Consider the following 57,671-nt stretch of genomic DNA (forward strand, 5'->3'; position numbering starts at 1 on the left):
CACCCACACAACTGAGATTCCGAGCAGCTTCCGCCACTACTGCCTTTGCTCCCATATATGGGTCTAGATAAACTAAACGAGAATTGCAGTCTACCGTCGCAGCAACACCAGAATTTGATGGTGGGAGAAAATCAGGAGGTAGCAATCAATGCCTACCAAAAAGCCTTGCAAGTTTTCACTCGTGAAGTAAATCCTGTCAGTTGGGCAGGTATTCAAAACAATTTGGGTCTTGCCTATAGGGATAGAATATCTGGCAACAAGGTAGAAAATCAGAAGACAGCGATCGCTTTCTTTCAAGAGGCACTACAAGTGTACACTCCGGAAGCAGATCCGATTAACTGTTTAAATACTTCTCGGAATCTAGGCAATCTCCACTTCAGCAAAGGCAATTGGCAAGAAACCATTGATGTCTACGAACAAGCCATAACCGCAGTAGAACTTAGTTGTAGTTGGGCAAGTGATGAAAATCGCCGCCAAGAGATTATGGCAAAAGCAATAGCAGTTTATCAAAGACAAGTACAAGCTTATATTAATACCGAACAATGGGATGAAGCTATCGAAACAGTCGAACGCAGCAAAGCCCGCAATTTAGTCGAACTCCTTGCCAACCGTGACCTTATCCCTAAAGGCAACGTTCCTCAAGAGATAATCACTAATTTAAGGCAACTACGAGGGAAAATTCTCTCACTGGAAAGAGAGTTACAAGTAGTTATAGACAAACTGTCTGGAAATATGGGCGCTCGATTACAACAGCAGCGACTACCATTAGAGGAGTCACGGAAGCAACTACAGCAAGGTATAGAGCTGTCACGCCAGCAGCTAGATGAGCTACTCAAGCAAATCAATGATCGCTACGACTCCAGTTTCAGTCTAACTCAGAAAGTAAAAACTATTCCTTTCAGAGATATTCAGAGCCTCATTGATGAACGCACTACCATTATTGAGTGGTATCTGACAGAAGATGAAATTATTACCTTTATTGTCACCAGTCACGATCAGTATCCCATAGTTATGCCATCCTCTCGCAAAAACCTAGAAATTTTAGCAAATTGGCATCAAGAATACCTTAATGCTTACAACGAACAAAAAAGCCAATGGATAAACAATCTATTCACTCGTCTCACCGACCTCGCTCAAATACTCAATCTTGATAGTATCCTTGCTGAAATAGATGCTATATTTGATAAACAAGGAGTTAAATGCGATCGCCTAATTCTAATTCCCCACCGTTTCCTCCATTTATTTCCACTCCACGCCCTACCCCTATCAAACTCTAATGAAGAGCTACTTCTAGACCATTTTGCAAGAGGAGTAAGTTATGCTCCAAGCAGCCAGTTGTTGAAACTAACAAAACAACAACACCGCCCCGAATTCAATAACTTATTTGCCATCCAAAACCCTACTCGACTTGATGGAAAACCTTTGCTTGGCTCCAAACTAGAGGTTAATAAAATTCGACAATATTTTGACCCTAACGATAGCATCGTTCTAGCAGAAGCAGAAGCAACAGAAGCAAATTTGAATCAAAACAAAGAGCAACTCCGCTCTGCTCACTGTCTCCACTTTTCCTGTCATGGCGAGTTCAAATTTGAATCCCCCCTAGAATCTGCTCTACTTCTCAGCGACCCTGAAGGAAAGTTGAAAGCAGATGCAGACCTAACCTTGTACAAAATCTTTAAACTCGACCTGAGTCAATGTCGTATAGTCAGCTTTTCTGCTTGTGAAAGTGGGATGACTCTTTCGGGAAACAAAGAAGATGCTGACTTACCCAGCGGCTTAGATGAATATATAGGTTTACCAAGTGGCTTCCTATATGCAGGTAGTCCGAGCGTTGTTAGCACCCTCTGGACAGTAGACCCCATTGCTACAGCTTTGTTAGTTATCAAATTCTATAAAAACCTGAAACAACTACCAACATTAGGAGATGGGGATGTTTCAACAGCTTTGATTAAAGCTCAATACTGGTTGCGAACACTCAACAGTCAAAAATTAGCAAGAATTCAAAAAAACAAAAGATTTAAGCTTTTGATAGCCCAAATCTTTGAAAACAATAAGAGCGATCGTCGCAAATTCAATGATTCACTATATGCTGCCATTAACCTACCAGACCGCCAACCCTATCCTTTTGCTAACCCCTATTATTGGGCAGCTTCTGTAGCTACAGGAACTTAGGTATTAGACTCGTAAGATTTGCAGAATTTTTCGATCCCTTCTTCCTGGATATAAACCGCCAATGGAGTAGCAATTAGTCCCGCTACTATAGGTGGACATCCCAGTAATCCAGCCAAGAAATCAGCTATTATTGGTATAAATCTAGGGAAATATTTTTCTCTCAACGTTTGATAGTTTTCCTGACAGATGTAATCACGACATTGCTGAAGTATGCTAGTAAACCAACGCAGGTCTTTATTATCTTGTACTCCTTGAATGCCATTGCGGGTGGCTATTGATTCAGCAGCATCAGCTAAATCACCATCGCACTCTTCGATTACTTCAAGAGCTTCTAGAGCTTCTGCATTATCTGCTAGCTCGGAACGTAAGTTTTCAATCTGTTCTAGTGTAAGTTTCATCATAGAGTTCTTCTAATTTACTTACTTAATTTTACTACACCTTTATGATATGATAAGTTAATAACTAGAGGAATTACTCATGCAGCAAATACTCCCCTTTTAACCACCAATAATTTATAGGAAAATAACTGATGACAACTCAAGAATTAATTGATTTAAGGACTTGCATTATGGAAGGCAGAAATCACGATGCTTTAGCAATTATTGATGAACTGGATGCCATGAGTAAAAAAGACACGCTTTTCAAAATAGATTCTTATTTAACTGTGGTCTTAATTCACTTAATAAAAAATCAGATTGAAGGGCGATTAACTAATTCCTGGGCAGCATCAATTCGGGCTTCGATTAGAAAAATCAAAGACTTGAATTTGAAGGAAAATAAAACCTCTTATTACATTAAAGAAGATGAATGGGATGAGATGTTAGAAAATGCTACAGAATTTGCTATTGGTGATGCCAGCGTGGAGGTTGAAAATGGTGCTTACAGTCCGTTTCAACTGGAGGAAATGGTAGATAAAAATTCTGTAGTCGCAACTGCTAAGAGTTTTTTGGCCTTAACTTACGCTTATTCTACTAAAGATTTGTTGGCAGTTATTGACGATAATTTGACTTTATTACCTGGTGGGGAAGATTGGAAATTTGGCAGGAGAAATAAACAGCATTTTTAATTGTTAATTTCAGGAGGGAAAAAACTGATGACAACTCAAGAATTAATCGATTTAAGGACTTGCATTATGGAAGGCAGAAATCACGATGCTTTAGCAATTATTGACGAACTGGATGCCATGAGTAAAAAAGACATCATCAGAAAAATCAAATCCTATTTAATTGTGATGTTAATTCACTTAATTAAAAATCAGGTGGAAGGACGTTTAACTAATTCCTGGGCAGCATCCATCCGCAATGCAATTATTGAAATTCAAGACTTGAATTTGAGGCCAAATAAAACCTCTTATTTTATCAAAGAAGATGAATGGGAGGAAATATTAGAAAATGCTATAGAATCTGCTATTGATAATGCCAGTGCGGAGGTTGAAAATGGTGTTTACAGTCCGTTTCAACTGGAAGAAATGGTGGATAAAAATTCTGCGATCGCAACTACCAAGAGTTTTTTGGCCTTAACTTACAGTTCTTCTGCTAATAATTTGTCAGCTATTATTAAGGATAATTTGACTTTATTGCCCGGTGGAGAAGATTGGAAATTTGGTAAGAGGAATAAATAAGGGTTTTATAAAAAAAAGCGATCGCTTCCATTATAATAAGTAAGCATGACCTAGGAATAGCTGACTGCTAATAGCTGTTTGCGCAGCAGTCCGCAGGAAATGCTTAATAATTAGAGGAGTGAAAAATATCAAAGTGCTAAAAAAACTAAAATCATACCATAGCCTTTTTATCTACAGTATTTTAATCTTAATATCTGCCTGTAGCAACACATCAAATATTTCCGACAACCCTACACCCACTAACAATAAAAGTTCTAAATTAGAGACATTAAAATTTGAAAAAAAGCCCATTAACGACAAAGGTGGATACTTCTATACTAACGGCGAATACGCTCTTGGACCATTCACTAAAACAATGATTAAAAAATGTCAAGAATGGGGAGGTGGAGGCAGTTGCAATAGTAACCAATGGTCAGAAAAATTATTTCTCCAAGCATACGGAAACAGAAGATGTCCGGAGGGAGCTACCCTCAACAAAATTATCGGTTATTGCGTCGAAAATAACCAAGTCATGGGTCCTTTTCCTCAAGAATTAATATCTGCTTGTGTCAAAGCTAACGGTGGAAATAGCTGTCAGTTGAACCTTTGGAATGCACGTTTCCTCTACAAACTGATGCAAGATGAAGGTATAGTGAGCAAAATAGATAAACCGCCCCAGTTTGTGATGTTAGCATTTGATGGTTCCAGTTCCCTAGACGCTTGGAAAAGATCGCGCAATTTTGCCCAAGAAATGGAGAAAAAAGGCATTAACCTGCGGTTCACTTATTTTGTCAGTGCAGTATATTTTGTCAGCAAAGACAAACGAAAACTTTACGATGCTCCCGGTGGGAAAGGAAAAGGTCGGTCGGATATTGGTTGGGGTGATACAGCGGAAGATATTGCTCTGAGACTCGAACAGGTTAACCTCGCTTATCAAGAAGGTCACGAGATCGGGTCTCATGCAGTGGGTCATTTTGATGGTAGCAAATGGAGCGAGCAAGACTGGACGGAAGAGTTTAAATATTTCGAGCAATTTTTCTTTGGAGCGCATAAAATTAATAATTTGTCAGGTTCCCTAGTATTCGATCACACTGCCATCGAAGGTTTTCGCGCACCACTATTAGCTCGAAGTCCTGGTTTGTATAAAGTGTTAGCCAAAAATGGTTTCCGCTATGACACTAGCAAAGTAGCATTATCTAACTATTGGCCGCGAAAGGAAAATGGTATTTGGAATTTTCCCCTAGCTAGTCTGACTAACTCTCGTGGAAAAAATGTTCTATCAATGGATTACAATTTTTATTATTTGCATTCCAAGGCAAAACCAAACCCTCGTAATGCTAAACGTTATGAGGAGGATACTCTGAAAACTTACATGAAGTATTTCCAGAAGAACTACAATGGCAACCGCGCTCCTATAGATATTGGGCATCATTTTTCAGCTTGGAATAACGGTGCTTACTGGAACGCAATGTTTCGGTTTGCTGAGTCTGTCTGTGGTTTACCAGAAGTTCGATGTATTACTTATAGTGAGTTAGCAGATTTTATGGATCTGTTGAGTGACGAGCAAATTACTGCTTATCAGCAGGGAAATTTTCGGCGTTAGTGAAGTGCGTGCATGATATTAATCTTAATTATTTAGGAGTCAACCCACCCCTAACCCCTCCCAGGAGGGGGAGTCAGAACTCAGGAGTCAGGAGGAAAGAAAGAAGAAGAAAAGGGCTTGCTGAGGGGCGGAATGAATCTTTTTGGAACAGGTGAATCTCATCTTTAATACTTGATACTTCTTTTTTCTCTAAACCTAAAATTCATCCCACAAATATGTAACGCTAAAATTTTCCGAAAAGTTCAGAGGATGAGGTTGCTCAGGAATAGTTGAATAAAGAAGAAAGCAAAATTATATAGAACTTATTTGAATGAATTACGCTCAATTTAATTAATCTAATCTAATAATAAGTCTAACATTTCAAATATTTCTTGAAAATATTTCCTGTTGTTACTTAATATTTCCTGAACCCAATAATTAATCAACTGCTGAAACATCTTATCTTTTGTTGTCCAGTTAACGTTACCATCTGCTTCTTGGCTAACTTGCATAACACATTTAATATATGCTTCTTTCAAAAAATCATAACCAATATGACCATGACATAGCCATTTCACAATCTCAAAAGATGTTTGATTAATAAGTTGAATATAAATTTTATAATTTTGCTTAAGTTCTAAAATTTGGCTATCGGGTATACCACGTTTATCGGTCAAAAAAATCAACCAATCTTCTAATAAAAAAATTATTTCCCCAGAGGTTAACTCAATGAAATCTCTCCAAGGAACGCCAGATTCTATTCTTTGTAACAGGCTACTTTTAGTAGCAGCTAAACCAACAGTACAAGCTGAATATATTACCGATTTAAAAATTTGTCTAAATAAATTTGTGGCTGTTTGGGCATTAGGTATTGTTGTATTTATGTCAAAAAAATTACTAACTATATCGAGTTCAAATAAATAGTTTTCTAATGAGTGTCCTCGTGTTCTAATAATTCGTTTTTCTATATTATGTCCTGGAAAATTGTCTTGCAATATTTGAGTTTTTTCATAATCCCAATCAAACATATCGAAATCCCGGTCTACAAAACCTATAAATTTATGACAGTAAGATTTACCAACTATACTTTTAGCAATTTCCTGAATTTTTTGTTTATTGTTACCTGTTCCTGAATTAGCTTTAATTAAAGATTCTGCTGAATCTACACGAACCTGTTCTTTGAGTTCTGGTTTATCTATTTCATTTGCCAGATAAGACAACATTCTTTCTATAAAATATTTATCATTTTTGCCTTCAACTAAAATATGTTTTTCACTACTACTCATCAAGTAAATTCGATACTCTTGTGGAGTAAATTTGGGAGTATTTTTTGCCATTATTATTTTTTTTCTCTTCTTTTTTATTCCAAATTTACCGAATAATTAAGATTTAAAGCCTCTCCTTTACAGGAGAAACAATAAAAAATTTTCCTTTGAGTCAATCCTCTCCTTGAAAAGAAAAGGTCGTTATTAATTATTAATTATTAATTATTAATTGTTGAATCATCTACTATCGTTGCGGAAACTGTTTGAAGATTTTGAGTTATTTGAGGTTCAAGTATTATTATTTCATCTTCGTAGTCAGCTCCCACTACTGGAGAATGAGTACAAGCAATAATTTGTTTATTACCTAACTGTTGAGATATTTTTTCTAGTAATTTACGTTGCCAATCAACATGAAGAGAAATTTCAGGTTCATCAATTAAAACTATTTCTTGTTCGCTCATCTGAGATGCCGCATATATCATAGTTAAAATTTGACGTTCTCCTGATGATAATGCTTTACTTATTCCAGGAATAGTAGGCATATCGTTATGAAAATTTATGCCTAAAATTGGTGAATTTTTGAAGATAATTTCTATCTCTTTACTGTCTAAAAATGAGTTCACAGCAGCTAGATATTTCTCAATATTCTGAAAATAAGTTTTCTGTTCATCAGATATTTTTTGCAGTGCTTCTCTGTAGGTAATTAAAATCCTGACAGCAGCTTCTTTCGATTGTTCATCCGCTTGAAATGATTCAACAGCAGTGCGGAGGTCTTTAGGCATTTGAAATTTAAGATCGTTACTCAGTTGTTTGATTTCTTCTAGAATAGAATTTGAGTCTTCTTCTACAGGTTTTGAATTTTTGGAATTGGAAAGAGCATGAAATATTTGAGGTATAAGGTTTCCTAAATATTTTTCTTGTGCTTGGTTTAGTTGATGAAAAGCTTGAGAAATTTCTTGGTTTAATACTTGCTCTATTTCGATAATAGATGGGTAGTTAAGTAAAGGCACAAAGTCTCCAAAAATTTGACGTGCAAAATCTGTTTTTCGTCGCTGCTTTTCTTCATCAAAAATATCTTTGAGTTTTCCTCTTTCTTCCTTTGTTGATGCCCAAGCTTCTATCATGCTTCTAAAAGCTGGAAAATAAGCTGTTATTAATTTTTGTTCTTGCGAATGATTGAGAATATTGTAATTTATCGGTACTTTTGCCGCAGCAGAAAAAGCATCGGTTATTGATTGTTCTTCTGATGATTGATTTGGAATCTTATTACAAAGGTCTGCTACAGCAGAAGCAATATTAGAAAACACTGGGAAAAGCTTTGTATTAATTTCTTGAGTTCTTTTAAATGTAATTCTTGTTGCTTCTCTTCCATCTAAAAATAATATAATCTCATCATCATTTCTATTATTTTTTAACTCCACTTGACTTTCATCACTCATTCTCAGATTAATATAATCAAAATCAATAAAAACAAATCTTTCATAGTTTTCATTGAGTAAATTAGCAATAATATGTAGCAAAGTAGTCTTCCCTTTGCCATTTTTAGCAAATAAAACATTAACCCCTTGATGAAAATCTACATTTATATCAAAAATTCCATAAATTCCTTTAGCTTCAAGGTGCTTTATATATGCAGACATATTACTATTACTCCTATTGCAAATTACATTCCTTTTATTTGTTTTACCGAATATCAAAATTGGTGTTTTACTTGGATAAATGAATACGAACTTTACCCAAAGGATTAATTTGATATTCTTTACAGCAAAGCTAACTTAAATTAACTAAAAATTGGTACAGCTAAAGACTCATACATTTCACTAGAAAAAGGTTTAAAATCATCATGTTTGACTATTAAATGACAAAGCAATCTCATTTGTAACGGTGCCGGTGGCAAATTGATACGCTCTACTTTCACCTCCACTGAATTACGATGATTTTGTACTAGCGGAAAAACATCATTTAATAAATATCGAGGGCAAAAACCTAAAAGGTAAAAATCTTTCGTGCGTAGCATTAAAGCATCTTGGTCAAAACTGTTTTGCGCATCGTGCATTAAATACAAAATTTCTCCTACCTCTAATTTTTTGATTTTGTCAATAGTTTCAGATGCCATATATCGGAAACCATGAGTAAAGAAATATAGATGATAAACACCATTTTCATCTTGTTCTGGGTAAGGAAAAATTTCATAATTATCTGTTACTTTTTTACCTCCGCTACGAGACAATAAAACCATAGGATCATCTTCTGCTTCTGAGAGATTTTGCCAGCTAATAAAATCTGGATAATCCGGGCGAGACTTCCTCATAATTCTATGAGAAAATACAGGCAATAATTCCTGAGAGCGATAAACTTTATCAAATTCATTTAAAGACCAAATACCAGAAAAACCAATTTTTTTAGCTTCTTCTGCACCTCTAAGGTAAATAAATTCATACCAACCATTTTCATAAGTTAAGCGACCTACTGGAAACCAAGCACGACTAATTGGGTCTTGCCAAGCTAAAAATAATTTTTTCATCGCAGTTTTTCTCTTATTTGTAGAAGTCTATTTTGGTTAATTGTCAGAATTTTTTGTGCAAATTAAATAGAAATTTCAGAGATATAATTTTTAGGTATACGTTCAAATAAAGACAAAGTATCCTCTGCTGAGATATTGGCTAAATTTTGGAGCAAAATTAGAGCAGCTTTGGGATATTTTCGTGCTGCTTGTTCAAATAAATCTAGTGTCAACATCGGTTTTCTATCTCCTATTTTATCATAAGTTGCTGACCTTGATTTAGCTATATAATTTTTGACAGTTTTATTATTAATTTTCTCCTGTTTTTTGTAGTCTAGTAATTCTCTACCGAGACTGGATGCATGGTCGAATGTTGGTGCTAAATTTACTAAATCATTGACAATAAATCCACAATTTTCGTGATGTCTATCAGTGTTACCTATCCAAGCATCTAATAATAAGTAACCAACAAAAATTTCTATTGCTGTTTCAATACCTTCAGGAGGTTTCCAGTTTAAAGGTAAATTTATATTGATAGAATTATAGGCGATCGCTTCAACTACAATATCAAGAGTATGTTCGGAAACTTTATAATTACTCGGACTAAATTCGGGATAACTTTTATCTATTTTTACTAAAATTTGGTTACCAGGAATAAGAGTGTTATTTTCTGGTACAAAGGAAGGAGAAATTGTGCCTAAATTACCTTTCCAAATTGCTAGTTCATAATGTGCATGAGGTAGCTTTAGTAACTCACATAATTCTGATGCTATTTTTTCTGACCAAGCTTCCCCAGTATTAGGTCTAGCTTTTTTGTATAAATAGTTAAGCTCATTCTCGCAATACCAAAATTTGTCCTTAGTTCCTAGTTGTTCCGTTTCTAAGATTGAATCTTCTGGAACTTCAATAATGTTAAATAAATTGCACATTAGTAGTTATTAATTTTTAATCTAATAGGATTTACGCTGAGACCGTATAGATACCTCTCAATACTATTGTACAATAGTTTTTCAACTCTATAGATAGTACAGATAGTACCTTTGCGTAAATCCTGTCTAACTAATTTTAAATATCAATAAAAGCTTGTGTTTGTCTTTCGATTCTTTATCAATAGAAAACAAAATCATTTCTGTAGGTCATTATTGATAATAAATGTTATACTATAAACTTAAATAATAACTCAAGTGATTTTGGGCAATATTTCAATACTCAAATTAAAAAATATTGCTATAGAACATTTTTGTAAGCTGAGGTACACCCTGAAGCGAGCAAGATGCTCGCACTGGGAATATTTAATTTTTAATATCGGGCACGCGGGCAAGATGCTCGCACTTCATATACCTGGAATTTGCTGTAACAAATAACTTTTAACTAATAACATGACCACAACTTTCGATTTCCAAGACGAATACGACATCATCGTAGTAGGTGCAGGCCACTCAGGTTGCGAAGCCGCCCTTGCCTCCGCACGCCTCGGTTGCCGCACCCTCCTACTAACCCTCAACCTCGACAAAATAGCTTGGCAACCATGCAACCCTGCTGTTGGCGGCCCCGCAAAATCTCAACTTACCCACGAGGTCGATGCTTTGGGTGGAGAAATTGGCAAAATGAGCGATCGCACTTATCTCCAAAAACGCATCCTTAATTCATCTCGTGGGCCTGCCGTCTGGGCGTTACGTGCTCAAACTGACAAACGGGAATACGCCGCCGTTATGCGTAACATTGTGGAAAACCAGGAAAACCTCCGAGTCCGGGAAAGCATGGTGACAGATTTAATTCTGGGAGACAACGACGAAATTATCGGAGTGGAAACCTACTTCGGTGTCGCTTTCAAATGCAAAGCTGTCATCCTGACCACCGGAACATTCCTGGGGGGAGTTATTTGGGTAGGCAACAAGTCAATGCCAGCAGGTCGTGCGGGAGAATTTCCTGCCATCGGTCTCACCGAAACCCTCAATAAACTTGGTTTTGAAACCGGACGACTGAAAACAGGTACACCTGCCAGAGTTGACAAACGTTCTGTTGACTACACTGACCTCGAAGAGCAACCAGGGGATGAAAAAGTGCGTTGGTTTAGTTTCGACCCGGAAGTGTGGGTGGAACGGGAACAAATGTGTTGTTATCTGACGCGCACTACTGAAGAAACTCACAAACTAATTCGCGATAATTTGCACTTGTCTCCTGTTTATGGTGGGTGGGTGGATGCGAAAGGTCCCCGTTATTGTCCGAGTATTGAGGATAAAATTGTTCGCTTTGCTGATAAAAGTAGTCATCAAATATTTATTGAACCCGAAGGTCGTGATATTCCTGAACTTTATATTCAGGGGTTTTCTACTGGTTTGCCAGAGAAATTGCAATTACAAATGTTGCGGAGTTTGCCTGGTTTGGAAAATTGTGTGATGTTGCGACCTGCTTATGCTGTGGAATATGATTATTTGCCTGCAACTCAATGTTATCCGACGTTGATGACTAAGAAAATTGAAGGGTTATTTTGTGCCGGTCAAATTAATGGTACCACTGGATATGAGGAGGCGGCAGCTCAGGGTCTTGTGGCGGGAATAAATGCGGTTAAATTTGTTAAAAATCAAGAGATGATTATTTTCCCCAGGGAACAAAGTTATATTGGTACTTTGATAGACGATCTATGTACAAAAGATTTGCGAGAACCCTATCGAATGTTGACGAGTCGTTCGGAATATCGTTTGATTTTACGGTCGGATAATGCGGACCAAAGACTAACTCCTTTGGGTCGAGAAATTGGTTTAATAGATGACCGTCGGTGGGAGTTATTTGAGAGGAAGCAAACTAATATTATTGCTGAAAAGAAACGGTTAGAGTCAACTCGAATCAAAGAAAAAGATGAGGTAGGAATTACTATTGTTGCTGATATTAAGCAAAAGATTAAAGGTTCGATTACTTTGGCTGAACTTTTGCGCCGACCAGGTTTTCATTATGTGGATTTGGAAAAGTATAATCTAGGGAATTTAGATTTGAAATTGGTTGAAAAAGAGGGAGCAGAAATTGATATTAAATATTCTGGTTATTTGCAAAGGCAACAGAATCAAATTGACCAAATAAGTCGCCAGGAAAATCGGAAGTTACCTGTAGATTTAGATTATTTTGAAATTGTTACTTTGTCGATGGAGGCCAGGGAAAAATTGTCAAAAATTAAACCTTTAACTCTTGGGCAGGCGTCTCGTATTGGTGGGGTAAATCCGGCGGATATTAATGCTTTATTGGTTTATTTGGAGATAAAATATAGACAAGACCAATTAACTTCTGTGAGTATTTAATTACTGGAAGAGCTACTGGAAGAGCGATAGCCAAACTCAATAGACAACACGCTTTTTGTTTGGTCTATCCTTAATAGATAAACTTCGCTTTTTTTCTACCCAACTTATTCGCAGGTCTAGATTGATTTTGTGGGTAAGCTTAGGCAAATGAAAACCTTTCCTTTAAGCTCTCTCCTACTCCGAGAAGCAGGACAGTTTCATTTTCAAAATAAGTGTATAATTAAATTTTTAACTTATTCTGAGCTTACTCACAGCCATTGTTTCAAGAAATGTAAAAATATAGTTAAACTAACTAATTGAATATAATTTGCTAAGTTAAAATAATCAGAAGTAAAATTATTAATAATTAGCTCTAAGTCAATGAGTGATATAAAATGCCCCAATTTAGAAGAAATAAAAAATATAGGCGAATACCAAGCCTGTGTAGAGCAATTACATCATACAACATGGTATGTTGCTAGTACTATTCTGATGCAGTCAATTCTAACAGCTATTATAACAGAAGCTCTTTACAATTTATTAATTCGTTCTAGCCTACAAAGATTAATTATTAGACAATGGATGCTCGGGAGAAATATTACTCCTGTTAAAGATAAGATGACTGCTTTTCAACGTTCGGTAGGGATGGGTAATGGATCGAATATTTATTCTCTTCCCTATCAACAGCTATGTGGTCAGATTACTAATGCTTTACGGAATCAACTTGATTCCGGAGAGGGTGCTTTATTAGATATATTTGCTCGCGATGTACATCCAGAAAATTTAGAAAGATTAAAAAGTAAAAATGCTCAAGACTTATCGAATGAGGAACAAAACAATTTAGCTGTGATAGAGGAACAAGTATTTAATAGCGCAGATAGAGGTCTTGACGATCTTCAAATTACTCTAGCTAAGTGGTGGCTCAAAGTAGACTATATTTTTTCAATACTGATCAGTTTTATAATTTTAGATAGGTTATTAACAGTACCCACTACGTTTTCGGTTGCGGATAGTATAGCAGAATTCATACTGGCTTTTTCTATTTCTATGATATCAGGATTTTTAGCTCCGACAATTCGTAATTTCTTACTCAATATACTTGGTAAAAGATAGAAAGAATTTCAAGATAAGTATATATTAAATATTAACAACATCTGAAAATGCTCAAAGATAACAATCAGAAAAGTAAAGATCGAATAATAACCCTCAGACAAAATGAAAATAAATATGCAATCAGAGAAGAAGTTCATGGTAAAACTACCATAACTTCTAGTGACATAATTATTCTAACTCATGGATATAATGTTTCAGAAGAAGGGGCGGAAGAAGCATACAAAGAATTTCAAAAAAATTTTAATAAATATTCTAATCAATTATCAACATTAAACAAAGCAATCTATTGGTTGATTTGGCCCTCCAATAAACCGAATAAACGTGATAGTGAATTATCTTATTTTAAAACAGTAGGTGTTGCTAAAAATTGTGGGGAAAAACTTGCTGAATATTTGAAAAAATTAAATTTTTCGGCAAGTAATAAGCAACCTCGTATTATTTTAATAGGACATTCTTTAGGGTGTCGTTTATTACTTGAAGCTTTAAAAAAGACCATAAAAACTAACTTTAAATTGGAAGTTTTTTTAATGGCTGCTGCTGTTCCAGTGTCCATGGTACAACCAGGTCAACAATTAAATCCTAGTATTTCTTCTACAGAAAAATATCGTATCTTATACTCAAAAAAAGATTGGGTTTTAGAATATACTTTTCCCTGGGGTCAAAAATTAGCAGGAGAAGGATTCGATCAGGCTGTAGGTTTCAAAGGAAACCCCAATATGGGAGTTTGGTCTAATACTAAAGACATGGAAAACTACGGTCATAGTGATTACTGGAAAGGAGAAAAATCAGTGAAGTGGATTCTTTCACAATTAGGAATTCTCAAAACTTCTTCCAGAAACTTAAAATTAGAGCGACCAACAATAGCATCTAAATCTAGAACTTTAAAATGGCGAACCATTCCAGAAAGAGAACTGAGTTACTCTTAGCAATAAGGTCTCGAACAACCCTTCATTTCAGTTAGCCTCCTCCGGAGGAACTTCGTTAACAGTTATCAGTTATCAGTACCTCTAGCTGTTTGCGCAGCATTCTGCAAGAAAGCAAGAGGCTTGATATCAGGAATAGTCTCTTTTTTTATCCCTTTAAAAAGGGACGCGCATACCCACAATTTTTCGGTAAACAAAATAATCGAGGTTGCACATTATGGAATAATACTGCCAAAAATAGGTGTTCGACTTTGACTAAAAAAAACCTAATATTAATCGTTCTAGCAATTATCAAATCCAAAATCTCTTTCATCAAAAATCTCAAATCATTCGTCACTGTGCAACGCCAAATAATCTGTAGGGACGTTTCATGCAACTTCCTTACCTGTTACCGAATAATTAATAATTAATAATTAAATAATTCAGGTTTAAAGCCTCCCCTTTTAAGGGAAAAAAAAGTGCTAGGATATTTCCTGATATTCAATTCTCTCGGTTTTAACCAGAGGTAATTATCAATTATCAATTATCAATTATCCATTATCCATTAATGAACTATTCCCTAAGCACGAAAATTATGGCTAAATTCACCAACGCCACTTTTCAATTATTGTAAAAACCAGTTCAAATATTACAGTCTAAAACTAAAGATAATTATGAGTTTATCTACTATCATCACCATCGCAATTGCCCTCGCTTTTATTTATTTAGCTGCTAGTTTTTTCACTTATGCAATTCAAGAAAAAATTGTTTTATTCTTTAAATTAAAAGCTCATAACTTAAAAGACACTATTTATCGTTTGTTAGGAGAGGAAGCAAAACAAGAGGAATCTTATACAGAAAAATTTTATCGAAAATACTTACAGTCTTTCGGTCGATTGTTAGGAGAGGAAGCAAAACAAGAGGAAGCAAAACAAGAGGAACCTTATACAGAAAAATTTTATCGAAAATACTTACAGTCTTTCGGTCGATCTCTATCATCAAACCAAAAGAAAGCACCAAAATCTGGGGGAATAGAAAAAATATCTGCTAAACAGTTTGTTACTGATTTGATCGAGCTAGTAGCAACAGAATTAAACTATAAAAATAGAAATTTCTACAATGAGTATGGATTGGAGAAAATTGTCGAAGATATTAATAGCAGTGATTGTCATTTTTCTGACAAAATGAAACGAGACCTTTCTGCAATTGCACAAAGAGCGATCAATAAATTTCAAGACAAAGGAGAGCAGCTTCAATATTTAGAGCAAGAACTTGAGTCTTGGTTTAATAGAGCAATAGAATATGCTCAAGAAAATTACCTTAGAAAATCGAAATATATTTCCATTGTATTATCTGTAATAGTTGTTTTGATGTTCAATATTGACACAGTAAATATTATCAACAAATTATCAAAAAGCGAAATTACCTCAACCATAAGTAATAGAGTAACCGAAGCAGTAGTTTCAAACTCTCAATTAAATTCATGTTCGGAAGTCAATAATGATACTGAAGTTCAAACTTGTATTTCAAGTATTCTAGATGTTGTAGATGGAATTGATAATTTGCCTATTGGATGGAACCTTTCATAACCACTAAAAGCACAGTTCACACCCTTGAATTTTTCTAATGTTATAAAAGTAGTTACAGGATGGATTTTAAGTATTATTGCGATTTCTCAGGGAGCGCCTTTTTGGTTTGGAATTCTGAATAGTTTAATCAATGTTAAATCAAATAAATCAGCCAAAAATTAATTGTATCTGTAGGGGTTTGGAGAGCAAACCTCTTTTTGATATTTTAGCTGATCAAAGAAACATGATTTGTAAGTTTTAACTACATTTTATTGTAAGCATTCAGCCGTCAGCTATCAGCTATCAGCTATTGCTTTTAATGAGTGATAAAAGCTTGATCGACTGAGCTAGAAAAATCTTACTACAAAAGTCAGCTCTAAAGTCTATATTCATTTAAAACCCCTCCTTAAGCACAGGTTATTATTGCTGTTAACGCAGTTCCTCCGGAGGAGGCTAGCTGACTTCTAATAGCTGTTTGCGCAGCATTCCGCAGGAAATGCTTACATTTTATTTATAAGAATAGGTAATTATTAATTATTCATTATTAATTATTCATTATTGAATCTGGTAGCCAATCTTCATCCAATATATGTTCCAGAGAATAAGGATTAATTTCTGGTAATTGAAGTTCTGATTTAATTTGAGCAATCTTTCTAGCTTTGCCATAAAGATAATCAAGTCGTTCAGCTAAATAATTCTGTAAATTTGTTGTGATTTTTAATTCTAATTGATCCCGAAAAGTTAAAATTTCTCCACGCCAATGCCTAGAGTTATTAGCTCTTTCTTCTGACCAATATTGATAAAGTAGTAAATGTTGAATAATTAAAATAACGAAACTTTGAGCAGCACTTTTTTCACTTCTACCCAAGGCTTCTAATTATTCAATTAAGTTCTCATAATCTAGGTTTTCTAATTGACAATTATTTAGTAGTTTGATTGTTTCTTCTAACCACAGAAAATAATCTTCTTCATACAGTAATTTTAGATCGGTAATTTGATTAACCATGTTTTATGTCTATTTGTGAAAAAGTTAGCGATCGCGCAACAAAAATTTCGATAATTTTTCAGTATCTGTCGATAAATTTACAATTTTAACTACCAAATTCTTGTCATATCTAATATAAATCCAGGCAAAACATCTTCACCAGATAATATTTCAGGAGAGTCTAATATTTCCACATCTTTACCAACGCGATAAATTTCTACTTGCCGATTTTTAGGATTAATTAACCAACCCAACTGCATTCCATTTTCCAGATATTCTTTCATTTTTTCTCTAGTTTTAGGTAAGCTGTCGGAAAGTGACATTAATTCGATTAAAAAATCAGGGCAAAGAGGTAAAAATTTCGTTCTTTGTTCGGGAGTTAAATTATTCCATTTTTCTATAGTTATCCAGGAAGCATCGGGAGAAAAGTTAGAGCCATTTGGGAGGTTAAAACCTGCTGATGAATCAAAAGGAATACCAAGTTGATTTCTGTCTGACCAGTTAAATAATTGTTGGGTTAATCTGCCATTTCGATTTCCAGTTTCACCTCCCGTCGGCGACATAATAATTAAATCTCCTTTAGCATTTCTTTCAAATCTTAAATCCGGGTTTTTTTGACAGAGTTGAAAAAATTGTTCTTCTGTCATGTCAATTACTGAATTAAGCTCGATAGTCAAATTTGTCATTTTGGTTATTTTTTCCTCAGAGTTAACTACCAAATTATTATCATATCTAATATAAATCCTGGTAAAATATCATCTCCAGATAATGTTTTAAGAGAGTCTAATATTTCTACATCTTTACCAGGAAGTTAAGAATATTTATTATAACAAAATATAAAGTACAATGGAAACAAGACTGCTGAAATTTTTCATACCACCAGGAATATGATAAACCAACCTAACAAAGAAGCAATTATTATCCGTACTGAAAGAGGTCAGACGATTTCAGGTACTCGTATTACTGTCTATAACATTATGACAAAATAAAAGCTGAGTATCCACCCAAGTACATTCGCGATGCTTTCGACCTTACTGAGGAGGAACTCCATGGTGTTCTTTCTTATATTATAGCAGTCGAAGCAAAGGTTAGGACAGATAAAAAGCTTAAAACTCAGATAACGTAATACTTTTCCTTCTTCCTTCTTCCCTCTTCCTTCTTTCTTCTGCTATAAAAACCATCAAGTAGAAGTTGAGACAGAGTATCAGGAAGTTTTGAGGATAGCAGAAGAAATTCGAGCATATTCGGAAGAACAGAATCGCGATCGCTTGGCAAAAATTGCGACCAGTCCTCCCCGTCCAGGATATGAAGCAGTTCGAGTTAAACTGATAGAAAGGAAAACCAAGGGTCAAGTAAGGAAAAAATGATGATTTTGGTTGACTACAATTGTTGATTTTTGGTGTCTTACTCTGACATCTGTTTCCTTACGTTCTATTTCAGCTCTTTTTAGCTCTTTTTTTGTAAGATAAATCCTGAATAAAGGATAGAATTAAATATAGTTTATTTTTTAAATTGGATGATGAATATTATCTTAACTCCCGAACAAGAAAAATTTCTTCAATCCCAAATTACTAAGGGAAGATATACCAATATTCAACAGGCGATTGATGTCGCTTTAAAACTATTAGAAAAACAAGAACAAGATTATCAAGAATGGCTTGATGAAACTCGCGCTCAAGTTAAAGTAGGTTTAGAACAATTAGAAAGGGGTGAAAAAGTTGATGGAGAAATTGTTATTGCACAATTAAAGCAAAAATTTCAGCGGTTGCGAGAGGAAAATTTAGGTGAATAAATATAGTTTATCTCAAGCAGCTATTCGCGATCTAGATGAGATTTCTGATTATTTTAGTAACTTTAGTGTAGAAGTAGGTGAACGTTTTATTAAACGCTTTGATGATCAGTGTAAAAACTTAATTAACTTTCCTAAGATGGGGCGAAGTTATGCTCAAATAATACCTAATTTAAGAGGTGTGCCCTTAGATAGTTATATTATTTTTTATCAAGTAACTGAGGTAGAAATAGAAATCGTGAGAATAGTTAGTGGATATCGTAATTTAGAGTCTTTATTTGGAAGTGATATTAACAATTAAATGTTGCCAGTGCGGGCATCTTGCCCGCGTGGGTTTACCTTTTAGTTGATTAGTTGATTATATGAACCGTGAAACAATTATGTATGTAACTGATGCTCATGTTGATAAAGGAAGAGATGTTGAATAACTACTCTGGTAGCCAATCTTCATCCAATATCTGTTCTAGAGAATAAGGGTTAATTTCTGGTAATTGAAGTTCTGATTTAATTTGAGCGCTTTTTCTAGCTTTACTATAAAGATAGTCAAGTCGTTCAGCTAAATGATTTCGTAAATTTGTTGTGAGTTTGTATTCTAACTGAGTCCGAAAAGCAAAAATTTCTCCACGCCAATGCCTAGAGTTATTAGCTCTTTCTTCCTCCCAATATTGATAAAGGAGGAGATGTTGAATAATTAAAGTCACAAAACTTTCAACAGCACTTTTTTCACTTCTACCCAATGCTTCTAACTCCTCAATTAAGTTCTCATAATCTAGGTTTTCTAATTGACGATTATTTAGTAGTTTGATTGTTTCTTCTAACCACAGAAAATAATCTTCTTCATACAGTAATTTTAGATCGGTAATTTTATTAACCATGTTTTATGTCTATTTGTGAAAAAGTTATGGAAAATGCGGTGCGTTACGCTACGCTAACATATCCTACTGGAATGTTAAAGTTGCTTGTAACTCAGTGAGAATATTTTCTATAGACTGAGATTGTAACTATCCTCTATGAAAAGAGGCGATCGCTTCTTTTGCTTCTTGAGCTATTTCCTCTCGACTAGCTTCAATCATTTGATTTTTAACAATTTCTAATAACATTTCTCTTTGTTCAATGGAAAGTTGGTTAACTATTATAAGAGCCTCTTCTAGTGTTGCCATAATCTATACTATCCTAATTTAATTACTATTATTTTCCCTAAATTATAACTTAAGTTTAGTTAGAGTTTAGTAGTAGACTGTTTCATCTAAAATGATGTAATACGCTTCTTAAGTATATCTAGTTTCAGAAACCTATTTAGTTGTCCAAACAGCTCCAAAAATAGTTCCATGATTACCATTACCTGATTTATCCTTAACAAGATTACCAGACCCTTCATTAAAAGGCCAATAACTAATAAGTCCTAGTTCATTACCCCGAAGAGAGTCAAGCATTTTAGACTGTATTTCAGCATCAGTTAATGCCCGATTCCAAATACTTAATTCATCAATTTTACCTTTAAAATGTGTCTGAGATGAATTGACTTTATCCCAACCAATTAAGAGGGGTTGCTCGGAGGCAAGATTATAGTTTCCAATTCTAGAAGTTGTCAAAGATGCCACGAGTTTTCCATCTGCAAAATATGTTAGTGTATCCCCCTGTTTACGAGCAACAAAGTGATGCCATTGACCATTTAACAAGTTAGGTTGATTAGGATACTCAATCCAATTAATATTATCAAGTTGAACATAAGGTATCTTATTCTCACTTCCTCTCCAACGACCATGAAATCCAAACAGAAATCCTGCACCGTTGGTTGTGCGATTAGACATAATTTGAGGATGACGTACTTGTTCACTTTCTAGCGCAAAAACCCGTGCTAAAAATGTAAAATCTCCACTACCAATCTGATTAATTACATTAGTATTTGTAACTTCAATATAGTCATCAATTCCATCAAAATATAAGGCATAATTTATTTTTTTACGACCGAAAAATACCCACACAACTAAGATTACTACAGTAATTAAAGTAACCGCAACGATTATGGTCAGTGACCACTTAGAAAAGTTCATTTTTTTATCTCTTATTTTCTCAATATCTATCTTAGTATTTTTAAAAGATTGCTGTACCAAACTTCTAAACAGCCAAGACTGCTACAAATAAATCTGAAAATTGGCCCAAAAGTTAAATAGTTATTGACAAAAACTCAAAATAATGATATTAGATTTATGTAGTAATCTAAAACTCATTGTAGATTCTATAATTCCTCCTTGCCAGCTCCGGTATTCCCTGTTCCCCTTTCCAAAATTAAGATATATAGCTTAAATGCTGAACAACTTATAAACTATAGTTAAAATGTCTATAATTAATCTCATCTGAGACACAGTTACTAGATAATCTTGGTAAACTAAAATATCCGAATTAAAATTAAACAAACTCTTAAATCAAAAATTATTGAGGATAGGGAGTAAAAAAAGAATATGACCACGAACTACCAAAAAACTAAAGAAAGTTCAGAAAAAACAAGATTTCAAGAGCCTCTTTCGGTAGATAATCTTGCTGAAAATTTGATGGAAGATATGTTCCGCGATATTGACCGAGTATTAGATGGTGGTACTCGTTTGCCTACTCAAGTAACTAAACCAGAAGTTGTATCTTTAACACAGATTAAGGTTCCTGAAATTGTTCTGCCTCAAAAGAAGACTCAACCTCAAGAAATAGACAAAGAAGAAAAGGCAAAATTAGCCAAAGTAGAAGCTGAAAAAAAACAAAGTCAATCATTAGATAAACTACTTTTAGGAGCAGCTTTTGCCTCTATATTAGTTACCCTTTCTTTGTGGTTAGTAAATAGAGGAGGTCTCAATAAAATTTTGGGTTATTTAGGTTATGTAGAAAAGCCAAATGAATCATCAGAAACATTAAGTCCTAGAGCAGTAGCAGATCAAGAATTTGCTGAATATATAGAGCGATCGCTCCAGATGATTGAACAAAAAGAAGCAACTCGCAAACAACAACAACAAATTCCTGGTATACCACCCGCCCCACCAAGCAACAACTTACCAACAGTACCAGTACCTGCAAACCAACCTACAAACACTAGCTTACTATTACCGCTCAACCGACTGGTCGATCTCATGGAGGCACAAGTAGCAAAAGAACCTATTACTATTCCAGAAACTAAAGTAGTGGTAATTCCTCCAGTGCCAACTGTTGTACCTTCAGCAGTAGCAGCAGCACCAAAATCTGCCGAATCTTCCCCAAAGCCATCAGCAGCATCTGCATCTAATGCTTCTGCCTCCGCAGAGGCTGCTGAAAACGTTACAGAAAGGTCGGAAGCAACAAAAACTGCTAAACCAGAAACGGCAAAAGTAGAGGAGAAAGCTCAACCAGAAACGGCAAAAGCAGAAACCGCAAAAACAGAAACGGCAAAAGTAGAGGAGAAAGCTCAACCAACAGAAGAAGTAGCAACAAAACCGGAAGCAACAAGCCAACCGGAAGCATCATCCCAGTCCCAACCAGAAACTACAGCAGAAGCAGAAACTCAATCTGAAACAGAAGCAAAATCAGAAGAATCACAAGCGCCAACACAACCAGTACAATTACCTCCACCGCCAGCAGAAATACCTGCAACCAGCACAGTGACAGAAAGTCAAGTTCAGATTCCTATTAATACCTTGGTGGGTATTTTGGAGTTAGGGGAACGTTCCGCTGCTTTATTTGAAGTAGAGGGTGTAGCTCGTCGGATATATGTAGGGGAAAATATTGGTGGTAGTGGTTGGACTCTTGTTAATGTGGCAAACCAAGAAGCTGTGATTCGCCGTAATGGTGAAGTTCGTTCTGTTTTTGTAGGGCAACAGTTTTAGTTTAAGGGAACAGGCAACAGGCAACAGGCAACAGCTCATGTGTGGGAAAAATATTTCCCTGTATTACGGTTTCCGATCGCCATAAGTCCTAATCAACCCATTCTTTGCTATATAAGCTATCAAGTTAAATAGACATCTGGTGGTAATAAAAAATCAAATCAACTATCGTACAGAAATTATCAATTCTTTCCCCCTACTCTGTACGGACGTTGCATGCAACGTCCCTACTCCTCTCTTTTGGTGGAGATGTCTAATTTTCCACTGCCTAATCCTCCTAATTTTATATCATCTTGACCAAAAAATCAGGTCTCAAGCCTCTGACTTTCCTAGGTCATGCTGCGCAAATAGGCAGAGAGATGTACTGATAACTGTTAACGTTTGCGCAGCATTCCGATAGGAAAGTTCCTCCGATAGGAGGCTAACTGATAACTGATAACTGAAATAACTATGGGTTTATTTGACGATTTCAGCGAATTTCTAGAAAATAGGCTTGAAGAGTTTCTGCGGAATAATCCTCATCTAGAACTCCAAGCACTCGAAGAGCAACTACGCAAACAAGAAGAAGACACCTTGCGTCTGATAGCGCAACTCCAGCGCCAAGAAAAAAAATTAGAGCAAGATATTCTTTCAACAGCACAAGAAGTAAAGCGTTGGCATAACCGAGTAGAAAAAGCACGAACAGCTAATAGACCCGATCTAGCTCAGGCGGCTCAAGAAAGGGAAGCATTTTTTTTACGCCAAGGTAACCAACAGTGGGGACAGATGCAAGGATGTAAGCAGCGCATCCAACAAGCTAAAGAACTCTATCGTCAAATTAAACAACGTCGGGAGGAAGTACGAGCAAAAGCTGTTCAAGCTGAAGCAAACCGTTATGTTGCTAGGAATGAAAGACGCTGGGAAACCGATGGCTGGAATCAAACCAATTCCTATAATTTTGCTAATTCATTAGACCCTTTAGAAGCACAGTTTAAAAGTTTGGAAACAGATGAAGAATTAGAAAAAATGAAGCGGGATATGGGAAAGTAGTAGTTTGATACTAAGCTCAATTTACCGAAAAATTGGGGTATGGGGGTATGCGCCTCGCCCATAAGCGGGGGACTTTTAGATCGTTTTTGATTGATATAGATATGTGATAATACGGCTTTGTTGCCGAGGAGCACGCCTCCTGCGGAGGAGCTGTGAATTGCGGAAACTGTAAATTGATGCGGAGGGGAGCGTAACCCACCCCCATCCCCTCCCGGGAGGGGAGCAAGAGGGGTGGGTGCAGTACATGATATTATAAGTATTCAACTGGGACATGAGCTTAGAAGAGAACGCTATTTGTTGTCAAGCGATCGCTCATTTAGCATAAATTGGTAGTCTTGCTCGCGTAATGGTATACAGAAAAAAGGAATACCAGGTACGGGAGCAAGATGCTCCCACTCCCTTGCCTCGTAACAAAAATAATGACAATGCACAACCAATGAAAATGCACCACCACCCATAAATTTTCTCTAGAAAGAACTAAACCCGAAATGCTGAACACCAAACTTACTGGAAGTTTGACAAGAAATATCTAGGTTCTTAACAACTTTTTGATAAATTTCCTCCGCTTGTTCAGGAGAGTTACCAATACTTGTTAAACCTAATTTGCCAAATTGTGATAAACAACCCATCATGTGAAATACAGTTCCTGTCTCAGTACAACTATCAAAATGTAATTGATTAAAGGCAATAATATCCATCAAATCATTAGGTAATAAACCCCGATAAGAACTTTTTTGTAAATTATCAGTAGCTTTGTAAAATTTTGCCCGTCCCTGCTGACTATAAAATAAAGCAGTAGTACGATCGTAATGTCCATTTGTTAATAATTTTAATGTCATAAATGGATGAGTTGTACCACCACGACGCAAGTTAATTTCAATGGCAGATAAATCCCATTTTGGGGTAGCATTTTCACCTCGATATACAGCAATAAAATCCACACCAAATCTATCTAAAGCACCTTTTTCCGCTAAATTTTTTCCCACTTTCATACCTAATTCTTGTAACTGTAATCGGTAAGCTTCATCAGCAGGAAAACGACAACCAAGAAAAATTTGTCCATCAGGTCCGCCTAAAATTTGGTCATGGGTAGAAATAATTTCAACTTTTCCTTTGGGATTAATCAGACCTTGTACGCTTGGCGATCGCTTCACATCTCCTTCTATAAAAGCTTCTGCCATCACTCCTAACTCAAAAATGCGCTGACTAAAATTTTCCCAAGTTTCATCACCAGACTGAAAGCGCAGTGTGCCAAAACTCTCGCGTATTGCTGTCACTTTGTCACTGTTCACTTCTGTGTGCAATGGTTGTAAGTCCAACAACGCATTACCTTCGCCTGAAAATCCCTCATTCAACTTAATCACAATTCGTTGTAGGTGAGGTTGACGCTCCCATAACTGCGCTGTTACTAATGCCAAATCATCAACATTCCAAACTAACTCACTCCCATCAGGATGAGATATATTACATTCAGTAAATATCTGCCTGCTGCCACTTTTAGTCCCCCAACAATTCAAATCTGGGTCTGATGCTAACAGAGGAATACCTAACTGCAGGGATAGCTCTCGCTCAAGTGAAGTGGAGTTATAACAAACCATGTAGGACTTATCCCGGCGCAATGCTAGACGAATACGCTCAATGAGACGGGGACGTTCTAAAATTTTTTCTGTTAGAGGTCTTGCAGAAGTATCATAGGTGGCAAATAGGAGTAGTCGCTCGCGAGCGTGAGAAAATGGGATTCCTGGTAATAGTTGTAAGTAATAGTCAATGATGCTCGGATGCAGAGGTTCGGAAGTAATGTAAATTAGTCTAGTTCTGGGGTTACGCAGACGAATCAAAGAAAATAGATATCGTTCTTCATAATTGTGATTGCCCTCTATCTTTTGCAACTCCCGTTGGTCGAGTGTGACAGAAGGAATAATCAAAATATCGGAGTCACCATGGTCACATAAATCTATACTTTCCCAGCGATCGCGTAAAGAATTTTGTAGTTCTCGAAATCTTGAGGCTTGTTTTGCTTCATAAATATGTAGTTTTGTCATCATATTTATACATTATTCTTACGTTTTGTATCACTATAGTAACATGGAAAATCAATTAACCTATGGTGTGCGATCGCATTCTCATGCTCAAATTATTCTGTACTTAGGTCGCAATTTCTCTAGATCAAGTCTGATATAAATGCTCAAGCTCGCTCAGGGATTATTTTTGAATTTTGAGTTTTGAATTGCGCGTAGCGCTGTACCTCACCATCTTAAAAAGTGCTGTAAATTTTATATTTCCTGTTCCCGAAAATTTTCGGGAAAATTTTCCTGATAGTGAGTGTAGGATTTCTGATAATACAAAGTTAATTTAAAATGGACTAATAAGGCGTTGGTAAATTAGGGTATGATATTAATCTTAATTATTTAGGAGTCAGTCCTCAGTCCTCAGCAGTCAGAAGGAAAGAAAGAAGAAGAAAGAGTAGTAGAGGGAGAAAGTTTTTTGTTTGCGCTCTTATCCGGACAAGACATCATACCTCAAATCACCAACATCACTAATAAAACTAATAAAGTAATATAGCATTTCTCAACTTACCGAAGTACAGTTATTTTTCTTATTTTCTCACAGGAGTGCACTACCAGGTGCGTCTGTCACCGACGCGGGGTCGCACCGCTATTCCCTGTTTCCAGAATTACTGCTCTGTAGGAAGGTTGCATGCAACTTCCTACGAGCGTTAACAATAGTTATGCGAAGCTAACGGCCGCCGTTACAAGCCCCTACTCCCGCCCAACAAACGAATTTTGTACTTCACACTTCTTGGGAATTGCTATATTAGTCCTAATTAAGAGGACTTTCCTTAATTAGCTAGAGATTTTAATCCCTAGCAGATAAACCTATGCTGCAAGATTTAATATGACTGATTCTAATTTTAATCACGAATTACAATGGACACCAGAAGCTCAAATTAAATTAAAAAATATTCCCTATTTTGTGCGAACTCAGGCCAGAAAGCGAATTGAAGATTTGGCCAGAGAAGCAGAGCAAGAAGTCGTCACAGCAGAAATAGTTGAGCAAGCTCGGTTAGAATTTGGCCAGTAGAATAACAATGAATAATTAATAATGAATAATTAATAATTCCTTTGTTGCAAGATTTAAAATGAATGATTCTAATTTTAATAACGAATTACAATGGACGCCAGAAGCTCAGATTAAACTAAAAAACATTCCCTATTTTGTGCCATTTCCCGGCGGGGTGGCGCGACCCAATGCTGTTTGATAACACTATCCCTATCAACACAGTTGTGATGAGGAAAACAATTATTCTTTGAAGTCTAGAAAAAGGACTCATAAAGCCTTAGACTGGAGTGTTGCAGATAGTCAAGTTTGAGGTCTACAAAATCAACAGTGAGAAAAATTATAATTGCTGGGAACTGGAAAATGTACAAAACCCAGGCAGAAGCTAAAGAGTTTCTCCAGGGTTTAATGTCTCAACTCACAGAAATCCCTGAAAAACGTGAAGTAGTTCTTTGCACTCCCTTTACTGCACTAGATTTTATGACAAAAAATTTGCATGGGAGTCGCATCAAGTTGGGTGCCCAAAATGTTCATTGGGAAGAGGAGGGAGCATATACAGGAGAAATTTCTGGCCCAATGCTGAAGGAAATTGGAGTTAGTTATGTAATTGTTGGCCACAGTGAGCGTCGTCAATATTTTGGTGAAACTGATGAAACAGTTAATTTGCGCTTAAAAGCTGCTCAGAGGAATGGTTTAACCCCTATTCTCTGTGTGGGAGAATCTAAGGAGCAAAGAGCTGCTCATGAAACAGAATCACATATCTTTTCTCAGTTGGCCACAGATTTAATTGATGTGGATCAGGAAAATCTAGTAATTGCCTATGAACCTATCTGGGCAATTGGTACTGGCGATACTTGTGAAGCTACAGAAGCTAACCGTGTTATTGGTTTAATTCGTAGTAAGTTAACTAATTCTAATGTCACTATTCAATATGGTGGGTCTGTTAAACCTAATAATGTTGATGAAATTATGGCTCAACCAGAAATTGATGGTGCTTTAGTTGGGGGAGCAAGTTTAATGCCAGATAGTTTTTCTCGTCTGATTAACTATCAATAATTTCAGGATTGTTGATGATTAATTAGACTTCTTTGAGAAACTAAAAAAGGGAGGAAAAAAGAGTATGTTGCAGCAAAATAGAAATATAAATTTACTAATTTCCTAAACAATTTGCACTATAACATAACTATAAATTGGTGGCAATAATTATGGAGAATCAAGCCTTACTATCATCTATAGATTTGGTTTAATTATTCGACCTAGTTTTTGCTCTACTAACAGTTATAGTTGAAATTTTTTTCTTCCCTTTTGCTTAAATTATCCTAAAATAAATTCTCATAAATTATCTAACTCTTACTGCATTAATCTTTTATTTTGCTGGTTTAATAGCCCACCTTCAATAATGAATAATTAATAATTAAATTATTCTGGTTTAAAGCCTCCCTTTTTAAGGAAAAAAAAGCGGTTGAGGGATGGCGAGGTCCCCTCGCCATATCCAATCAACCAAGAGAAGAAATAATATTTCCTTATCTTCAATTCCGTAACGGTTTTAACCAGAGGTAATTATCAATTATCCATTATCCATTATCCATTAATGAACCCTCCTTTAAAACGGATAGGATTGACTAATCATGAAAATTTCTCTTCTGTTGGTCGATTGGATATGGTGAGGAAAACTCGCCATCCCTTGACCGCTTTTATCCCCTTAAAAGATGAGGCTTTCAATCACAATTTTTAGGTAAATGAGAGTGGTGAAAATTGCTTGGGGTGATAAGACAGGAAGTGTCCGGTCGTTGACTATCTATAAGAAATTTTTCCTTCTCCCTTCTGTCTTCTTGAATAAGAATAATTGAAATGCACAATTACTATCAAAATTTTGCTTGGGGAAAACGTACCTATATTATGGGTATTTTGAATGTAACGCCAGATAGTTTTAGTGATGGTGGTGATTTTAATACATTAGAAACATCTTTAAGACAAGCAAAAAAAATGGTAGAATCTGGTGCCGATATGATTGATATTGGCGGTCAATCTACTCGACCTGGGGCTGAAGTTGTCTCTCTGGATGAGGAAATTAATCGGGTTTTACCAATAATCAAGTTATTAAGAAATCAGCAAAATATTTGTGCTGAAATTCCAATTTCTGTTGATACAACTAGGGCAGTAGTTGCACAAAAAGCTGTGGAGGTTGGTGCTAATTTAATTAATGATATTTCTGGGGGGACTTATGACTCAGATATGTTTTCCGTGGTGGCTGCTCTTAAAGTACCCATTGTATTAATGCATATTCGGGGTACGCCAAAAACAATGCAAAAATTGACAGATTATCAAGATTTAATTGGGGAAATATATCAATTTTTAGAGAGTCGAATAGAGGCGGCTATAACCGCAGGAATTGAACGGAATAAAATTATTATTGACCCTGGTATTGGTTTTGCCAAAAACTACGAACAAAATTTAGAAATTATCCGCAATTTATCAAAATTTAGAAGTTTAAATTGTCCGATTTTAGTAGGGTTATCTCGTAAAAGTTTTATTGGTAAAATTTTAAATCAACCTGATGCTAAACAAAGAGTTTGGGGAACTGCTGCTGGTTGTGTGGCAGCGATCGCTGAATCTGTAGATATTTTACGAGTTCACGATGTGAAAGAAATGTCTGAAGTTTGTCGAGTTGCTGATGTTATTTTTAGGAAGGAAGAAGAAGGGTTAAAATAATTCAGGAGTCAGGAAGAATAAGAGTAGAAATTATTTTTTTATCTTGGGTTTATACCTCACCCTCTACATGGTGTTGAATTGGTTGGGGTTTGAGTTCCCATCCATTTTTTCTTCCTTCTTCCTTCTTCCTTCTTCCTTCTTCTGCTTGGGGTTTGAGTTCCCATCCATTTTTTCTTCCTTCTTCCTTCTTCCTTCTTCTGCTTGGGGTTTGAGTTCCCATCCATTTTTTTCTTCCTTCTTCCTTCTTCCTTCTTCCTTCTTCCTTCTTCCTTCTTTAACAAATGTCTCGCTCTAAAGCCCTATATTCTTATATATTAATACGTTTGCTATTAGCCCCACTTATGTTATGGACGATTAGCACATTAGTTTTCTTGTTATTAAGAGCAACACCGGGAGACCCCGTAGATGCTATTCTTGGACCAAAAGTATCAACTGCAACGAAAGAAGCTCTGCGAGTAGAACTTGGTTTAGATGGCTCACTACTAGAACAGTATCTTAATTATCTAGGAAAATTACTCAGTTTTGACCTTGGTACATCAATGACCACTCGCGGGGAGTCAGTCTGGCAAATTATTCAAAATTATTTTCCTGCCACTGTAGAATTAGCAGTATTTAGTATGGCGATCGCTCTAATTGTTGGTATTACTGTTGGTTCTATTGCTGCTTCTCACCCTGATACCAAGTTAGATATTGGTGGGCGTTTATTTGGAATTATTACTTATGCAGTTCCACCTTTCTGGGCTGGGATGATTTTACAATTAATTTTTGCAGTACAGTTAAAATGGTTTCCTTTAGGTACTCGTTTTCCTATTACTGAAAACCCGCCTCCAACTATTACAGGTTTATACACAATTGATAGTATTTTTAGTGGTAATATAAATCATTTTTTCACCTCTATATATTATTTAGCTTTGCCGAGTTTAACATTAGGAATTTTGCTGAGTGGTATTTTTGAAAGAATAGTCAGAATTAATCTCAAACAAACATTAAAATCTGATTATGTAGAAGCTGCTAGAGCTAGAGGTATTCCTGAATTAAGAATATTATTTGCTCATGCTTTCAAAAATGCCATGATTCCAGTAATTACAATTTTAGGATTAACTTTTGCTGCTTTATTAGGAGGAGCAATATTAACCGAAGTAACTTTTTCTTGGCCTGGTTTAGCGAATAGATTATATGAGGCAATTAGTTCGCGAGATTATCCTACAGTACAGGGAATTGTTGTATTTTTTGCCGGAATTGTTGTGGTAGTTAGTATTTTTATTGATATTTTAAATGCTTATATCGATCCAAGAATTAGGTACTAATCGAAAGTCAAAAGTCAAAAGTCAAAAGTCAAAAGTCAAAAATTAAGATTTTATCAGCTCAAAACTTTGATGATACAGTAATTTCAGGTTTGATATAACTGATAAAGTTTTAGTGGGACTTAAACAACTTCTCTATAAATACCCTAGTTAACGGTTATGTCAGTTAATTATTGAGGATGAATCAATAGAAATTCCTCCAATTAATGGAGGTGTATTGGTGTATTTTAATGATTTTTAGCAGGGTTTTTCTATCCCTTTCTTTATAGATTTTGAAGGTTTCAGTTGACGTTTTAGGGTTGAAGCTGCGCCGAGTGTACCAAGGAACAGAAGAGATAATGTTGAGGTGGATTCGGGTGTTGTAGCAACAACATAACCTTCAATAGTTCCTGGATCGCAATTATTATTATTGCTATTCAATGTTAGAAAAGATAGTTGGCTAAGTTCCATAGTTAGAGAACATTGCAAAGGCGAACCTGCTGGTGGTCGCACCATTGTATCTTGATAATCCAAATTTTGAAACTTCAAAATTGGTTCGCCAAAAAAAGTAAGAGTATAGAAGCCTAAACTATCTATCGTTCCATTATTAGGAAAATATTCTACATCTTGATGAAAATCAAAAATACTTAAAATTGAATTAGTGACAATGCTAGCTTCTAAATCACTTTCCATGGCGGTTCTTGAATCTACAGTTTCGCTAAAATTATAAGATCCTGAAGATTCCCAATTAGAAGAGCCTATAGTTCCTATAGAACTATATGTTCCTATATCGTTAATATTGTTAAATGTTCCGGTGAAGTCAATATTAACAGACATATCTAAGTAGTCACCAGTCATATTGAGAGACCATCCAACTTCATTAAAATCTCCTGAAAAAGTTAATTTATCTTTGGAGATACCAAGTGCTTGAGTGAGCATAGCATGACTTCCAAGAGCAGTTGAGGCTAGCATCTCAAGATTTTTCTCGGCAGATGTAAGAGTAACTGATTTGGCAGATTCAATGCTTGTCAAGCTCAAAGTCACAAGAGTAGCAGTAACTAGAGCAAATTTATTACATTTTTTATTCAGAGAAAGAAAGCTCATAAATTAACCAGTATCTAATTGATATAACAATATTACACTTCTCACAAGATTTAGATTGCTCATTTTTCTGTTCACTTTTCTGTTCACTTTTCTATTTTCTGTTCACTTTTCTGTTCACTTTTCTATTCCCGATGTAAAATTGCCACTATTTCTGTGGCCTGAGTCATCTAAAATTAAACTAAATCCTCTAGTTATTCTTAATTTTATAGCAATAAGTAATTATCATATTTTTATAATAATCAGGACTTACGCAAAGGCACTATGTATAGGGTCTATAACTATTGTCCAATAGTTTTTATCACTATATATAGCGTATCTGCGTAAGTCCTAATAATGTAAAATCTTAACTTCCTTCTTCCTTCTTCCCTCTTCCTTCTTCACTTAAAATATTAACCCCGTAATCATACCAGCCAATAATATAAAACCAATCCAAACATTTTGTCTAAATATCTGACCGTAGGGTTTTAAAACTTCTTCTTGCCGTAATTTTCCATATTGAATAAACCAGAAAACTGTAGCAATACCAAGAGCTATCCAAAAGCCAAAATGTAGCTCCATTTCTATTCCTAATACTCCCAATAAAACGGCAGTCAAAAAGAAAAATATAGCTACAGCATTAGCTGCATATTCACCAAAAAATAGAGCGCTCGAATTAACCCCTAAAAGTCGGTCATCTTCCCGATCGCTCATTGCATAAACCGTATCAAAACCCAAAGTCCAAACAATAGTAGCGCCCCACAATATCCAGGTAGCAGTGTCCAACTCAGCTACTGCAGCACTCCAACTAATTAATACGGCAAAACCCCAAGCAATAGATAATACTAACTGAGGTACTGGAAAAAATCGCTTGGCCAGGGGATAACAAATAATCACCGGAATTGCTGCTACGGATAGCCAAAAACTGAGTCGGTTGAGATAAAGTGCTATAACTCCAGCACAGGCAAAAGCAATAATGGCAATGACAATACCCGTTTGAATAGTCAAAGCACGGGACGCCAGGGGGCGATCGCGAGTTCTCTCCACTTCTGGGTCAATATCCCGGTCCCACAAATCGTTAATTACACAACCTGCTGCACTGGTGGCCAGAGTCCCGACAATAATTACTCCAACTAATGGTAAGGGTGGCATTGCATGAGTAGCCAAAAATATAGCCCATAGGGCAGGAATCATTAAAATGAAGCGTCCGGCAGGTTTATCCCATCTCAGAAGCTTGATTACTTTGATCAAAGTTGATTCTGATTGAGGAGGTTGATAAGATTGGGTCATTTCAGTTATCAGTTATCAATTATCAGTTATTGTTATTAGTTAGCCTCCATCGGAGGAACTTTCCTACGCAAATGCTACGCAAACATTAATAATACCTCTAGTTTTAGCCAGAAGTTTGAAATACTGAAGTTTATTCTTTCATTACCTTAAATAATGGTATTTTGTCAAGGGTTAAAGGCCAGATTACTGATTTTCAATCATAATGACACAGATGATATTTTTTAATCTAAAATTTAGGCAACTTGTAAATTTAAACACATTTATAAAATATGGTTACATCTGTTCCTTTAGTAAAAATACCCTCGATCTCGGACAACCGAGAACAGATATTGGCAGCAATAGATATGGGTACTAACTCTCTACATTTAGTAGTAGTGAAAATAGACCCCACTTTACCTGCTTTTACAATTATTGACCGAGACAAAGAAACAGTAAGACTGGGAGACTGTGAAACAAATGGTAATTTGAAAGCAGAAGTCATGGATAGAGCGATCGCTACCTTAGACCGCTTCCAAAAAATTGCTAAAAGTGCCAATGCCGAGCAAATTATTACTGTCGCTACCAGTGCTGTACGAGAAGCACCCAATGGCACAACATTTCTGAATAAAATTGCTGATGAGTTAGACCTGTATGTTAACTTAATTTCTGGTCAAGAAGAAGCGCGCCGAATTTATCTAGGAGTGCTTTCCGCAATGGAATTTAACAACAAACCCCATGTCATTATTGATATTGGTGGGGGTTCCACAGAGTTAATATTAGGTGACGGTAATGCAGCGCGGACTTTAAGCAGTACAAAGGTAGGTGCAGTACGTTTGACCAAAGAATTTGTCACTACTGACCCCATTAGCAAAATAGAATTTGCCTATCTGCGAGCTTACATTAGGGGTTTATTGGAACGTCCGACAGAGGAGTTATTAGCTAATATCCAGAAAGGTGAAAGACCAAAGTTAGTGGGTACTTCTGGCACCATTGAAGCATTGGCGACTATTCATGCTTATGAAAAATTCGGGAATGCACCGACTTCCCTAGCAGGTTATCAGTTTAGTTTAGCTGAGTTGGAAGGGTTAGTTAATAAGTTGAAAAAAATGTCAGTTTCCGATCGGGAAGATATACCGGGAATGTCACAAAGGCGATCGGAAATTATTTTGGCAGGTGCTTTAGTATTACAAGAGGCAATGAGTTTATTGGGAATGGAGTCAATAACTGTTTGCGAACGTAGTTTGCGGGAGGGAGTAATAGTTGACTGGATGTTGAATCATAGTTTGATATACGACCGCCTCCGTTTCCAAAGTTCCATTCGTCAGCGTAATACTCTAAAAATTGCTCAAAAATACCAAGTAAATTTGGAATGTAGCGAGCGGGTTGCTTCTTGGGCGTTACATTTATTTGACCAAACTCAAGGAGTGCTACATGAGTGGGGGAATGATGAACGAGAGTTATTATGGGCAGCCGGAATTTTGCATAACTGTGGTTTATATGTGAGTCATGCATCCCACCATAAACATTCTTATTATTTAATTAGGAATGGAGAATTATTGGGTTATAGCGAAATTGAGATTGAAGTAATTGCTAATTTGGCTCGCTATCACCGCAAAAGTTTACCGAAGAAAAAGCACGAAAATTATCAAAATTTACCCAAAAAATATCAACAGATGGTATCTCAGTTGAGTGCCTTGTTGAGGTTGGCGATCGCTTTAGACCGACGACAAAAGGGAGCGATCGCTAATGTCAAATGTCAGTTAAATCAAAATAAACAGGAATTTTATATGTGGTTACAACCAGCTCACCCTGAAGATGACTGTGCTTTGGAGTTATGGAATTTAGACTATAAGAAGGAGGCGTTTGAAGAAGAATTTGCTTTGAAGTTGATAGCAAAGTTGGAACCTATGATGGCATCTGTATAGTTTTAGGTAAGCTTGATATAGCAATGAGCGCTGGTATATTTACAAATTACAGGAGGGGCAAAATAGCTAAAAGTCTTATATTATCTGTTTTTTTATTCCCCTCCTGGGAGGGGTTAGGGGTGGGTTGCCTGTTGCCTGTTGCCTGTTGCCTGTTGCCTGCGCACAGCGCTATATTTTTGATAGTAGAGGCGTTTGGTCGAATGTCTCTATGAAGAAGGAAGAAGGAAGAAGCAATAAGGAAGAATATTATGAAAAGAAAGAATAATTTTTTTGATAATTAGCACGCCAGTTATTTTGTTTAGGACTTACGCAGATACGCTATATATAGTACTCATAACTATTGTCCAATAGTTACTGGACTCTATACACAGTGTCTTTGCGTAAGTCCTGTTGTTAATTAGGGTTTGCTGATTAAATATCAAAGCACTGACAGATATTGGCTTCAGCCTTTTTTGGTCTAAAAAAGTGCGCCTGTTTTCGGTCTAAAAAGCTCATGCATGCTAGTATTTTGGGATGATTATGGCAGAAAAATCACTCTTACAATTTTTACGACTATCTCCTCTATAATTTCCATTTATCCTGTATCCTGTCTTCCCCTCCCCTCCTGGGAGGGGCTCGCGGGTAGGTTGTCTCCTTGTCTCCTGTCTCCTACCCCTAACACTCATACTTTATTCAGCAAGCCCTAATTATTCTGATGTTTACCGAAAAATTGGGTTTAAAGCCTCGCCCTTGTAGGGAGACTTTTTATTTTAGCATGCAAGCGAATTGAATATATGCTACAGTGTTATTAGTTGCCGGAGGGCACGCCTCCTCCGGAGGAGCTACGAATTGCGGAAACTCGTGCGCTGACCTGGAGGGAAGCGTAACCCACCCCCATCCCCTCCCGGGAGGGGAGCAAGAGGGGTGGGTGCAGCACCCTGTGTTAGCGACAGCTCTGCGCAAGCATTGCATAAACCCGCCGAGGAGCTACGGTTCAGTAGGAACCCCCGCGCCTAAAGGCACGGGGAGGATGTCAATTCGGGTTTGCTTATGGCAGTCTTATGGGTGAGGATAGGAGTCAACCCACCCCCAGAAAAACTATCGACTCAAACGCTGATAAACTGTCGCCAAACCATCCACATCCCCAACATTACCCGGAAATAAAACAACAGGTAACTCAGGAAATTGAGGATGCTCTGCGGGAGTCCGCACCATCGAACAACCAGCTAACACCTGACCCAATAACCTAGCAGTAGTTAAAGCCAAACCTTTACTCAGAGTATCATTAGAAGTAATCCCACCTTTACTTATCAAAAATCCAATATCCTCCGGCAAACCCCGAACAATATCCATCAATAACTCAGAAACTGCCACACCAAACTCCAAACGCACCTGCACATTTTCAAAAGTCAACTCCTCACGACTGGTATAAACCACAGGTGTTTTCCCTTCTGCATGAACAGCATGAACTTTTTCGAGAATATTCTTGAGTAAAGTTGTTCTCTGTTCCCCAGACTCCTCAACTAAATGAGACACATTTACTTCTACACCCACTACATCAGACTCTTGTAATAACCTTTCCAACTGTTGGGTAGATTTCTTAACATGAGAACCCACAATAATTACACCTGGTTTCCCACTCCTGACATACTGCCTCATTTCCTCAGCAGCTATAGGTTGATTTCCCAAAGCAGCTAAAGAAGTTAAAATACTTGCAGCACTCCGCAACAGAAACTTTTTACCTTGACTAGCTGCTGCCAACAAATCATTAGCAAACTTGTCTAAGTCGCCTTGAGTTTCACCATCCACAACCCCACATTGGTTATTAGTCAATTTCATTAAACGTTCTAAACTACCAGAGCGAATATCATCAAGTGTAAATCTTTCTACAGCTTCAGCTTTGATTTTACCTGTGGTTTTTTCTTCCACATAATCAGGTAAATAACTGTAGGTATAGCCAAATACCGAATCTTTAGCAAATTCTGTTTCGTGAACTGGGGTTTCTACACCATTAACCATCAAATAGTGGATGCTGTTGCGGGTGACTCTCCCACCTTCAAAAAATGCTGGAACTAGGAAATGAGCATCAAATGGACCAAGTTCGGCTGCTATGACATCTGTTTCTATGGGATAATGACCCCGTAGAGTAGAGTCGGAACGACTGACGACTAAAAAATCTTGGATATTTGATTGAGCGATCGCTTCGGTCAAGTTATGTGTAACTTCTCGTGTCACATTAGCTGCTTGGTCTGGGGTCAGAGCACGAGTATTGGAGAGAATAAAAAATATGGGAGATTCATCAAGTAATCCTAACTTAAGGGTTTCTACATCCCACTTAGTCAGAAGTAGACAACTATGAACAGTTTGGGAACCTGTTGGGTCATCATCTAGTACAATAATTTTTGGTTGGCTGGTAGTCATGTTTTTTTTGCTCATTATCTATAGAAGTTTATACCGAGATTATTACGAAGTCAAAAGTCACTAGAATCAATAGCAGGATATCAAGGCAAAAGCATTTTTGTAATGGATAAAGAAACTGATGGAAAATTCAAGGGATTAATTACTTCACTATCGGACAAAACAGTTTCAGATTGATAACCTCCTGGTGTAGGATGACGATATATATAAGCTTGGCGTTGGACTACATCTAAAACCCAATATTCCGGAATATTTGCTCCAGCATAGATAAGTGTTTTTTCTTGCCGATCTATTCTCAAGGTAGTATCGGAAATTTCAATTAAAAAGAATATTTCCTGTGGACTAGGGTGGCGAACGCCATAAGCTTTGGGATCGATATGAACTACTGCAATATCCGGTTCTGGTTCAGAATTTGATAATGTAACTGGTAACTGCATCCTAATATGAGCTTGCTGAGTTAATTGAGACTTTAAATAATCTGATGTCCGTTGAGTTGTTGCAGTATGAGGAGCACGTTGGGGATTCGTTTTGATGATACGACCTTCTAATAGTTCGACGCGGGATTCTGGTGTCAGAATACCACAATCTATCATTTGATGATACTCTGCTACTGTCCACAAATGAATTTTGCTTGTTGTCATTAGTTTAATTTCCTGTTTTTGATAATTTCTATAATTACTTCAAGACTTTAATCTCCCCTACTCCCCTGCTCCCCTACTGCCAACTAAGTAACTGAGAGTTAAGTTTAATGGTGAAAATCCTATTATTATTGATTTTAGCTGAAATTTTATGGCTAGAATTAGATTGTGTTGTTTAATTTTTAACTTTTTTGCAGGTAAGAGTTTCTTTGGCTGAGATGAAAAAGGAATTTTTGGGGTAGAATAATGTAGATTTATGGTTGGGTTGTTATGGGTAATGAGGGTATGAGTGCTGGTCAGTTGTTGAAGCAGGCTAATCAGTTGAAGAGAGCGGGGAGGTTGGATGAGGCGATCGCGGAGCAAGTTCGGCAGTTACATTGCTCTTTAGTTGTGTAGGTGCAAGATATTGATTGAGAATCTTTACCAAAATAATATGGGTCTAAAACCCTGCCTTTTAAGGCCAAATATTTTTGGAGAGTTGCTTAAATCCCCTACTTCCCCTCCCCTCCTGGGAGGGGTGGGTTAACTTCTGTACGGGCGAATGGCCATTCGCCCCTACTGACTTCTAACTTCTGACTTCGTCAAGGCTGACTCTTGATAGGGGTTCTAAGGGAGAAATGATGGGATCGAAGCGACAATAACACAGGATTATTGCTTTTTTAGAGCTATCGTCGCCACCAGGAAGGTACTCTTCTAGTCTACTTATTACCCAGTCTCCTTCTCTAACGTGGGTGGAACTTCCAGGGAATTTGGGGTCGATGAATTCTTCTACTTGCAAAAATTGTCTGAGGCGATCGCCTATTTTAGGTTTTGCTCCTGTGCTGGTGTAGTCCCATTGTTCGTCTAGAATGTCTGTTAAGCCACCCATTGGTAGTTTGCGATTTTCCCATCCGGGTTGATCTGGTTCAGCAATAAAGATTATCCATGTTTCACTCATTTTTATTTTTCCTCCGTGAAAGTTGTTTGTTCACCTTCAAAAATACAATCGACTTTGAGTATTTTGTCTTTTGTTGCTTCTATTCTAATGAGTTTCCACCCGTTCAACTTTGCCATTTTTTTACATTGTTCTTTATTGGTGGCAGAGTGACGATTTTCCTCTTTTTTAGTCATGTATAGAGCTAATTTTTTTTATTAGCCTTCTATTATATAGCATTTTCAAATTTTAGTAGATTAAAAATAATAGAAGTTAAAGACTATGCCCTATTCTCTATTCCTGAAATAAGAAAGTTTCTTTGACTTAGATGAAAAAGGAATTTTTGGGGTAGAATAATGTTTTTGAGTAGATTTATGGTTGGGTTGTTATGGGTAATGAGGGTATGAGTGCTGGCCAGTTGTTGAAGCAGGCTAATAGGTTGAAGAGGTTTTAACTGGTTTATATTTTGTTACATAGTGAGGTTTATTTGTGCCTACTTACTTAATTCTCAGATTAATAATAGTTTTAATTTTAGTTCTATGCCAGCCAAAGACATTTTTCATAATGCTATTAAATCAGCTTTAATCAAAGATGGTTGGCAAATTACTGACGATCCTCTATTTATTAAGGCCAGTACCAGAATATCTCTGTATATTGATATTGGTGGTAAACGAGCTATTGGAGCAGAAAAAGAAGGGAAAAAAATAGCAGTAGAAATAAAAAGTTTTTTGGGAATGTCGCCTTTGGCAGAATTTCATACAGCCCTTGGTCAATTTCTTAACTATGTGTTAGCTTTAAGGATAAATCAGCCTGAACGAGTTTTGTATTTGGCAATTACTGAAGATACTTATAGAGATTTTTTTAGCGACCCCTTTATTCAACTTTCTGTAAGTACTTATCAAGTTAAACTACTAATTTTTAATCCGTCAGAAGAGATAATTGTTTTATGGAGCGATTAAATTATCAAGAAATTGTTTCCCAAATAGTTAAAGAACACTATCAATATCATAGTCAGGATTCAGAATATGAAACACAACTGATTTTAGATTCAGAAAGAAATCACTACCTTTTAATTTCTTGGCGTTGGCAAGATGAAAAACGAGATTATGGCTGCCCTATTCATGTTGATATTAAAGATAACAAAATTTGGATTCAGCAAGATTTTACTGAGCCAGGAATTGCTCAACAATTATTAGATTTAGGTGTGCCTAAGTCTGATATTGTTTTGGCTTTTCGCTCCCCTTATGTGCGACAGTTTTCGGATTTTTCTGTAAATTAATGATAAATTCAAAGTCAAATAATCATGGGTAATGAGGGTATGAGTGCTGGCCAGTTGTTGAAGCAAGCTAATCAGTTGAAGAGAGCGGGGAGGTTGGATGAGGCGATCGCTCTTTACCATCAGCTTATTGAAATTAATCCTAATTTTGCTTGGGCATATAATAATTTGGGTGATGCTTTTGTTAAGCAGGGAAACTTTGATGAGGCTGCTGTTGAGTATCAAAAGGCGATTGAAATTAATCCTAATTCTGCTTGGTTTAATATAAATTTAGGTCGTTTGTTTATTGAGCAAGGTTGTTTTGAAGAGGCTATAGGTTATTTTAGGCAAGCGGTTCAAAGCAAGCATAATTTGTTATGTGAATTGAATGGTAAGCATGAAGAATGTGCTTCAAATCTCTCTGCACTAACTGTAAATAATGAGCTTTTCCCAGAGAATTTATACTTTCGAGAGGAAACCGACTCTCAATGGCAGTTTGGTGACTTGGATAACCTGGCAAAGTTAACTCCTGAAACATTACGAAACCAGCCGGAAAGATCTAAAGTTGCCGTTTTTGTGGCGATCGCTCACCTTTACCAAGGGGATATTCAGGCAGCACGACATTGCATTGGTCTTGCACGAGATTGGGGTTTGAGCCAACAAAGTATCAGTCAAATAATTGTTTCTGGCTTACATAAGTGGTTTGCTTGTTCTGCTACATTTACTGGCGTTCGTAACTTTTGGTACATTGGGGACTGGGAAGCTCTAGTTCAGTTGGACAAGGCCGATCTGTTTCAGCGTCCCGAACGTGCTAAACTAGCTCTGTTAGTTGCTGCAGGTTATCAACAACTGGGGAATATAAATGCTTTACGACGCTGCACAGATTTAGCCCTAGAATGGGGTTGCAGCAATGGTCTAGTTTATCGAGTTTTGACTTCTGGTATATATAATCTGTTTGGACGGGGAGCTGCTGTTGCCCGTCGGTACAAGGTGTCTTTAAAGTATTTTAAATCGGCTTTTGCGGTTATGGAAATTGCAGATAATCTCCAGGGAACTTTGCTGAAGTCGCGAATCAAAATGCAAATTGGACAAATACCTTCTCTTAATAATCAAAGGGTTATCAATTTAGTGTTAAACTCAGACAAATAAGAATGTCTATTTAGTAAGGTGAAAGAGTCGGTTTACTACTTCGTGGCTTTCAGAGGCGATCGTGGGTAGGATTTTGTAGATATAGTTCCTGGAGATGATTAAGTGCTTTATCAGCACGCAGGATTTCTTTTTCCATTTCTGATAATCGCTGATTTTCCCGTTCGAGTTCTCCAATGCGTTTTTGTAGTTTAGGGATTTCGGCTTGTTTTTCTTTGGCAGTCTGAAGCTGTTCTCTGAGGTTGGCAACGCGGGCAATGTTTTCTTGGGCGATTAAATACCATCCTTTGAACCCGTCCATTGCTTGGCGACATTCTTTGACGACAGCCATGAGGCTGGTGCGATCGAAGTCTGCTCCTCGGCAATCTTTGAGGACATCATAGAGTTTGAGTACATATTGATTTTGGATTTGATAATCTTCATGTACTGAGCGGTTTAAATTGGGTTTAATGACCTGACCAAGAACTTCCTTCACATCCCCAGTAAAATATTGGTCTAGTCCCGTGTAGGACAAAATCTCCTCAGCTATTTTGGTCGGCTCACTGAACCAGTCTTCGTAGTGGACAATGAAACAATCAGCGCCACTATGGTGCAGCGCATCAATGGTGCGAGTTAGCCATGCTAGCTCAGATATATGTTCAGACTCGTTATACTGCCTGGAAAAAGACAAAACTATAGGACTTGGATTGCGCATAGCCAAGATAAAAATCGGCTTAACTTTTAAAGGATTAAATAATCTAAACCACAAAGGAAGAAAGGCATTTGTTAGAGTATCTTTGAATCCCCAAATATTAGTAGCAGAATCAAACCGTTGACTTAGTATTCGACTTAACTTAAATCTAGCCTCGTTTACTGAATTGGTATTCATCCATTCCTCCGGTAAAGGCAAATAAGCATGAGTACCTAATTCACGTAATAAATTGCGATGTATATTTACAATATCCGCATCTTCAAAAAGACCTTCTGGATTGCTGACATTTGCCGGGATCAAATTTTCCGAAACGCTCATGCCTATTGATTCTAAGACTTGCATCAATAGTGAGGTTCCCGATCTACCAGAACCTAGTACAACAATAACACGCTTTGTTTTTGTTTCTTGCATATTTATTTTAAATGTATGTAATTAAAGTTAAGTAGAAATTTTGAACTATGCTTTTTAATGCAACCCCAAGACCTGAATGCTTACGAATTTACATTCTCACAATATCAAATCATGCTAGGGGGTAGTTGTTTTCATCAAATTCTTCTAGCAATGGGGATAACACCTCTTCCAGATGGGTAGCAATGACCTTAGTACTTCAGAGTTGGGATGTCCATCCAGGCTATTCGCAAAGAACAAACGCTCCGGTTGTTTTGACAGCACCTCTATCATATCGGTTTAGCGAACATTATGTTCGCTAAACAAAGCTTTCAGCTCCTTCTTGTGTAAATTACTTATTATCTCATACTATCGTTCACTTCCTCCAAGTTTTATACGTTGCATTTGGCATACGCATACATTCAAAAGGGAGGTATGGTGTAATCACATCGACTGAAATATCAAACTTATTCAAACTGCTGAGTAAACGACGGATGCGATCATTGCGACGTATATCTTTAACCGCTATCAACAAACATTTGGTTGCACTTGGTTTCGCTTCTTGCAGATACTCTAAAAATTTTTTTTCTTCTGACTCCCAACAAAAAATTTTAGATGCATTATTAACAGACTTCTTTAAAAAAACCATATCTCTAATTGTTAAAATTAAAGTTTCTTTTATAGATTCAGGTGTTGTTTTGGGGATGACTTTTCCAACATTATAGCGTTTAATAAACTCAGCAATTTCAGTACCATCAAAGCCTAAAACAGGTACTTTGGCTGCAACCGCATCAAAAATTCTATTGGGTAAAGAGTGCTTATGGTTATCAATTACTGGTTCTAGTAAACATAGGGCAATATCAGCTTCTCGTGTGATAGGAAGAACTAGATCTGGATCAAGCATATCTGTGATAAAAAAGCGGTAGGACACCTGCAACTGCTCGGCTAAAAGAATCACATTATCATACAATTCCGGCACTACGTCGCCGAGTACGATCAGCTTAAATCTTTCATCCAACAGCGGTAAAGTGGATACCATTAATTCTACTCCACAATTACTATATGCTCTATTTGAATATAGTAGTATTATATCATCACTAGACAAGTTATACTTTTGTCTTAGATAAGAACCCTTTTCTAGTTCGACATACTCTCTACAATTGCGAAGCAACTCCATAGGTACATTACAACCAAGATTCCGCATTATATCTATTTGACCTTGACTCGATGCAAAAATGTAGTCAAAATGATTGGCAACATTGGCAGCATAAAGTGATGTTAAATTGCATGATATTAAACTTTGAAAAGCCATCTCTCTTAGGCTAATTGATGTTCGTTCCTTAAAGATTGGATATTCAACGACATCAAGTATTTTTAAAGGATTACAAAAATGCTCAGATACATATAATCCTGCCAATCCAGAAGTGTATGTTTCATGAGCCAGAACAATATCATAATCGCACTCAAAATCAATATACTCTAGTGTTATTCGATAAGCATCCATGCCTTTTTTTAGGCGCGAAAAAAGCAAATCATTGCGTATCTCTTTGGAACTGTTCTTCATCTGCTAATTTTTCCAAGTGTTTCTTCTAATTTTTTGATTTGTTCTGATATTTCCCTAGTTTTCTTCTTTAATTCGTCCAAATTATCTGTTTTGACTGGAACAAGGATTTTTTTTCTGTTACTAAAAAGCTTTTTTAGATCGGGGGTACTTGACTGGCTTTTTATATGAGATAGTATCTTTAGTTGTCGCGACAAAAACTGATACTTTCTTTTATAAAATAAAAAGCTTAATTCAGGATTCCAATCTTTAGGTATTTTTCCCAACTCAACAGCTTTAATAAACTCAAAATCAAATAAGTGTTCTGATAGTTCTCGATCGCTAATTTCAGGATATATCTTGTTCATCAAGTCCAAAACAGTTTTTTGATAACAGCTAAAGCTCCAATCATACTTTTGGGCCACTACAGTTCTACCATTATCATCAATTAACATTTTGTTCCAATAATCTAGTCCAGCATCCTTGTTGGGATCTGATTCAATCTGCTGCAACCAGTTACTTTCTCGCGCCAATGAAATAATTGGCAAACAATTTTTTCGAGCTTTCGCTGATACTTGCAAATCACACATGGGAGTTGGATAAAAGTCATCAAAATCTAAATTTAGGGAATTAGTATGAAAAGCAAAAGTCCCAGTTCCGAGTAACGTAATAAAGCGGTCATGCTGAAGCCCATGAAGTGAGCTATAAACGGCTGTTCGCTCAAAATACCATTTCAATGGTTCTCCAAAAATTGAGCCATGAACGCAGACAGGAATTGCATCTTTATATTTTTTGAGAGTAGTTACCATCTTGTATGAATAATTCTCTGGATACAAGAAGTCATCATCTACTGAAAAGTAATAACCATCTTTTACTTCTGGCAAAAAAAAGAACTTTCCAGCAGCAGCTAAATCACCGTGATTCTTACTCCAGGCATAAGATACGTTATCCTGTCGAACACATTCTGGAACTTTTTGATGACCATTCAGATAAACATAAATATGATCGAACTGAGGTTTCAGGCATTCTAGCACTTGTGGCAATGTATTCAGTCTGCTCGGTATTGTCGCCATTCCAGCTATAATTTTTTCTCTTACTGGTGGTCTTCCAGTTTTTTTTGAATTATTTATCAAATTCATGTACTCAGTATTCTCATTGATGGTCAATGACTTACTGTGAAAAAAATCGTTCTTTGTTTTACTATTTTTAGTATGGATGGGATATTTTGTCTCAACACCAGTTATCTGGCTAGATGCTTCTTTTGCCTCATTTTTTTGATTTTTTTGCCTTTTTGAACTAGCATTCTCCACCTCTTGAGCTATAAATTTTTGAGTATAGCTGAAATGTCTAAGTAAATCATAAACTACTATATTCGCAGGTAACTTTTCCACTTTTTTGGGATCTGTTATAAATTGCTTGTGAGAAAGGAAAAATAAGCCTTTAATCAGTTTATGAAATGAATAATCCTGAATCTTCAGTTGGTCATTTTCTGTGTTAGATGCTATATATCCTAACTGTGAAGAACTCAGATGCTCTAAAAGTCCTGGCAAAACATCGCCTTCAAAAACAGCCTGTTCATTGAGAAACATAACTTGCTCGTACCGAGCAGTTTTGGCAATTTTACTTATAGGAGCTTGAGAAGACATAATTTCCGGTGGCAGTAACCGGATCAACACGCGAGGAATAAAAGGCTTAATAACAGACAGAGCTTCCTGGGGGTGAGCAGCAGGGATCAATATCTCCACAGGTTTATGGGTGTTATAACGTACAAAAGACCCTAAAAACTTCTTCACTGGGCGGATATCTTCCCCTGCTCGAACAATGATAGATACACCTTCTGTTGCTGCCTTGTCATTTTTGCTACTGACAGGCTCCACTGCTGAACCTTCAGGACGTAAAGAATACCATATTAGATACTCCTCAGACAAGAACCCAGCTAAAGGCGAGACCACCTTAATATATTTCTTAGCCAAAGTCTGTCGCGCTTTTTTAGCCTCCAGTTTCTCAGCACTGACAAAATCGTGATTAATAACTAATTTTGGCCAATAATATATTCCTCTGTTGGGAAACTTCTGCAAACAACGGCTCGTTAACTCCACACCTTCGTGCCCAAAAAGCAGAGGATCGAACCCCCCAACAGAGACAAACTCTTGTTTTTGAATCACCATATTCCCCTCAGTAATCAATACTGTGGGTAAAGGATAAACCCCCAAATCATAGTGCAACGGAGGCTGTGCTTTTGGTGGATTAACACTAGGAAGTATTCTACCCCTAATTGCCAAAAAATCGTGGTTTTCCATCGCTTCCCGTGCGTTGCTGACATACTCAGAATCCATCGTGGCATCGTCATCCAGAAAAATCAAGCGATCGCCCCTAGCAAAATGCCCCCCCACATTGCGCCCTTCAGAGGGCAACAAATTTATCGGAGAAGACACCCAAAGCATCGGAAAATCTGCTAGTTGCTGGCTAACCGCTTCATTCCCACCATTGTCTATGAGAATAACTTCAAACCCCGTATCAGTTTGCTTGAATACTGATTCTAGGCATTGCACCAAGGCTGTACCTGCGTTAAAGCTGACAATAATCACCGAACTATGAACCGACTTCTGTGACCTTTTATCCTGCTTAGGAAAACTGTCATAATCAACACTTTGCCGATACACAGCCATCTGTTCGCGAGCTTCCTCAAACCGCTCTTGGAGATATAACCTACGGGCTTCCTCAAAGATGGTAAATACGTTCTGATTTTGTGTCATTACCTCAAAACCCATTCCTGATGGGAAATAACTTTAGTATTACCAACGGATGCCACGAAAGATTACATCCTTGCGGATATTATCCTTGTAACGCTCCACCACCCGGAACATACCTTCCATCACCTCTTCAGTCAAGTAGTGAGGTTCAACGCCAATATTAACCAAACCTTGGTAAGTAGGATTGTAGTAATGTTCCTCAGACTCTTTGCGCGGGTTTTCAATGCTTTTAATCTCTACATCATAACCCAGTTTTGTACCTACCTTCTTAGTCAATTCAGCCAGTTGATTAACGCTGAAAGTTTCCATGATTTGGTTGAAGATACGAAGTTCCCCAGACTTTGCTGGCGTAAGTTCCGACTTGTGTACGCATTGCAGTGTATCTTTAATATTCAGATAACCCCGAATTTGCCCGCCCTTTCCATAGACAGTCAGAGGGTAACCAACAACAGCTTGGGTAATGAAACGATTGACCACTGTACCAAATACCTCATCATAATTGAAAAGAGTCTTCAGGCGATCGTCAATCACAGACTCCTCTGTTTCCAAACCATAAACCGGACCTTGCATAAGGTCTGTCACCCTTAGATTCCACATCCTCACCCCAAACCACAGCAAGTCCGTATCCATAATTTTTGTTGTGTGGTAGATAGATGATGCTTGTCTAGGGAAGAGAAATTTGTCTTTACGCCCTTTGTGTTCAATTTCCAGCCAGCCTTCCTCGATATCAATATTAGGAGTTCCATATTCTCCCATCGTTCCCAACTTAATAATGTGGGTACTAGGAGAATAATCACGCACTGCAAACATCAGGTTATTTGTAACCAGAAGATTATTTGAGATAGTTGTACTAGCGTACTTATAATTAATCAAAGAGTAGGGAGCAGATGGCTGCTCGGCATAATGGACAACTGTATCTGGGATACCAGTAAAGTTATTATTCACAGCCCATTGGTAGGAAACACTACCATCAAAAAATGCACGCATTTGATGGGGTTTAGTCAGATCGCCAATCACCACTTTTATTTCTTTGCCAGTTTTTTCATGCCAAATACTGGCTCTCTCCTGTAAGGTAGGCAAGCTATAAAGCATTCCTACATCTAATTCAGTGCAAGCATTGCGCCGGAAATAGTTATCCACTACGGTAACATCATAACCGCGTTGAGAAAAATACATAGCTGTAGGCCAGCCGAGATAGCCATCACCGCCGAGTATTAGGATATGTGCCATGTTGTATTCTAGCCTCCTGTATATTATTAATTATTCCGACTAATTGTGTTTTGTCAAATTTTGTGGTAATAAGTCTGCTTCCAGAAGTTGATTCCCAAGCAGAAAATCCGTTAACTCTTTTTGAGATAAGGGCTTTTCATTGTTAGAATTATAGGGCTTTTCAACCGTTAAGGACAGAATATCTGGATAATCGTATTGAATCTTGTGAGAAACACTGCCAAAAGCAGGTATAACAGCAAAATAGTTTTTCAATTCATACGTTCGTCTAGTTTCCTCACTATTCATCAGTTCTTCATAGAACTTCTCACCAGGTTTAGCCCCAATCGTGACAACTTCGATAGCATCAGGGCGATAGCCGTAAACCGGAGCCAGTTGCTGAATCATAACCTCAGCCAAATCCAGAATCCGAATCGCTGGCATTTTTGTCACAAAAATTTCTCCCCCCTTGGCAAGGATACTAGAATCAATAACAAGTCGGGTAGCTTCCTTAATGCTCATAATGAAACGAGTCATGTCCGGATCTGTCAGAGTCACTGGACCACCTCGGCGAATCTGTTCATGAAAAATTGGTATCACAGAACCTCTGGAACCAAGAACGTTTCCGAAACGAGTAGAAGCAAAAACTGTCCCACTTCCCCTCAAGGATTCGCTGCTAGCCGCAGTCATCAGCTTTTCACCCATAAGTTTAGAAGTTCCCATCACATTTGTAGGATTAACAGCTTTATCAGAACTTGTAAAAATCACCCGTTCTACCTTTGACTCATAAGCAGCTTCAATGACATTTTGAACACCATTAATATTAGTCTGAACAGCCTCAAAAGGGGAACGCTCGCAGAGTACAACGTGCTTAAAAGCAGCAGCATGAAAAACAATATCTACACCTTGAAACATTCTAATCAGCTTGTAGCGATCGCGGATGTCGGCTAGAAAGAAAGTAACATTTGCACGTTGCTGATAGCGCTGCTGAAGAAAAAATAGTTCGGATTCATTATTATCTAGTCCAATTAGCTCGCCTACAGCATATTCTTCTGTAAGTTGCCGTACCAGTTCTTTACCTACAGTGCCACAGCATCCTGTCACTAATACAGATTTTTTGTTAAGGTGCGTCATATTTTCCCAGTTTTACTTTCCAATTCTATTAATAAGATGTATACTATCATTTGAATCATTTAAAGATTCATTTTGTTTAACTCCTGATATTTAAAATAATATTCTTCCAACATTTCTTGAGCTTGGGTTAGCTGGAGTAGAAGCAGTTCGTTTTCTTTATAGAGGCTATCCGTGGTTATTTCTTCTGCTTTCTGTCTGTCCTCATCTCTTTTTGCCAAAAGGTAGTACCCATCCACTCCATCAAAGCCTAAATCCACAGCTTTCTGATAAGCCTTAATCGCCTCATCCCTTTTCCCCAACTCCCTTAAAACATCCCCCAACTGCTGCCTAACCACAGCAGACCCAGGATGCAACTCCAAAGCCTTCCGCAACTCAACCTCTGCCTCCCGCCACCTACCCAACTGCATCAACCCATACCCCAACTGATGCCGCACCTGAGCCGACTTAGGACTAAGCTCCACCACCAACCGATACTCAACAACGGCCTCTTCCCATCTACCCAACTGCCCCAAAGCATACCCCAAATGATGCCTCACCTCGGCCCAAAAAAAACCCAAACTAATCGCCCGCTGATACTCAACAACAGCCTCCTCCCATCTACCCAACTGCCCCAAAGCCTGAGCCAAACCAAACAAAACCTCACCAGACTCCCCAGACAAAACCACCGCCTGACGATAAAATTCCACCGCCTCGGACCATTGTCCTAACTTACTCAAAGCCTCAGCCAAACCCAAACAACAATCAACCCCACCGGGACTCATCTCCCAACTGCGACGATAAAACTCCACCGCCTCAGACCATTGCTGTTGCCCAGACTTAGCCACTCCCAAATAATAATAAGCCTCTGTATGTAGGGACGTTCCATTAAACTTACCTACATTTTCATACAACATATTTACCACTTTGTCAAGACACTGCTCTGCCTCGGACCATTGCCCCAACTTCACCAACACCGCTCCCAAACCAAGATAAAACTCCGGCACATCAGTTTTCTGCTCCACGGCCTGACGAAAATAACCTACAGCCTCCTGAAATTGACCTTCACCCTGTAACAAAACCCCCAACTTGTAGAGAGACCAGGAAGCTTGAGGATTTATGGCCACAGCCTGACCAAAAGCAGCGATCGCCTCTTCTATCCGCCCCACCTTAAGCAAAGCTTCCCCCAAATTATGATGACCATGGGAAAAACCAGGATTAAGAGCGATCGCCTCACGGTAAGCAGCCACAGCATCATCGAGCTTGCCCTCCCGCAACAATTGATTAGCAGTTTTGAAATTAGTTTGAACCATAGTGATAAACTCAAAAGTCAAAATTTAAAAGTCAAAAGTCAAAAGTTAAAAATTAAAAGTTAAAAGTTAGAAATTAACTCAAAAGTCAAAAGTTAAAAATTAAAAGTTAAAAGTTAGAAATTAACTCAAAATTACAGCATATTTCGGGCAAATGATGTACAAGATGAATAGTGAAAATATTGTAGTGCGGGCATCTTGCCCGCGATGGGTGTACCTTATAACAGCGGAAAGCGCTGTAAGTCAAAAGTAAGTAATTAACTCAAAAGTTAAAAGTCAAAAGTGAGATTTTATAGGCTCGAAAGTTTGAAACTATAGCAATGTGCGCTGGCATATCTACAAATTACCGAAGAATTAAGGTATCAGTTTTCAATAATTATTAATTATTAATTATTCATTATTAATTATTCATTACACTTCCATTTTCAGCGACCTGAATACAACCGTACCAAAGCAATACCAGTAACAATAGCCACAAAAAACCATGTCACTAACAGACCTATAACTTCACTAATAAATAGACCGATCGCCCCATAAATAAATCCACCCACTGCCCAACCAAGGGATAAACCTACAGTCCAAGCAACAATATTAGCAATTATCCACCATTCTTCCCAATAAATTTGCTTCCTGAGTACAAACCATTGGCCTAATCCCAAAATTGCCCCCACAATAGCTCCATTAATCAACCCATGAAATAGCCTGACTGAAATTTGTTCTGTTCGTGGGGCCACCCAACCTAATGCTCCTAAACTACTGGCCCCGATTAATAACCATGTCACAATATTTACTACAACCCACCATCTACTTCGGAAGATATAATTTCTCAGCACTAACCATTGGGCCAATCCGATGATGCCACCGCCGATGGCTCCGGAAAAAGCACCAATATAGGGTCTAATGCCTATTTCTACAAATATTAAACTGACCAAAAAGCCGACAATGGTGAAAAATACCCACAGCAACCAAAAACCCCAGCCGATAGTTTTAGATTGAGTATGAGATGGATGATAATATGATTTTGTAATTGACACAGGCTCTTCAACAATTAATAATTAATAATTATCTCTCCTTGAAAACGGATAGGATTGATTCAAAGGAAAATTAATTCATTGTTTATCCTTTAAAGGAGAGACTTTAAACCTTAATTATTCGGTAGTTTTGCTCTATCCCTAATACATAATATGAAATATTGCAAGGGCAAGCTTGTAGTTATATCAAGTCTCATTAATTAGTTAATTAGCCATAATAAATCAGCTATCTTTAGTCATCTAAAGATGACTTCTTCTTTGAGCTAAATAAATTTCTTGGCTTGGCTACATCACGCGCCCCCGCGCATCTCCCAATTTTGGGGGACTTTTACCAGCTAATGGATTCTTGTTCCCCCCAGAATTGGGGGGCTAGGGGGGCAAAATTCAGTATTAAACAACTTTTCAGATATCCCCTTATGGTGAGGGCGAATGCCATATGGTGAGGGCGAATGCCATATGGTGAGGGCGAATGCCATATGGTGAGGGCGAATGCCATATGGTGAGGGCGAATGCCATATGGTGAGGGCGAATGCCATATGGTGAGGGCGAATGCCATATGGTGAGGGCGAATGCCATTCGCCCCTACTCCCCCGCGTCCCCGTGTCCTATTTCGGTCGAGATACAGAGGTGGGGAACATTTTCTTGAAACCAGTCCGGCGCTCTTGGGGTGAATTTGGAGTCATATAACCCCATAATGTTTCCCAATAGAAAAAAGATACTCCGGCAAAGTGGCGATCGCGTACTGCTTTTACTTGTTGTTGAATTTGCTCTATTTTCATGGGTGTTTTCATGGTCCCTGTGAGAATACCAATACTGAAAGGAATTTTACTTTTGGCCAATTTTACTTCTGGTTGTTCTAATTCTGCTAAAAATGAGGGTAAGTTATCTCGATACACCTGTAAAACAAACTCATCTACTATACCTCGCTTTATCCAAGTTGGCCAGTCTTGCAAATATAATTTATAAGCAAAGTCATCAGGATTAGAAGACAAGGATACAATACAATTAGGTTTAACTGCTTTGACGGCTTTATAAAGTCTTTCCATTAAAGCAGTTATTTGATTTGCTCGCCATTGCATCCATTCTGGGTCTGTAAAATCTTCCGGAGGCATTTTACCCTGATGTTGTTCCCTGTAGAGGCGGACTGTAATTGGATCGTAGCCTAATTGTACTGGCATGGCAAAGCGGTCATCTATTTGAATGCCATCGACATCGTATTTTTTGACAACTTCTAATACTAGGTCGATAAAAAATTTTTGCACTTGGGGGTGAATGGGGTTAAGCCAAACATTATTGATAGAGAGGGACTGTTTTAGTGTTGTTAATAAGGACTGTTCATCTGATTCTGGGAGCAGGTCTTTCAGTTCTAATTCAAATATATCTTCGGAAAAATTTCTATTTTTATCAAGACTGGTTGTCACCCAGTGGGGATGGCGTTTGACTAACAAAGAATTTATTGGTGCCATGAAACCATATTCAAACCAAGGGATGACACGTAAACCTTGGCGGTGGGACTGTGTAAATATTTCTCTGAGTACATCCCGACCAAGACGAAATGTGGCAAGGGTAGGGTCTTGAGGTTGACCTGTGACTTTTCGAGCAAGGTCACTGGGATAAAATGTGTTACCTCTATTCCAGGTTACAGGATAAACAGTATTGAAGTTGAGTTGAGAAAGTTGACGGATGGCGCGGTTAATTCCCCAGGGAGCGAATAATACGGTACTACTAACATTAGTTATCCAGACTCCACGCACCTCTTTTTTTTCAGGTATAGCTTTTGCAGTGACTAAATTTGGCGAGCTTACTATTGCGTATAGGGAAATAGAAAGAAAAGCGATCGCTATTCCTATTCCTAGCCAGATTTTTAATTGTTTGAATTTATGATTAATTTTATTCATTATTAGGGAGTAGGAAGTAGGGGGCAATAATTTATGATTTCTGTACGACAATTAATTTTATTTTTGATTATTGGATATCTCTAATGGGAAAAATGGTGCGTGATACTCCACTTTGTTCCGCTCACACACCCTACTACTACTGTTTAACAATTAGTGAGTAGGGTGTCGTTAGCGACAGCGTAACGCACCTCTATCCCTATTGAGCATTTCCTCCAAAAGAGGGAGTAGGGAAAAAGAATTGATGAATAACAGTGGGATGATTGATTTTATTTTTGATTATTGGATATCTCTAATGGGAAAAATGGTGCGTGATACTCCACTTCGTTCCGCTCACACACCCTACTACTGATATTTGAGTGAGTAGGGTGTCGTTAGCGACAGCGTAACGCACCCCCTATTAGACATCTCCTCCAAAAAAGGGAGTAGGAAGTAGGGAGCAGGGAGAAAAAATTTATGAATAACAGTGGGATAATTTATTTTATTTTTGATTATTGTCTAATGGGAAAAATGGTGCGTGATACTACTACTGTTTAACAATTAGTTAGTTGCTCATATCTCTAGCAAATAAATCTTTTTTTTAATGAGGTCCAAAGCCTCCCATTTTAAGGGGATAAAAAATATTCAATTAAGTATTTTCAAGCCTCCGGCTTTAGTCGGAGGTACTGGTAACTGATAACTGATAACTGATAACTGATAACTGAAATGACCTTCTCAATACTCAGAAATTGTTTTAATTCACCGCGATTTATGGCTTCTTTCGTTCCTACAGCAAATCCCCCTAATAATTCTCCTGAAATAACACTATTAAGGCCGATTAAAGGAGTATTGTTAATAACTTCTACTGCATCAGATACATTACGTTTAAAAGCAGTATAAGCATTAGTATCTAATAAAATCGGTTTTATTTCCATAAATTTGTCTCAATTTTTCCAAAAGGCTGAGTATTCTCTAAAAATTCAATTTCATCAGTTGCTGTCCAAGTTCCAGCTAATTTATCCAGTTTATGAGTTGATTTTTTCTCTAAATCTGTAGGAGTAATCTCTTGTTTTTCTAACAACTTGAAAGCTGCATCAACTGCTTGTTGAATGTTAGTATATTTTCCCTGAGCAATTTGGGATTGAATAAATTTTTCTTGTTCTGGACTTAAAGTAATATTCATAGTTACATTTCATAACTAACTTAATATTATAATTCTACAATACCAATTTTCAAAAAGAATATGTTTGAATAATAAAAGTGATTAAAAGATTTTACCGAAAAATTGTGGTTTAAAGCCTCCCCTTTTAAGGGGATAATAAGCGGTCGTTTGCGGAGCAGTCCGTTAGGATGGGATGGCGAGGTCTCCTCGCCATATCCAATCGACCAAGAGAAGAAAAATTTTCATCTCTTTGTCAATTCTCTTCTTTCAAGGAGAGGTAATTATTCATTATTCATTATTAATTATTAATTGTTGAAATGAGATTTCCGCTGAAATTACTGTAGAGTATATATACGATAATTGATAATTATAATAACAAATATTCGAGTCAAAAAATCCCGCGGTGTCACCTAAACGCACCGTCGGGAGTATGTCAAGATCATCTCTATTGAACTAAAGTCGCGATCGCTCTTGCCAAAGCATCTACAGCTTCAGTAACTTCGGCAGCACTAACAATAAGTGGAGGCACAAAACGCAATACTTTCGGACCCGCAGGTACAATTAATAAACCCTCATTCATTGCAGCTTTGACTATATCGATAGAAGTCAACTCTACATCTGCATTTAACTCCATACCATTAATCAAACCCCAACCACGTACTTCGGTAAACAGATCGGGATATTTAGTGGCAATAGCATTTAACCCTACTCGCAACTGTTCGCCTCTCTGCTGTACATTTGTCAACAAATTTTCCTGTTCCAAAGTTTGACAAACAGCGAGCGCTACTGAACAAACAAAAGGGTTTCCACCAAAGGTGCTAGCATGACTGCCTGGTTCAAAAACATCACAGTGAGATTTACATAACATTGCTCCGATGGGAATACCTCCACCTAACCCCTTAGCGGAAGTAAAAATATCTGGCTCAATGCCCAAATTTTCATATCCCCAAAGTTTGCCACTACGACCCATACCTACTTGTACTTCATCTAATATTAAGAGAATGCCTTTCTCGTCGCAAATTTCTCTAATTCTTTGAAAGTAAGCCACATCACCAGGGCGAACGCCACCTTCTCCCTGGAGTCCTTCTAGCATAATAGCTGCAACTTGTCGTTGGTCTTTGTCTAATTCAGCGATCGCATTTTCTATAGCAGCAATATCATTGTAAGGCACATAATAAAATCCTGGCATTAAGGGGCTAAAACCTTTATGATACTTTGGTTGCCCCGTTGCGGTAATAGTTGCTAGAGTTCTTCCGTGGAAACTAGCATGAGCAGTCAAAATTATCGGATTTTCAATATCTAATTTTTCGTGAGCATATTTGCGGGCTAATTTTATTGCTCCTTCGTTAGCTTCTGCTCCAGAGTTACAGAAAAATGCTTTGTCCGCACAGGAATGCTCTGTCAACCATTGTGCCAATTCTCCCTGAACTGGGATATAGTATAGGTTAGATACATGATGTACTCGTTGAATTTGTTGCGAGACTGTTGCCATCATTACGGGGTGAGCATGACCAAGGGTACAGGTAGCAATTCCGGCCACAAAATCTAGATATTCTTTTCCTTCAGTATCCCAAACACGACAACCTTCACCACGTTCGAGGGCAATGGGAAAACGCCCGTAGGTGTTCATTACAAAAGCGTTGAAGTTGTCAGCACTAAATGTTGTATATCCGCCTGTTGTTCCTAAAGACTGTTTGACTATTGTTTCAGGGGTCATAAATCATAAATCCTCAAAATTAACCTCAATATTAATTTGATTTCAAAAGAACATATAGAATTTGTAGGTTTTTTTTAATTTATATAGCAGAAGAAAGAAGGAAGAAGGAAGAAGGAAGAAGGAAAAATCTTGCGTTGTTTGAGTTTTAAGCTTTTGATATGTCCGCGCCCTTTGCTTCGACTGTTATAATATGTTCTCTAAAGTTTTTCGCCGTATCAATTTTTATTGCTTTTGCCTTGTTTTTTTAGATTCTTTTAAACTTTCTTTTTTGAGCGGGGGAGTAGGCAGGGCTAATTCATTGTCGTAGCGAGAATATTCATAAGAAATACATTTACAGCAGTTTTCTAGTTGATGAGGTACAAAGTTTTATTGCTTTAGGCAACAGCTCCGGAAGGCAACAGCTCCGAAAGGGAATATAGAAATAAATAGTCTTATAGCTGTACCTCACGCTTCCTCAAAAGTGCTGTAATTGTGCAAATATACAAATCTCCCCATCTCCCCAGGGCTAATTCATTGTCGTAGCGAGAATATTTACAACCCTATATTTTTTTGAGTTCCTATGCTTCCCCCTCTTCCCCCTCTCCCCCCCTCTTTCTTTTTTCTCTGGTGACAATAAATAGACCCTGGGGGGAGTAGGGGAGTAGGGAGAGTAGCAAACAACAGTAAGTTTTTTTTCACCACCTAAAACCTACCACCTATTACCTTACCGAATAATTAAGGTTTAATACCAAATCTCACGCATTCTTGGTACATCTCCTTGAGAGTAGGGAGTAGAGATAAAATAGATAAGATATCTTGCTTTAATACCGAATAATCGTTACAAACATGATTAAACCATTATTATTACTTAATAACTGAAGTCCCATGGGAAATATAGTATTATTTTTGGGCATTGGTATAAAGCATCTCCTTTAAAGGAGAAAAAATAAAAAAAAATTACTTTTTGCGTCAATCCTATCCGTTTTCAAGGAGAGGTAATTATTAATTATTAATTATTAATTGTTGAACACCTACCATCTTCTTATTTCTTAACTTTTAATCCCGTCATAGTTTCAAGTTCTTGTCTGAACAATAAAGCATATCGACTAGGGATATCAACCAAGGTAACATTTTCATTATTTTGTGCATCCAAATAAACAATTGCTATTTGAATTCTAGCTTGTTTATCTATAGCACTAATTATTCCACCTACAGGAGAAAGAATACCTTTAGCAATACTTTTTCTGACTTGAGTTTTTGCATAATCTCCTGTAGAAAGTTCTGTAATTTGTTCTTTCTTTAAAGTAAAATTAGCATCTTGATATTCTTCTTTATCAAATTCTATATCTAGGCGCTTACCCGAAATATCTATGTTGACTTTGCATTGATTTAACTCCCCATTATTATTATTTAAACAATGAGCACCATGAGTTCTAGCTAAGGCAATATTAGCTGGAAAAAATAATGAAGCAATAGAGACGAGAGTAATTAATTTTTTCTGCATAATTTTAGCCCTACTAATTAATAAAAGTCAGGAGTCAGGAGGAAAAAAGAAGGAAAAAAAGAAGAAAGTTTTTTGTCACGCTATTAGTTATGTAAGATTTTTTATTCTGC

52 protein-coding genes and 2 pseudogenes are annotated in these 57,671 nt (G+C 37.2%); 22 read left to right on the forward strand and 32 right to left on the reverse strand.

Annotated elements, in window-relative coordinates; translation table 11 throughout:
- Positions 1–109, reverse strand: a pseudogene (locus tag F6K15_RS19250) (hypothetical protein); the annotation flags it as partial.
- Between the two features lie 56 nt (positions 110–165).
- Here F6K15_RS19250 and F6K15_RS19255 point away from each other — a divergent pair.
- Positions 166–2,172: a CHAT domain-containing protein gene (locus F6K15_RS19255; RefSeq protein ID WP_293063318.1), complete on the forward strand. Its 2,007-nt coding sequence runs from the start codon at positions 166–168 to the stop codon at positions 2,170–2,172.
- Here F6K15_RS19255 and F6K15_RS19260 read toward each other — a convergent pair.
- Positions 2,169–2,573: a hypothetical protein gene (locus F6K15_RS19260; RefSeq protein WP_293063320.1), complete on the reverse strand. Its 405-nt coding sequence runs from the start codon at positions 2,571–2,573 to the stop codon at positions 2,169–2,171. The two genes, F6K15_RS19255 and F6K15_RS19260, sit on opposite strands and share 4 nt — an antisense overlap.
- 128 nt (positions 2,574–2,701) lie before the next feature.
- Here F6K15_RS19260 and F6K15_RS19265 point away from each other — a divergent pair, with 128 nt between their 5' ends.
- The 3 genes from F6K15_RS19265 to F6K15_RS19275 all read left to right on the forward strand — a co-directional run bounded on the left by F6K15_RS19265 (position 2,702) and on the right by F6K15_RS19275 (position 5,375).
- On the forward strand, positions 2,702–3,238 hold the full coding sequence (locus F6K15_RS19265; protein ID WP_293063321.1) for a DUF29 family protein: 537 nt from the start codon (positions 2,702–2,704) through the stop codon (positions 3,236–3,238).
- A 27-nt stretch (positions 3,239–3,265) separates the two neighbouring features.
- Positions 3,266–3,793, forward strand: a complete 528-nt coding sequence (locus F6K15_RS19270) for a DUF29 family protein (protein WP_293063323.1) — start codon at positions 3,266–3,268, stop codon at positions 3,791–3,793.
- 133 nt (positions 3,794–3,926) lie between these two features.
- Positions 3,927–5,375, forward strand: a complete 1,449-nt coding sequence (locus F6K15_RS19275) for a hypothetical protein (protein WP_293063325.1) — start codon at positions 3,927–3,929, stop codon at positions 5,373–5,375.
- A gap of 335 nt (positions 5,376–5,710) precedes the next feature.
- Here the strand turns inward: F6K15_RS19275 and F6K15_RS19280 are convergent, their stop codons facing one another.
- From F6K15_RS19280 to F6K15_RS19295, 4 genes are all read right to left on the reverse strand, one after another.
- Positions 5,711–6,691 carry a DUF4435 domain-containing protein gene (locus F6K15_RS19280; protein ID WP_293063327.1) on the reverse strand — a complete coding sequence of 327 codons (981 nt, stop codon included), beginning with the start codon at positions 6,689–6,691 and terminating at the stop codon, positions 5,711–5,713.
- Between the two features lie 146 nt (positions 6,692–6,837).
- Positions 6,838–8,259, reverse strand: coding sequence for an AAA family ATPase (locus F6K15_RS19285; protein ID WP_293063329.1), 1,422 nt, complete (start codon positions 8,257–8,259; stop codon positions 6,838–6,840).
- 140 nt (positions 8,260–8,399) lie between these two features.
- On the reverse strand, positions 8,400–9,143 hold the full coding sequence (locus F6K15_RS19290) for an HIRAN domain-containing protein (RefSeq protein ID WP_293063331.1): 744 nt from the start codon (positions 9,141–9,143) through the stop codon (positions 8,400–8,402).
- Positions 9,144–9,205: 62 nt separating this feature from the next.
- Entirely contained in the window at positions 9,206–10,051 is an 846-nt protein-coding gene (locus tag F6K15_RS19295; RefSeq protein ID WP_293063333.1) for a hypothetical protein, read from the reverse strand.
- A 450-nt stretch (positions 10,052–10,501) separates the two neighbouring features.
- Here F6K15_RS19295 and mnmG point away from each other — a divergent pair, with 450 nt between their 5' ends.
- The 4 genes from mnmG to F6K15_RS19315 all read left to right on the forward strand — a co-directional run bounded on the left by mnmG (position 10,502) and on the right by F6K15_RS19315 (position 15,998).
- Positions 10,502–12,415, forward strand: a complete 1,914-nt coding sequence (mnmG, locus tag F6K15_RS19300; RefSeq protein ID WP_293063335.1) for a tRNA uridine-5-carboxymethylaminomethyl(34) synthesis enzyme MnmG — start codon at positions 10,502–10,504, stop codon at positions 12,413–12,415.
- A 360-nt stretch (positions 12,416–12,775) separates the two neighbouring features.
- Positions 12,776–13,507 (forward strand): hypothetical protein, encoded by a 732-nt coding sequence (locus F6K15_RS19305; RefSeq protein WP_293063337.1) that lies wholly within the window; start codon positions 12,776–12,778, stop codon positions 13,505–13,507.
- A 47-nt stretch (positions 13,508–13,554) separates the two neighbouring features.
- A complete protein-coding gene (locus tag F6K15_RS19310; protein WP_293063339.1) occupies positions 13,555–14,433 on the forward strand; it encodes a DUF726 domain-containing protein in 879 nt (292 codons plus the stop codon).
- Positions 14,434–15,083: 650 nt separating this feature from the next.
- A complete protein-coding gene (locus F6K15_RS19315; protein ID WP_293063340.1) occupies positions 15,084–15,998 on the forward strand; it encodes a hypothetical protein in 915 nt (304 codons plus the stop codon).
- Between the two features lie 523 nt (positions 15,999–16,521).
- Here the strand turns inward: F6K15_RS19315 and F6K15_RS19320 are convergent.
- A pseudogene (locus F6K15_RS19320) lies at positions 16,522–16,983 on the reverse strand (DUF29 domain-containing protein).
- A gap of 89 nt (positions 16,984–17,072) precedes the next feature.
- A complete protein-coding gene (locus F6K15_RS19325; RefSeq protein WP_293063341.1) occupies positions 17,073–17,648 on the reverse strand; it encodes a Uma2 family endonuclease in 576 nt (191 codons plus the stop codon).
- Between the two features lie 528 nt (positions 17,649–18,176).
- On the opposite strand from F6K15_RS19325, the gene F6K15_RS19330 reads away from it, so the two are divergent.
- The 3 genes from F6K15_RS19330 to F6K15_RS19340 all read left to right on the forward strand — a co-directional run bounded on the left by F6K15_RS19330 (position 18,177) and on the right by F6K15_RS19340 (position 19,052).
- Positions 18,177–18,329, forward strand: coding sequence for a hypothetical protein (locus tag F6K15_RS19330; RefSeq protein WP_293063342.1), 153 nt, complete (start codon positions 18,177–18,179; stop codon positions 18,327–18,329).
- Positions 18,330–18,478: 149 nt separating this feature from the next.
- Complete coding sequence (locus tag F6K15_RS19335) at positions 18,479–18,754, forward strand: type II toxin-antitoxin system ParD family antitoxin (RefSeq protein ID WP_287274619.1); 276 nt, start codon at positions 18,479–18,481, stop codon at positions 18,752–18,754.
- Complete coding sequence (locus F6K15_RS19340) at positions 18,747–19,052, forward strand: type II toxin-antitoxin system RelE/ParE family toxin (protein ID WP_293063343.1); 306 nt, start codon at positions 18,747–18,749, stop codon at positions 19,050–19,052. Before F6K15_RS19335 ends, F6K15_RS19340 begins: the two co-directional genes overlap by 8 nt.
- 127 nt (positions 19,053–19,179) lie before the next feature.
- Here F6K15_RS19340 and F6K15_RS19345 read toward each other — a convergent pair whose 3' ends face one another.
- The 3 genes from F6K15_RS19345 to F6K15_RS19355 form a co-directional block, all read right to left on the reverse strand.
- Complete coding sequence (locus tag F6K15_RS19345) at positions 19,180–19,626, reverse strand: DUF29 domain-containing protein (RefSeq protein WP_293063344.1); 447 nt, start codon at positions 19,624–19,626, stop codon at positions 19,180–19,182.
- A 126-nt stretch (positions 19,627–19,752) separates the two neighbouring features.
- Positions 19,753–19,911 carry a hypothetical protein gene (locus F6K15_RS19350; protein ID WP_293063345.1) on the reverse strand — a complete coding sequence of 53 codons (159 nt, stop codon included), beginning with the start codon at positions 19,909–19,911 and terminating at the stop codon, positions 19,753–19,755.
- A gap of 132 nt (positions 19,912–20,043) precedes the next feature.
- Positions 20,044–20,805: a LamG domain-containing protein gene (locus tag F6K15_RS19355; protein WP_293063346.1), complete on the reverse strand. Its 762-nt coding sequence runs from the start codon at positions 20,803–20,805 to the stop codon at positions 20,044–20,046.
- A 408-nt stretch (positions 20,806–21,213) separates the two neighbouring features.
- Here F6K15_RS19355 and F6K15_RS19360 point away from each other — a divergent pair, with 408 nt between their 5' ends.
- Positions 21,214–22,596: a hypothetical protein gene (locus F6K15_RS19360; RefSeq protein WP_293063347.1), complete on the forward strand. Its 1,383-nt coding sequence runs from the start codon at positions 21,214–21,216 to the stop codon at positions 22,594–22,596.
- Between the two features lie 447 nt (positions 22,597–23,043).
- Positions 23,044–23,622, forward strand: a complete 579-nt coding sequence (locus tag F6K15_RS19365) for a TIGR04376 family protein (protein ID WP_293063348.1) — start codon at positions 23,044–23,046, stop codon at positions 23,620–23,622.
- A 290-nt stretch (positions 23,623–23,912) separates the two neighbouring features.
- Here the strand turns inward: F6K15_RS19365 and F6K15_RS19370 are convergent, their stop codons facing one another.
- On the reverse strand, positions 23,913–24,080 hold the full coding sequence (locus tag F6K15_RS19370) for a hypothetical protein (protein ID WP_293063349.1): 168 nt from the start codon (positions 24,078–24,080) through the stop codon (positions 23,913–23,915).
- 9 nt (positions 24,081–24,089) lie between these two features.
- On the reverse strand, positions 24,090–25,664 hold the full coding sequence (locus F6K15_RS19375; RefSeq protein ID WP_293063423.1) for a peptide ligase PGM1-related protein: 1,575 nt from the start codon (positions 25,662–25,664) through the stop codon (positions 24,090–24,092).
- A gap of 853 nt (positions 25,665–26,517) precedes the next feature.
- On the opposite strand from F6K15_RS19375, the gene F6K15_RS19380 reads away from it, so the two are divergent.
- From F6K15_RS19380 to folP, 3 genes are all read left to right on the forward strand, one after another.
- A complete protein-coding gene (locus tag F6K15_RS19380; RefSeq protein WP_293063350.1) occupies positions 26,518–26,703 on the forward strand; it encodes a PCP reductase family protein in 186 nt (61 codons plus the stop codon).
- Between the two features lie 306 nt (positions 26,704–27,009).
- Positions 27,010–27,735, forward strand: a complete 726-nt coding sequence (tpiA, locus tag F6K15_RS19385; protein WP_293063351.1) for a triose-phosphate isomerase — start codon at positions 27,010–27,012, stop codon at positions 27,733–27,735.
- Between the two features lie 795 nt (positions 27,736–28,530).
- Positions 28,531–29,391 (forward strand): dihydropteroate synthase, encoded by an 861-nt coding sequence (gene folP, locus F6K15_RS19390; protein ID WP_293063352.1) that lies wholly within the window; start codon positions 28,531–28,533, stop codon positions 29,389–29,391.
- A gap of 56 nt (positions 29,392–29,447) precedes the next feature.
- Here the strand turns inward: folP and F6K15_RS19395 are convergent, their stop codons facing one another.
- Positions 29,448–29,672, reverse strand: a complete 225-nt coding sequence (locus F6K15_RS19395; RefSeq protein ID WP_293063353.1) for a hypothetical protein — start codon at positions 29,670–29,672, stop codon at positions 29,448–29,450.
- Here F6K15_RS19395 and F6K15_RS19400 point away from each other — a divergent pair, their 5' ends adjacent.
- A complete protein-coding gene (locus tag F6K15_RS19400; protein ID WP_293063354.1) occupies positions 29,673–30,698 on the forward strand; it encodes an ABC transporter permease in 1,026 nt (341 codons plus the stop codon).
- 234 nt (positions 30,699–30,932) lie between these two features.
- On the opposite strand, the gene F6K15_RS19405 is transcribed toward F6K15_RS19400, so the two are convergent.
- Entirely contained in the window at positions 30,933–31,778 is an 846-nt protein-coding gene (locus F6K15_RS19405; RefSeq protein WP_293063356.1) for a hypothetical protein, read from the reverse strand.
- A gap of 381 nt (positions 31,779–32,159) precedes the next feature.
- Complete coding sequence (locus tag F6K15_RS19410; protein WP_293063358.1) at positions 32,160–33,044, reverse strand: 4-hydroxybenzoate solanesyltransferase; 885 nt, start codon at positions 33,042–33,044, stop codon at positions 32,160–32,162.
- A gap of 269 nt (positions 33,045–33,313) precedes the next feature.
- Between F6K15_RS19410 and F6K15_RS19415 the strand changes: the two genes are divergently transcribed.
- Complete coding sequence (locus F6K15_RS19415; RefSeq protein WP_293063360.1) at positions 33,314–34,948, forward strand: Ppx/GppA phosphatase family protein; 1,635 nt, start codon at positions 33,314–33,316, stop codon at positions 34,946–34,948.
- A 1,077-nt stretch (positions 34,949–36,025) separates the two neighbouring features.
- Here the strand turns inward: F6K15_RS19415 and F6K15_RS19420 are convergent.
- Complete coding sequence (locus F6K15_RS19420) at positions 36,026–37,348, reverse strand: four-carbon acid sugar kinase family protein (protein WP_293063362.1); 1,323 nt, start codon at positions 37,346–37,348, stop codon at positions 36,026–36,028.
- 80 nt (positions 37,349–37,428) lie between these two features.
- Positions 37,429–37,986, reverse strand: a complete 558-nt coding sequence (locus tag F6K15_RS19425) for a Uma2 family endonuclease (RefSeq protein WP_293063364.1) — start codon at positions 37,984–37,986, stop codon at positions 37,429–37,431.
- A 267-nt stretch (positions 37,987–38,253) separates the two neighbouring features.
- On the opposite strand from F6K15_RS19425, the gene F6K15_RS19430 reads away from it, so the two are divergent.
- The gene (locus F6K15_RS19430; protein ID WP_293063366.1) at positions 38,254–38,379 is read left to right on the forward strand and encodes a hypothetical protein; all 126 of its coding nucleotides are present in this window, start codon (positions 38,254–38,256) and stop codon (positions 38,377–38,379) included.
- A gap of 169 nt (positions 38,380–38,548) precedes the next feature.
- Here the strand turns inward: F6K15_RS19430 and F6K15_RS19435 are convergent, their stop codons facing one another.
- Both F6K15_RS19435 and F6K15_RS19440 read right to left on the reverse strand, forming a co-directional pair.
- Positions 38,549–38,920 (reverse strand): hypothetical protein, encoded by a 372-nt coding sequence (locus tag F6K15_RS19435; RefSeq protein WP_293063368.1) that lies wholly within the window; start codon positions 38,918–38,920, stop codon positions 38,549–38,551.
- A 2-nt stretch (positions 38,921–38,922) separates the two neighbouring features.
- Entirely contained in the window at positions 38,923–39,093 is a 171-nt protein-coding gene (locus tag F6K15_RS19440; RefSeq protein ID WP_293063370.1) for a hypothetical protein, read from the reverse strand.
- Positions 39,094–39,435: 342 nt separating this feature from the next.
- Here F6K15_RS19440 and F6K15_RS19445 point away from each other — a divergent pair, with 342 nt between their 5' ends.
- From F6K15_RS19445 to F6K15_RS19455, 3 genes are read left to right on the forward strand one after another with little or no spacing between them, the layout of a single operon-like run.
- Positions 39,436–39,855: a XisH family protein gene (locus F6K15_RS19445; protein WP_293063372.1), complete on the forward strand. Its 420-nt coding sequence runs from the start codon at positions 39,436–39,438 to the stop codon at positions 39,853–39,855.
- Positions 39,843–40,175, forward strand: coding sequence for a XisI protein (locus F6K15_RS19450; RefSeq protein WP_293063374.1), 333 nt, complete (start codon positions 39,843–39,845; stop codon positions 40,173–40,175). The genes F6K15_RS19445 and F6K15_RS19450 overlap by 13 nt, the downstream gene beginning before the upstream one ends.
- Before the next feature lie 24 nt (positions 40,176–40,199).
- The gene (locus F6K15_RS19455) at positions 40,200–41,300 is read left to right on the forward strand and encodes a tetratricopeptide repeat protein (protein ID WP_293063375.1); all 1,101 of its coding nucleotides are present in this window, start codon (positions 40,200–40,202) and stop codon (positions 41,298–41,300) included.
- 49 nt (positions 41,301–41,349) lie between these two features.
- Here the strand turns inward: F6K15_RS19455 and F6K15_RS19460 are convergent, their stop codons facing one another.
- The 12 genes from F6K15_RS19460 to F6K15_RS19515 all read right to left on the reverse strand — a co-directional run bounded on the left by F6K15_RS19460 (position 41,350) and on the right by F6K15_RS19515 (position 57,561).
- The gene (locus F6K15_RS19460; protein WP_293063376.1) at positions 41,350–42,399 is read right to left on the reverse strand and encodes a sulfotransferase family protein; all 1,050 of its coding nucleotides are present in this window, start codon (positions 42,397–42,399) and stop codon (positions 41,350–41,352) included.
- 352 nt (positions 42,400–42,751) lie between these two features.
- A complete protein-coding gene (locus tag F6K15_RS19465) occupies positions 42,752–43,939 on the reverse strand; it encodes a glycosyltransferase (protein ID WP_293063378.1) in 1,188 nt (395 codons plus the stop codon).
- Complete coding sequence (locus F6K15_RS19470; RefSeq protein WP_293063380.1) at positions 43,936–46,671, reverse strand: glycosyltransferase family 2 protein; 2,736 nt, start codon at positions 46,669–46,671, stop codon at positions 43,936–43,938. The genes F6K15_RS19465 and F6K15_RS19470 overlap by 4 nt, the downstream gene beginning before the upstream one ends.
- 39 nt (positions 46,672–46,710) lie before the next feature.
- Positions 46,711–47,898: an NAD-dependent epimerase/dehydratase family protein gene (locus tag F6K15_RS19475; protein ID WP_293063382.1), complete on the reverse strand. Its 1,188-nt coding sequence runs from the start codon at positions 47,896–47,898 to the stop codon at positions 46,711–46,713.
- A gap of 39 nt (positions 47,899–47,937) precedes the next feature.
- Entirely contained in the window at positions 47,938–49,008 is a 1,071-nt protein-coding gene (locus F6K15_RS19480; protein ID WP_293063384.1) for an SDR family NAD(P)-dependent oxidoreductase, read from the reverse strand.
- 59 nt (positions 49,009–49,067) lie between these two features.
- Positions 49,068–50,297 (reverse strand): tetratricopeptide repeat protein, encoded by a 1,230-nt coding sequence (locus tag F6K15_RS19485; RefSeq protein WP_293063385.1) that lies wholly within the window; start codon positions 50,295–50,297, stop codon positions 49,068–49,070.
- Between the two features lie 422 nt (positions 50,298–50,719).
- Positions 50,720–51,328, reverse strand: coding sequence for a hypothetical protein (locus F6K15_RS19490; RefSeq protein ID WP_293063386.1), 609 nt, complete (start codon positions 51,326–51,328; stop codon positions 50,720–50,722).
- Between the two features lie 602 nt (positions 51,329–51,930).
- Entirely contained in the window at positions 51,931–53,223 is a 1,293-nt protein-coding gene (locus tag F6K15_RS19495) for a glycoside hydrolase family 10 protein (protein ID WP_293063388.1), read from the reverse strand.
- Between the two features lie 635 nt (positions 53,224–53,858).
- Positions 53,859–54,134: a hypothetical protein gene (locus F6K15_RS19500; protein ID WP_293063390.1), complete on the reverse strand. Its 276-nt coding sequence runs from the start codon at positions 54,132–54,134 to the stop codon at positions 53,859–53,861.
- Entirely contained in the window at positions 54,125–54,382 is a 258-nt protein-coding gene (locus F6K15_RS19505; protein WP_293063392.1) for a type II toxin-antitoxin system ParD family antitoxin, read from the reverse strand. The genes F6K15_RS19500 and F6K15_RS19505 overlap by 10 nt, the downstream gene beginning before the upstream one ends.
- A gap of 424 nt (positions 54,383–54,806) precedes the next feature.
- Positions 54,807–56,078, reverse strand: coding sequence for an aspartate aminotransferase family protein (locus F6K15_RS19510; RefSeq protein ID WP_293063394.1), 1,272 nt, complete (start codon positions 56,076–56,078; stop codon positions 54,807–54,809).
- 1,021 nt (positions 56,079–57,099) lie between these two features.
- Entirely contained in the window at positions 57,100–57,561 is a 462-nt protein-coding gene (locus F6K15_RS19515; RefSeq protein WP_293063395.1) for a hypothetical protein, read from the reverse strand.
- Positions 57,562–57,671 lie beyond the last annotated feature (110 nt).

The sequence above is a fragment of the Okeania sp. SIO2B3 genome (genome assembly GCF_010672525.1).
In the GTDB taxonomy this organism is placed as follows: Bacteria; Cyanobacteriota; Cyanobacteriia; order Cyanobacteriales; family Microcoleaceae; genus Okeania.

Excerpts from the sequence above, each read along its gene's own strand:
- F6K15_RS19355 (WP_293063346.1), bottom strand. The coding sequence starts at position 20,805 with ATGAACTTTTCTAAGTGGTCACTGACCATAATCGTTGCGGTTACTTTA.
- F6K15_RS19505 (WP_293063392.1), bottom strand. The coding sequence starts at position 54,382 with ATGAATATTACTTTAAGTCCAGAACAAGAAAAATTTATTCAATCCCAA.
- F6K15_RS19310 (WP_293063339.1), top strand. The coding sequence starts at position 13,555 with ATGCTCAAAGATAACAATCAGAAAAGTAAAGATCGAATAATAACCCTC.
- F6K15_RS19495 (WP_293063388.1), bottom strand. The coding sequence starts at position 53,223 with ATGAATAAAATTAATCATAAATTCAAACAATTAAAAATCTGGCTAGGA.
- F6K15_RS19345 (WP_293063344.1), bottom strand. The coding sequence starts at position 19,626 with ATGGTTAATAAAATTACCGATCTAAAATTACTGTATGAAGAAGATTAT.
- F6K15_RS19315 (WP_293063340.1), top strand. The coding sequence starts at position 15,084 with ATGAGTTTATCTACTATCATCACCATCGCAATTGCCCTCGCTTTTATT.
- F6K15_RS19270 (WP_293063323.1), top strand. The coding sequence starts at position 3,266 with ATGACAACTCAAGAATTAATCGATTTAAGGACTTGCATTATGGAAGGC.
- F6K15_RS19335 (WP_287274619.1), top strand. The coding sequence starts at position 18,479 with ATGATGAATATTATCTTAACTCCCGAACAAGAAAAATTTCTTCAATCC.
- F6K15_RS19365 (WP_293063348.1), top strand. The coding sequence starts at position 23,044 with ATGGGTTTATTTGACGATTTCAGCGAATTTCTAGAAAATAGGCTTGAA.
- F6K15_RS19375 (WP_293063423.1), bottom strand. The coding sequence starts at position 25,664 with ATGACAAAACTACATATTTATGAAGCAAAACAAGCCTCAAGATTTCGA.
- F6K15_RS19425 (WP_293063364.1), bottom strand. The coding sequence starts at position 37,986 with ATGACAACAAGCAAAATTCATTTGTGGACAGTAGCAGAGTATCATCAA.
- F6K15_RS19430 (WP_293063366.1), top strand. The coding sequence starts at position 38,254 with ATGGGTAATGAGGGTATGAGTGCTGGTCAGTTGTTGAAGCAGGCTAAT.
- F6K15_RS19455 (WP_293063375.1), top strand. The coding sequence starts at position 40,200 with ATGGGTAATGAGGGTATGAGTGCTGGCCAGTTGTTGAAGCAAGCTAAT.
- F6K15_RS19410 (WP_293063358.1), bottom strand. The coding sequence starts at position 33,044 with ATGACCCAATCTTATCAACCTCCTCAATCAGAATCAACTTTGATCAAA.
- F6K15_RS19400 (WP_293063354.1), top strand. The coding sequence starts at position 29,673 with ATGTCTCGCTCTAAAGCCCTATATTCTTATATATTAATACGTTTGCTA.
- F6K15_RS19415 (WP_293063360.1), top strand. The coding sequence starts at position 33,314 with ATGGTTACATCTGTTCCTTTAGTAAAAATACCCTCGATCTCGGACAAC.
- F6K15_RS19295 (WP_293063333.1), bottom strand. The coding sequence starts at position 10,051 with ATGTGCAATTTATTTAACATTATTGAAGTTCCAGAAGATTCAATCTTA.
- F6K15_RS19480 (WP_293063384.1), bottom strand. The coding sequence starts at position 49,008 with ATGACGCACCTTAACAAAAAATCTGTATTAGTGACAGGATGCTGTGGC.
- F6K15_RS19440 (WP_293063370.1), bottom strand. The coding sequence starts at position 39,093 with ATGACTAAAAAAGAGGAAAATCGTCACTCTGCCACCAATAAAGAACAA.
- F6K15_RS19370 (WP_293063349.1), bottom strand. The coding sequence starts at position 24,080 with ATGGGTGGTGGTGCATTTTCATTGGTTGTGCATTGTCATTATTTTTGT.
- F6K15_RS19285 (WP_293063329.1), bottom strand. The coding sequence starts at position 8,259 with ATGTCTGCATATATAAAGCACCTTGAAGCTAAAGGAATTTATGGAATT.
- F6K15_RS19475 (WP_293063382.1), bottom strand. The coding sequence starts at position 47,898 with ATGGCACATATCCTAATACTCGGCGGTGATGGCTATCTCGGCTGGCCT.
- F6K15_RS19500 (WP_293063390.1), bottom strand. The coding sequence starts at position 54,134 with ATGGAAATAAAACCGATTTTATTAGATACTAATGCTTATACTGCTTTT.
- F6K15_RS19405 (WP_293063356.1), bottom strand. The coding sequence starts at position 31,778 with ATGAGCTTTCTTTCTCTGAATAAAAAATGTAATAAATTTGCTCTAGTT.
- F6K15_RS19465 (WP_293063378.1), bottom strand. The coding sequence starts at position 43,939 with ATGAAGAACAGTTCCAAAGAGATACGCAATGATTTGCTTTTTTCGCGC.
- folP (WP_293063352.1), top strand. The coding sequence starts at position 28,531 with ATGCACAATTACTATCAAAATTTTGCTTGGGGAAAACGTACCTATATT.
- F6K15_RS19435 (WP_293063368.1), bottom strand. The coding sequence starts at position 38,920 with ATGAGTGAAACATGGATAATCTTTATTGCTGAACCAGATCAACCCGGA.
- mnmG (WP_293063335.1), top strand. The coding sequence starts at position 10,502 with ATGACCACAACTTTCGATTTCCAAGACGAATACGACATCATCGTAGTA.
- F6K15_RS19510 (WP_293063394.1), bottom strand. The coding sequence starts at position 56,078 with ATGACCCCTGAAACAATAGTCAAACAGTCTTTAGGAACAACAGGCGGA.
- F6K15_RS19280 (WP_293063327.1), bottom strand. The coding sequence starts at position 6,691 with ATGGCAAAAAATACTCCCAAATTTACTCCACAAGAGTATCGAATTTAC.
- F6K15_RS19290 (WP_293063331.1), bottom strand. The coding sequence starts at position 9,143 with ATGAAAAAATTATTTTTAGCTTGGCAAGACCCAATTAGTCGTGCTTGG.
- F6K15_RS19420 (WP_293063362.1), bottom strand. The coding sequence starts at position 37,348 with ATGACTACCAGCCAACCAAAAATTATTGTACTAGATGATGACCCAACA.
- F6K15_RS19515 (WP_293063395.1), bottom strand. The coding sequence starts at position 57,561 with ATGCAGAAAAAATTAATTACTCTCGTCTCTATTGCTTCATTATTTTTT.
- F6K15_RS19305 (WP_293063337.1), top strand. The coding sequence starts at position 12,776 with ATGAGTGATATAAAATGCCCCAATTTAGAAGAAATAAAAAATATAGGC.
- F6K15_RS19445 (WP_293063372.1), top strand. The coding sequence starts at position 39,436 with ATGCCAGCCAAAGACATTTTTCATAATGCTATTAAATCAGCTTTAATC.
- F6K15_RS19380 (WP_293063350.1), top strand. The coding sequence starts at position 26,518 with ATGACTGATTCTAATTTTAATCACGAATTACAATGGACACCAGAAGCT.
- F6K15_RS19460 (WP_293063376.1), bottom strand. The coding sequence starts at position 42,399 with ATGCAAGAAACAAAAACAAAGCGTGTTATTGTTGTACTAGGTTCTGGT.
- F6K15_RS19470 (WP_293063380.1), bottom strand. The coding sequence starts at position 46,671 with ATGACACAAAATCAGAACGTATTTACCATCTTTGAGGAAGCCCGTAGG.
- F6K15_RS19350 (WP_293063345.1), bottom strand. The coding sequence starts at position 19,911 with ATGGCAACACTAGAAGAGGCTCTTATAATAGTTAACCAACTTTCCATT.
- F6K15_RS19360 (WP_293063347.1), top strand. The coding sequence starts at position 21,214 with ATGACCACGAACTACCAAAAAACTAAAGAAAGTTCAGAAAAAACAAGA.
- F6K15_RS19485 (WP_293063385.1), bottom strand. The coding sequence starts at position 50,297 with ATGGTTCAAACTAATTTCAAAACTGCTAATCAATTGTTGCGGGAGGGC.
- F6K15_RS19260 (WP_293063320.1), bottom strand. The coding sequence starts at position 2,573 with ATGATGAAACTTACACTAGAACAGATTGAAAACTTACGTTCCGAGCTA.
- F6K15_RS19450 (WP_293063374.1), top strand. The coding sequence starts at position 39,843 with ATGGAGCGATTAAATTATCAAGAAATTGTTTCCCAAATAGTTAAAGAA.
- F6K15_RS19325 (WP_293063341.1), bottom strand. The coding sequence starts at position 17,648 with ATGACAAATTTGACTATCGAGCTTAATTCAGTAATTGACATGACAGAA.
- F6K15_RS19265 (WP_293063321.1), top strand. The coding sequence starts at position 2,702 with ATGACAACTCAAGAATTAATTGATTTAAGGACTTGCATTATGGAAGGC.